Genomic DNA, 57671 nt, shown 5'->3' with positions numbered 1-57671 from the left:
GAGATTGTTTCCCGGCAGTTTATTCTGAATGAGCATCCCACAGGCATCATCAACATCGTGGACGCGACGAATATCGAGCGGAATCTGTATCTCACAATGCAGCTGATGGAGCTCGATGTACCGATGGTTCTTGCCCTGAATATGATGGATGAGGTACAGGGGAACGGCGGCTCCATTCATATCAACAAGATGGAGGAGATGCTTGGAATTCCGGTTGTGCCGATCTCAGCCGCGAAGAATGAGGGTATCGAGGAGCTGATCGAGCACGCACTGCATGTGGCAAAATATCAGGAGCGGCCCGGAAGGCAGGACTTCTGCAGTGAGGATGAGGACGGCGGAGCGGTACACAGATGCATCCATGGAATCATGCATCTGATCGAGGACCATGCGGAGGCAGCCGGTATACCGATGCGGTTCGCGGCAACAAAGCTGGTGGAAGGAGATCAGAGAATTGAGAATGCCCTGAAGCTGGAGCAGAATGAAAAGGAGATGATCGAGCATATCATCATTCAGATGGAAAAGGAAAGGGGTCTGGACCGCAAGGCAGCGATTGCCGATATGCGGTTTGATTTCATCCGGCATCTGGTAGATGAGACAGTAGTTAAGCCGAGAGAGAGCAAAGAGCGGCTCAGAAGTCAGAAGATTGACCGGATCCTGACGGGAAAATACACAGCGATACCGGCATTTGTCGGTATAATGGCATTGATTTTCTGGCTTACATTCAATGTGATCGGAGCATTTCTTCAGGATGCCATGGCAAGGGGAATAGACGCTCTGACTGTAGTGGTTGATCATGCGATGACTGCAGCCCATGTCAACGAGGTTGTGCATTCCCTTGTCATTGACGGTATTTTCACGGGCGTCGGAAGTGTGCTGAGCTTTCTTCCTATTATTGTGACATTATTCTTTTTCCTGTCTCTTCTGGAGGATACGGGATATATGGCACGGATTGCCTTTGTCATGGATAAGCTGCTGCGGAAGCTGGGACTTTCAGGCCGAAGCATTGTTCCGATGTTGATCGGATTCGGCTGTACGGTGCCCGGTGTCATGGCGAGCCGTACGCTTCCGTCAGACCGTGACCGGAAGATGACCATTATGCTCACACCGTTTATGAGCTGTACGGCAAAGCTCCCGATCTACGGATTCTTCACCGCGGCATTCTTCCCGGGCAGAGGCGGGCTGATTATGGTCGGACTGTATTTTCTGGGAGTCCTTACCGGTATTCTTGTCGCACTGCTTTCAAAGGGCACGCTGTTCCGGGGAGAACCGGTTCCTTTTGTCATGGAACTTCCGAATTACCGGATGCCCGGCGCGAAGAGCGTTCTGCAGCTTCTCTGGGAAAAAGCAAAGGATTTCCTGCAGCGAGCATTTTCCATTATCTTTATGGCGAGCATTGTCATCTGGTTCCTTCAGACCTTTACGCCGCAGTTTCAGGTTGCGGCGGATTCATCGAGAAGTATCCTCGCAATCATTGCCGGAGGCATTGCACCGATTTTTGCGCCGCTTGGATTCGGCGACTGGAGAATATCCACGGCGCTTATATCCGGTTTCCTCGCAAAGGAGAGCGTGGTTTCGACGCTGAATGTGCTGTTTGGCAGTACGGCAGCTCTGCTTAAGACGCTTACACCGCTGGCGGCTGCGTCGCTTCTGGTGTTCTGCCTTCTGTACACACCCTGTGTTGCGGCTATCACATCGGTTCGCAGGGAACTCGGAGGGAAATGGGCTGTTGGAATGGTGATTTTCCAGTGCGTCATTGCCTGGCTGATGGCGCTCCTGATTCACGGAATCGGTGTGCTGGCCGGGATTGGCTGAATTGCGATAAACACGGCGTTCTTTTGACCTTGCCGGAACAGCGGCTTCTGAACAAATTGTGAAATGGAACCGGTCGGCTTGACTTTTTTTCGCAGGATGCTATATTATTATTTAACACGAATAGATAGCGTACAATTTATTCCACGTTTAATACGAGGAATTTCCAGAAGAAGAGGAGCAGACTTTGGATAATAAGCAGAAGAGATTAGAAAGGTTAAGAGTCCTTGGAGGAATAGCGGGAGCGGTCGGTATAGGCCTGATTGTTCTTGGATTTCGTGAGGCGGGTGTCAGTACTGTAAGATACATCGGATTTCAGTTAATCGGTGCGGTTCTCCTGTTGCTGGGAATTACGCCGGCGATTCTTTACCGGCAGCAATACGGGGAGAGCAGCGCTGCGGAGCAGAATTCTTATTCTTCCGGAGCAGAGCAGGTGCAGGAGGATACGAGCTGGATTCCTGTCGGGGGCTGGATCTTTGCGGATGTGATCGGAATCACGAGAAACCTTCGTGCAGATGCCTCTTCCGGGGTTGAGTACTATGTGATCTGCAGATATCGCGATTTCAAGGAACATGTAGAGCACACCTTCACAAGCCGTTCCATGAAGGAATATCCCGGAAAGGAGATCATTGGCAAGCGTGTAAAGGTCTTCTTTCATTCCAAGGATCCGGGAGACTATACCGTGGATCTGAATACCATTGAATGAGAATGAATCATATAAACTGAATGATAGATTGTTTTAAGATGCCGCCGGACCCGTCAGGGTCCGGCGGCATCATTTGTTTATCTTTTTTCTGTTATGTGACCTTGTCACAGAAATGTCCCGCAAGAAGGTATAGAGTAAGTGTATCAGAAAGCGTTGAATCCTATTCAAGACCCGGTCGGGCAGAAAGGAGCTTATCATGGCGGAAATAAAAATCACGAAGAATAATTTTCAGAGAGAGGTTTTGCAGGCCGGGGTACCGGTTTTGCTGGATTTCTGGGCAGCCTGGTGTGGACCCTGCCGGATGCTTTCCGGAGTTATTTCGGAAGTGGCTGCGAAGGCAGAGGGAAAATACAAGGTCGGCAAGGTAAATGTGGATGAGGAACCGGAGCTGGCATCGGCATATCGGATTTCCAGTATTCCTACCCTGCTTGTTCTTAAGAGCGGAAAGGCAGTGGCGAGCGCAGTTGGTGTCCAGCCCAGAGAGAATATTGAAGATTTGCTTGGTCTGTAATGCTGCACGGAGACAAAGAAAACAGACGGACTGTGGCAATACCCGAAGAAAAAAGTATGGTATGAAGCCGGTAGAAAAGGAGACAAAAATGAATAAAACTGTGATTATCGGAGGAGTGGCAGCAGGCGCAGGCTGTGCTGCCCGCCTGCGAAGACTGGATGAGAACGCGGAGATTGTTCTTCTGGAAAGAGGACCGTATATTTCCTACGCAAACTGTGGGCTGCCGTATTATGTCGGAGATGTGATCAAATCAAAGGATGCGCTTCTGGTGACAAAGGAAGAGGTTCTTCGGGAGAGATTCCGGGTAGATGTAAGAACTCGGAATGAAGTAACAGCAATTGATAGGAAGCAGAAGAAGATTGCGGTGACTGATCTGGTTTCGAACCGTACGTATGAGGAGGACTACGACAAGCTGGTCATTGCGACAGGATCTTCTCCGGTGCGCCCTCGAATTCCGGGAATTGATTCGGAACGGATTTTCACGCTCTGGACAGTTCCAGATGCAGAAAAGATTCGTGAGATGGCTGCAGACGGCCGCAGCAGCAGGGCTATTGTGGTAGGCGGAGGATTTATCGGACTGGAGACAGCAGAGAATTTGCGAAAGGAAGGCCTGCAGGTCTCTATTGTGGAAGCGCTTGATCAGGTTATGGCCCCATTTGACCGGGAAATGGCAATGCTTCTGGAAGAAAATATCCGGGAGAACGGGGTGGATCTTTATCTGTCTGATGGGGTCGCTTCGTTCCGGACGGAGGAGCAGACGGTATTTGTAAAGCTGTCGAGCGGAAAAGAGCTTTCTGCGGATTTTGTGGTTCTTTCTATAGGCGTGCGCCCGAACAGTCAGCTTGCCATACAGGCCGGGCTGATGTGCAATGAAAGAGGAGGAATCTGCGTAGATGAGCAGCTTCATACATCGGATCCGGATATTTATGCTGCCGGGGATGTGATAGAGGTTACCGATCCGGTCTTCGGAGAGAAGACAATGATTCCGCTGGCGGGTCCGGCCAATCGGCAGGCCAGAATTGTGGCGGACAATATCGCCGGGGGAAAGGAGAGCTACAGAGGAACACAGGGAGCTTCCGTTGCCCGTGTGTTTGATCTTACGGCTGCTTCTGTCGGGGCAGGAGAAAAGAAGCTGATTCGCCGCGGTATGGTCCGGGGAAAGGACTATGAGAAGGTTGTGATCACCCAGAATTCTCACGCAGGATATTATCCCGGCGCGATTCCTATGATCCTGAAGCTGTTGTTCTCTCCGGACGGAAAGAAGATTTTTGGAGCCCAGATCGCAGGCGGAGAGGGTGTTGACAAGAGAATTGATACCATTGGGACGGTCATGCAGCTGGGAGGCGGAATTGCAGAGCTGAAAAATCTGGAACTGGCGTATGCGCCGCCTTATTCCTCCGCCAAGGATCCGGTGAATATGGCAGCTTTTGCGGCGGAAAACGTGATCCGAAAGCTGGTGGCTTTTTCTGAATGGGACGATCCCAAACCGGATGCCGGGGAGATCATTCTGGATGTCAGGGAAGAGGCGGAGAGACTTGCGTGGGCTCCGGCGGAATCCGTGAACATTCCTCTGGGAGAGCTTCGAGGTAGGCTGAATGAGCTGGATCGGAAGAAATCGTATATTGTGATGTGCGCGGTTGGCGTGCGGGCGTATACAGCGGCGAGAATCCTTTCACAGCACGGGTTTGAGCATATTAAGGTTTATCCGGGAGGCGCCAGACTTTTCCGTTCTCTTCATCCGGACTGCGAAGACGGGGGCAATGCCGGCAATGGAAGAGCAAAGGACCGTTTCGATGCGTTGGATGACAGAAACCCGGAAACCATGCACACAGATAGAAAAACAGGACAGGCGGAAGCGGAATCCGGCGCGAACGAGACAGAGGGCTGCAAGAAGAGGAAACAGGCGAAGCAGATCCGCATTAACTGTTCGGGGCTTCAGTGTCCGGGACCGATTATGGAAGTCTATCGCGCCATGGAAAAGATGGAAAATGGTGACCTTCTGGAGGTGACTGCATCGGATCCGGGCTTTGCAAAGGATATTATTTCATGGTGCCGCCGCACGGGGAATACACTACTGTCCAATGAGAAAAAGGGGACGGACTATGTGGCTGTTTTGTGCAGGGGAAACAGCACAGGGTCGGCTGTGCCGGTTCCGGGAAGCAGTGTTCCCACATCCGAGGATCATGTTATAATGAATAATACACCGCAGGGAAAGACGATCATCGTTTTCGACGGTGATATGGATAAGGTTCTGGCTGCGTTTATCATTGCCAACGGGGCCCTGGCTATGGGACGCCCGGTCACCATGTTCTTCACTTTCTGGGGACTTACGGCACTGCGGAAGCCGGAGGCGCCCGGTATCAAAAAGGCACCTGCAGAGGCGATGTTTGGAAAAATGCTTCCGAAGGGGGCAGGAAAGCTGAAGCTGTCCCATATGAACATGGGCGGGGTCGGAACAGCCATGATGCGCCGGATTATGCAGGATAAGAACATTGATTCCTTAGAGGACATGATGAAAAAGGCTATGGAAAACGGCGTAAAAATCATAGCCTGTTCGATGAGCATGGATGTGATGGGGATACGGAAAGAGGAGCTGATTGACGGTGTGGAAATCGGCGGGGTTGGCACTTACCTTGGAGATGCTGAGGAGTCGAATGTGAATCTTTTCATATAATCACGGAAGCCGGAAGTGTATTTGAACCAGAAAGAGTCTGTTAGTGAGAAATGCCGGAAGAGTGTGTGAAAGGGAGCGGCGTATATGGAAAATAACGGACAGAAGCAGGATATATCTGTAAAAATGGAAATCGCAGAATTGACAGCTGCGCTGCCGTTTTGGAGCAGGCTGACAAAAGCGGAGCAGGAACTGGTTCGTGAGCATATCATACTCCGCGTTTTTGATAAAGGCAGCACGGTTTTTTCACGTGGAAGTGAGTGCCTGGGTTTTATACGTATCCTTTCCGGATCTGTCCGGACATTCCTGACGTCAGAAGAGGGACGGGAGATTACACTATATCACCTGCGTACCGGAGAGGATGATGTCCTCTCCGCGTCCTGCGTTGTGTCGCAGATTACCTTTGACACGCAGATGGAGGCAGAGGCAAGATGCCGGATTCTGATTGTTCCGGCCCATGTGCTGGCAAGGCTGAAGGAGAGTAATATCTATGTCCGGTGTATGATTTACGAGCTGCTTTCAAGGCGCTTTTCGGACGTGACATGGACCTTTCAGGAAGTGCTGTTTCTGCGTATCGACCAGCGCATAGCCGCCTGGATCGTGGAGACATGTGAACAGACCGGGAGCACGGAAATCACGGTCACACACGATCAGATTGCAAAAGATATCAATTCTGCCAGAGAGGTCGTGGCGCGGATGCTGAAGCAGCTCGCTGATGAAGGAGTGATCCGCGCCGGCAGAGGAAGAATACAGGTTACAGATATTGCGATGCTGAAGAATTTGTGTATGAACTTTCGGAAGGAATAAAGGGCAGTTTTTTCACAAGACGTTCTTATGACCGGTAATGATGCTGTAAGAGATGCTCATTACCGGCAGTTGGAATTAATCGGAATTTTCTCCGTTCATAATAGCAGCGTAACGCAGAAGCTGCTTCATAGAATTTATTCCGAGCTTGCTGTAGATATTGCGGTTATGGTAGCGGAGGGTGCTTTCCTTGATGTTGTTTTCCTCCATAATCTCTTTGGTTCCCTTTCCGGACAGATAGAGGAGGAAAATTTTCTTTTCGGTCCGTGTTAAGGTGTTCAGTCCATTCAGAAACAGCTGATAGCTTTCCGGATCCACTTCTTTTTTACGTGCGTACACCAGGCGGGAGAGTTCCCGCTTGGCGTCATCATATTCCCTGTTCACACGGCTGAGCTCTTTGCGGGCGTTTTCTATTTCATTTTCCAACGCGGATGTTTCCGCTTTCCTGTCATTTTCTATTTCCGAGAACAGAGTAAATAGCTCAGCGATTTCAGGAATCATTTCAGCTGTGTCTGTTTGCTCTCTGTTTTTCAGCTGTTCGAGGTTTTTCAGAATCGGGTTCAAAAGACGCCGGCTGAAATAACGGCAGCAGAGCAGAGAGAGACAAAGGAGGACAGCGAAGATCAGAAGGACCTCGGCGGCTTCCCGAAAGATCATCCGCTGGTAATCGCACAGAGGAATGAGGATATAAGCGCGGAACCACTCATTGAGCCCGGCAAGCTTTACCTTCTCTGTGATTCCAAGATAGGAAGTAACGCGGTCCGTACAGAGTACCTGCTTTTCGGAGAGCTTTTTGGTGACGGTCAGCGTACCGGCAGGGGCAAGGTAGTATCCGTCGGTGGTTCCGCAGGACATGGAATTTGCGGGATCAATCTTCAGGGTGCCGGAGTCCTGTCCTTCCGGAGCATTGTGAATATCCGCAAGAATGCAGGTGAGATGACGCAGGGTAGTGGGTTGGGCCATTTTCTGTCGAAAAAAGCTGTCATTCATCTCAAAGCCGCAGACGCCGATAAAAGTTCCGTCAGGAGAAAAAAGCGGAAACAGCAGGAGCAGTACCTTATCCGAGGTTCCGGGCAGGACAAAAATGTCACTGAAGCTGCAGGTGTCCGGCTGCGCGCTGCTTTTCCAGGTGTCATACCCTGGAAGGTTCTGTGTGTGAAATTCCAGGGTCCATTTGCGGTGCGGCATGACATTGTTTTTCTTGCCGATTTCCGTGATTCCGCGATAGAGAAGAAGCTCAGAACCGGAGTCGGGGGAGTTTTTTCGGATATACAGGCCTGACCTTGAGCAATCTGCTCCGGACAGGCCTGTATTGACGGTAGCGTCAAGCAGCAGAAATGCGCCGGAACTGTCTGTCTGAAGAAGGCTGTCTCTTATCGTATCGAATACAGATTCCTGGAGTGCTCTCAGATGTGCTTCGGAGTCGTTGATTTCTGAAAAAGAGATATGCTTTCCGTTCAGGTAGTTCCGAATTTCGTCTGTAACAGAAAGTGACATCTGAAGTCCAGTTGCCTCCAGTGTCTCAAACTCGGAGGAGATATCCTGTGAAAAGACCGTCATCTGCATTTGCAGGGAAGAACGAAAAGTGTTCCTTTGCCTCAGCGCGGTAACGATGACGGACAGTCCGATCAGGAACGCAGCCATCAGAAGTACGGCGAGAAGAAACATATACTGGAAGAGCTTATAGCGCAAGCTGTTCCTTTTCCTGGTCAGTTCGCTGCTTTCTCCTGGTTTACGATGTAAAAAAGAGAAAAATGTCATTTTCACAGACATCTCCTTTCAGTTTTCCGGAGGCCCCAGGCAGGAACAGAACTGCTCCCAGGTTTCAAGCTCAAGGGTGTCCGGATCCTCGCCGTCGAGATAACGTTTGTTCAGGGAAGTCTGCATAGAACGAAGCGTGTCATAAAGATGGTTGGTTTTTTCGATAAACCCACTGTCCGAAGGGAGCGGAGTAAAATGGCAGGTGTTCTTCACGACCCGGATGGCGTTGTATACAGAACGATAGGAGGGGCTCTGAAAGCGGTAGCTGTCGATTGCCTGGAAAGCTTCTTCTGTTACCGGAAAATAGCCCGTTTTCGCCGCAAAATCCAGATTCCGTTCGCTCTCTGTCAGCCAGTGAACAAAAACGGAGGCGGCTTCCGCCTTCAGGCTGTCTGTCTTGAGGGCACAGATTCCGCAGCCGGTCTGCGGAGCCAGTGGAGCGGAGGCGGCTTCCGGCCGGTCCGATACGGGAAGGGGAAGCACCTTCAGATTCATGGGCTCGGTTGTGTTGTCAGAATAGGTAACAATGTCATTAAAGTACAGAATGGCTGCGCTGGAACCGGTACCGGCAGGAACCTCGCCGGTCATCATCTGTGTATTGGCGTAAAGATCAGAGACGATGATGTCCCCTCTGATCAGTGCATCCGCAAACTGCTTCCAGGAACTCCGCAGCACCGGATCGGAGCAGTTGTAACAGCCGTTCTTTATGATCTGCGTTCCTCCCATTTCGCGTGCGCTGAGATCTACATTCTGCACCAGGTAATCAAAAGCGCAGAAGGGCTTTCCCTTCGACCATTCCCTGTATTTCGCTGCCGTGCGGAAAAAGCCGTCCCAGGTTCGGAGGCTGCTGTAGGTGATGCCGGTATCCTCCTGAAATCGCTCAAACTCCGTTCCATTTACATAAAGAAGACGGGTGGATTTACAGACAGGGAAGACACAGAGGCGGTTCTGCAGGATTCCTTCGTCCACAAAAGCATCCACATAGGAATCCAGCTCGTCCTGTGAAAAAAATTCCGACCAGTCAACCAGATTCTCCGGCCCCAGAAGAGAAGCCGTTCCGGGGTAGCACAGAAACAGGTCGGGCATGGTGCCGGCACCAGGCTTTCCCTTCTGCGCTGCCAGAAGCTGTTCTCCGATCTCGGAAGCATTGGACATCCGGGTCACGTTGATGACAATTCCTTTTTTCATACCGATGGTTTCATTAAATTGCTGCACCAGAAGATTCATCGGAGAGTCTACCTGTTCTCCGTACACATGCCAGAAGGTGAGCGTTACCGGGTCCGATGGATTCAGGCGGCTGCCTCCCGAGCAGGCGGATAGGAGCGGCTGACCGATCAGCAGCAGCATGGTGAGGAGTAAAGAAAAAATTGAGTGCTTTTTCATACGCATATACCTGTGAATCAATCTTTGTAACGATTCCGGAGATCGAGAAAACTGGAGGTTATCGAGATAGTGAGTGAATCGTTATTATTTTTAGTATTTCCCATCAAAACGGGGGAAACAGATGGGGACAAATCTGCCGATATCAGTATATTTAAATCATAAGACGGAAGCGCGCATACGACTGATTAAAGATTCTGAATCTATTATACACGAGGAATGAAAAATGTGGAAGGAGGTATTGCAATGAAACGGACGAGGAAATATTTACAAAATGGTTGTGCCATCCTGATGGCTGGTATTCTGATTCTCTCGACAATGATTCTTGCCGGCTGCGGCGGAAAAAATATGAAGGGAAGCAAATATCTGGGGAAGTGGAATGCTGTCTCAGCCGAAATGTCGGGGATGGAATTTGCCGTGTCGGATTTCATGGATGAATTTTCTTTCGTATTTAATGAAGATGGGACCTGCGAGGCACATATCGATGATGAAGTAGAGAAAGGAAAGTGGGAGGAGACAGAGACCGGGATAATAATTAAAGACTCCAAGGACACGATGGACTTAACCGATAAGGATGGAGACCTGTATATTGAATATGAGGGAGTCAGCTTTCGTTTTGAAAAAGAGGGGAGTGAAGGCGTCAGCTCAGGTTCATCGTCAAAACCGGCAAGCGAAATAGTAACGGAGAGCACCTCATCTCAAAGTGTGACCGCAGCAGACAGCACTTCTGCCGGTGTGTCAGGGCCGCAATCAGAGGCAGACGGCAGCCGGGATACAAGCGGTACACATCTGGAAATGAAGCTCTGGGATATCTATTATCCGGAAGGGTGGACAGAGAACGAAGATTACAAGGGAGACAGTGAGACCAGCAGCTATGGACGGCTGGATTATAAGCAGGGGGATACTGTTCTGACGGCTGTGAATATTTCTGCGACAGTAGAAGACTGCAACGATTATCGGGATTTTCTCCATACGTCCGGTATTGACGCACACGCGCTGGCAGTCGATAAGACCGTGGAGCAGAAGAACATCGGCGGGGTTCCCTGTGTTTTCTCTGAAACGACGAGCTGGGGCGAACCGGTTCTGACCTATATGGGGAGAGATGTTGGTTCCGGAACCACGGTAAAGGTAAGTATATCCGGTGAATATTCCGATCCTGCGGTAGAGAAGCTGATAAGCAACCTGGCATTTCATCTGAAGGATACCGGAAATGAGGATTATCCCTGGCCGTGGGAGGGAGAGGCCTTCACTACGGATCATGAGCATTCCAAGATGATCGCGGATACTACGATAACCTCTGTATGGGTTCCGGTTGAGGAACCGCTTCTGGCGCATGACATTTTCAGCGGAAAGATGGCTGCGGTTGGTGACAGAGTGTTTATATTACTGGATAATGTTTTGTATGAATACACACTGGGAGACTCACTGACACTGAAGAATACCATGAAGCTGGAGGATGATTATGAAGAACTTTCCGCAGACCAGAACGGAAATCTGTACCTGACAGGCTTTATGTCTCCGATGCTTACGGTAAAAGATGGTCAGATTATTGCGACAAACGACGATATTGACCAGGCGGTTATACACAGCAGCGGAACCTGGGGTCTTTCATGGTTTTTCGGGTCAGAACCGGAGAAAGTAGTCTTTGACGGAAGTAAGGCCTCGAAAGAAGCATGGTCCGGTTTTTCCAACGAGAGTATCAATACTGTGAGCCTGAGTGAAAACCACATCTTCATCGCAGGCGAGGATCCGGATACGCAGAATGAAGCCATCTGGGTTTTGGACACCGAAGGAAATCAACAGATGGAGCTTGGAAACCAGGAATTTGGAGGAGAACAGTCTCTGGGCAGTATTACAGATATCCAGGAGACGGAAAAAGGATTTATCGGTCTGGATGGAAATATGCGGAACCTGTTATTCTGGAAGAGCGACGGCAGTTTCCTGGGATCGGCGGAGGACAGTGAGCTTTTCGGAACTAACTATCCCTGGATCAGTACAGCTGCAAGACTGTCAGACGGCACCGTGCTTGTAGGTATGACGGAGGACAGAGCGGATAATTCCGCGACAGAGTTTATCGTTTACAGAGTCAGCGGATTCTGAGAAAGGAGAGATTCATGAGGTATGAAATAAAAGGCGGAAGTCTTCCTGTGGTGGAGTGTTATCTTCAGGCCGGAGAGTCTATGATGACGGAGAGCGGAAGCATGAGCTGGATGAGTCCGAATATGAAAATGGAAACGACTTCCGGCGGAGGGATCAAGAAAATGTTCGGAAGAATGTTTTCTGGTGAGAATATCTTTCAGAATCGTTATACGGCGCAGAATGGAGAGGGTATGATTGCCTTTGCGTCCAGCTTTCCAGGATCTATCAATGCAATTGAGATTTCACCGGGTAAAAGCGTAATCGTGCAGAAAAAGGCATATCTTGCCGCACAGGAAAGTGTGGAGCTGTCTATGTACTTCCAGAAAAGCCTTGGCAAAGGTCTCTTTGGGGGAGAAGGTTTTGTCATGCAGAAGCTTTCCGGACAGGGAACCGCATTTATTGAGATCGATGGGTTCGGCTGTGAATACATCCTGCAGGAAGGACAGGAAATGATTGTAGATACCGGTTATCTTGCAGCCATGGATGAAAGCTGCAGTATGGAAGTGGTGACGGTACCCGGTGTGAAAAATATGCTGTTGGGAGGAGAGGGCGTTTTTAATACGGTGGTCCGCGGTCCGGGCAAAATTATCCTTCAGACCATGCCCATTTCCAATGTCGCAGCACTGCTGGCACCGTATTTTGATAAAAAGTCGTGACAACGAGATAAAACGCGACATTTCGCGGTGTCCGCTTAGAGGAAATGCCCTGCCCGGAATCGTTAGACGAAGCGATTCCGGACAGGGCATTAATAATTATCTTTTTATATCAATGCGCATCATGGTATTGATCGGCATAGCTGTGTTCTTTATGTCTATAACCTGAGTAGCCTTTTTCGGAGCAGATTAAAGATCCCTTGCTATCTCGTTAAGAATTTCCCTGTCGCAGTGAAACGGGGCGAGTGCCATCTTGGATTCCTGGAGCTCATCGACGGCACGGGAGAGAACCTCATCGCTTACGGTGAGCTGCTCACTTACTTCAGAATAAAATTCGCGCCAGTCGTCGAGATCCTTGAATCCGGCGAGGGAGAGAGCTTTATCTCGGAGATCCTTATCTGCGTGAGACAGATAGCCGGCCTCAAAATATCCGCATGCCTGTCCGTGAGGGATACCGGCGTTTAAGGTGAGCGCATAGGAAAGACCGTGAGGAATCGTGGTCCCGACCTGGGCGATCGACATTCCTCCCAGGACAGATGCGGTCATTAGGTTCGAAAAATCCCTATCGGACGCCCGAACCATTCCGGAGAGAATATCTCTGTTCAATGACCATGTCTTCAGGCCGGCTTCCGCCGTCATGTTGCTGTAGCTGTCAGAATGTGCGTTGATCAGGCTCTCCCACAGATGAGCCAGCGCGTCGACAGCGGTATTTCTCAGTATGGATAGAGGAAGCGATTTGAGATATCCCGGATCAGCAAGGCCAAGCGACGGAAAAATCTTGTATGGAATGGAGCCTTTGGTATTGGTCTTATGGTTCGTAAGGACAGATACTGCCGTGACCTCTGAGCCGGTTCCGCATGTGGTGGGAACTTCGATGACGGGAATGGTATCGACAGGGTTTCCTTTTTCGTAGAGATAGTCGATTCCCTTGTCGTGGTTTTTGATCATCAGTGCTGCGGCCTTTGCCGCGTCAAGCGAGGAGCCGCCGCCGATGCCGATACAGAGGTCGGCGCCGAAATCCACGGCCTGATCCCGGATTTTCATCACGGTATCTGTCGAAGGATTCTGCTCAACACCGTCAAAAAGTGTGAAGGGAATTCCGGAATCATCGAGAACACCTTCAACATCTGAGAGCGATCCGTTCTTCTTGGAAGAGTTGCCGCCGGTGACGAGGACAGCCCTGCTGCCCAGTGCGGCTATTTCTGACGCGTGATTTTTTACGCAATTCACTTCCTGATAAAGCTTTACGGGCATATAAAATTTCATGGAAAACACCTCTTTCTTTAAGAAAAACAATCCGTAATATTGACATGAATATCAGAGAGAAAGGTCATGACTGTCACCTTTTTCGTTAGAAGATTTTAGCAGTTTACGTGCATGTTCTTCCTCATCGGCGGTAACGGCGAGATGATAGAGCATCTCGTTTCGCGGCCGGACTGCCGGCTTTATCCCGCTCCAGTCCGCGGGCCGCATCTGTGCGCCGCACCCTCCGACGGGCATGGGTTCGGAAGCCCAGGTCTTTATGCGCAGCCCGGCATTTTTTAAACGATCCTCGGCTTTGTTAATCTCATCCTTATTTCTTGAATCTAGTATGGTTATCCACCTTCGGAACTTAAACATGGCATGTTCTCCTTTATTTATTCTATTATACGTTGCAGGGGAGGCTGCAACAAGAATAAATTGACAAGACAAGAATGAAGAATGAAGTAACATGAAGAATGAAGTAACATTATATCAACTGTAAGTGGTATATGAGGCGGACCATCATTACAATGGTCTTATGAAAGGATGGTGGTGACCATTATGAGTAATATTTTACAGGCGGACCGTCTGAAAAAGATATATGGAAAAGGAGACAGCAGGACGGAAGCCTTAAAGGGGATTCCATTCGATACAGGCTTTGGGATAAGGCTTGTTTTCCATTTGTAAAGGGAGGGATAAAGCTGAAGAAGGCGGTTATCTGTGCGCCGATTGTCGAACATGGCAAGGAGAAACCGTTTTAGTGAATGGCAAGGAGGAATCGTTTTAGTGCAAGATAAACAAGTGGCTGCCACACGAAATAGTGTGGCAGCCACTTGCATGAACAAAATTTTCAGATCAGTTTTCGACCTGCATATTTTTCATTGCGTTCGTCAGCATCATCTTGATCCGGTTGAGCTGGTTGACCTCGGAAGCACCGGGATCGAAGTCGATGGCGACGATATTCGCTTTCGGGTATTCAGCGCGGATTTCCTTGATGACGCCCTTGCCGACGATGTGGTTCGGGAGACAGCCAAACGGCTGGATACATACGATGTTGTTGACACCTCCGTGAATGAGCTCCATCATCTCGCCGGTCAGGAACCATCCCTCACCGGTCTGGTTGCCGACGGAGACGATCGGAGACGCATAATGAGCGAGCTCATCGATTTTCGCGGACGGCGTGAAATGCGTGCTTCGGATGAATTCATCGTTTGCGGCCTTGCGCAGCACGTTGACCGCAGCGATCCCGGCCTGTGTCAGAAGCATGGATTTCTTCTTCGTGCCATAATGGCGGTACTTGAACTTCGCATTGTAGAAGCTGTACATGAAGAAATCTACAAAGTCGGGGACGACGGCCTCGGCGCCTTCCTTCTCAAGCTGATCGACCAGATGATTGTTGGCTGCAGGGGCATATTTCACAAGGATTTCTCCGACGATGCCGACCCGCGGCTTGCGAAGACTTTCATCAACCGGCAGGCGGTCGAAGTCACGGATGATCGAGCGGCAGAGATTGGTGTAGCTGTGCCATCCGACCCTCTTGTTGGTCAGATAGTTGATGCAGATTTTTTCCCATTTTTTATGCAGGCGGTTCGCGGAGCCGGGAACCTTCTCATACGGCCTCATGCGGTACAGGCACTTCATGAAGATATCACCGAAGATTGCGGCATAAACGATCCGGATCGCCATATCAGGTGTGATCTTGAATCCCGGATTGTCCTCCAGGCCCACAAGGTTCAGGGAGATAACCGGCACCTGCGGATATCCGCCCTTCTTCAGTGCGCGGCGGATGAAAGCGATATAGTTTGACGCCCGGCAGCCGCCTCCGGTCTGACTCATGATGATAGCTGTATGATCCGGATCATATTTTCCGGAATCCAGGGCATCCATGAACTGCCCGACGACCAGAAGAGAGGGGTAGCAGGCATCGTTGTTTACATAGCGCAGGCCCTCATCAATGGAGTGCCGGTTGTCGTTGTCCAGGACGTGGAGGTGATAACCTCCGGTGTTGAAGGCGGCCTCAAGCAGACTGAAGTGTATCGGCGACATCTGCGGAGCCAGGATGGTATATCCCTCCTCCTTCATCTGCTTTGTGAATACGACCCGCTCCGCGGCGGAGTTGTGAATCTCGCGCGGCTGCGGATTTTTCTCTCTGGCGCGAACTGCGGCGAGAAGGGAACGGATCCGGATCCGGACAGCTCCCAGGTTGTTCACTTCGTCGATCTTCAGAACGGTGTAGATCTTGTTGCTGCCGGAGAGAATCTCATATACCTGATCTGTTGTTACGGCATCCAGACCGCAGCCGAAGGAGTTCAGCTGGATCAGCTCCAGGTCATCTCTTGTCTTGACGAAGTTCGCGGCGGCATAAAGCCGGGTGTGGTACATCCACTGGTCGTTTACGCGCAGAGGCCGTTCGATCGGAGCAAGGTCGGAGATCGAATCCTCGGTCAGGACGGCAACGTCGTAGGAGGTAATCATATCCGGGATTCCGTGGTGAATCTCCGGGTCAATATGATACGGACGTCCGGCGAGAACAATGCCGTGATGATGGGTTTCCTCCATCCATTTGAGGACTTCCCTTCCCTTCTTGCGTACTTCATCGCGGACATTCGCCATCTCAACCCATCCGGCGTGGCAGGCCTCGCGGACCTCCTTTTCGGGAATGTCATGGAAGACCTTTACCAGCTCGTCTGCCAGGGTCTGCTCCGTGGTCATGGCCAGGAACGGATTCATGAAGTGGATGGACGGATCCTTCAGCTCGTCGACGTTGTTCTTGATGTTTTCGGCGTACGAGGTAACGATCGGGCAGTTGTAGTGATTTACGGCTTCCGCGAATTCCTGACGTTCATAGGGAATACATGGATAGAAAATATTCTTCACACCCTGACGGATCAGCCAGGTGATGTGGCCGTGGCTGATCTTGGCGGGATAGCAGGCGGTATCACTTGGGATGGACTCGATGCCAAGCTCATAGATCTTCCTCGTGGAAGTCGGGGACAGGACAACGCTGTATCCGAGCTTGGTGAAGAAGGTGAACCACAGAGGATAATTCTCATACATGTTCAGAACACGCGGGATTCCGATTTTTCCGCGCGGAGCCTCGTCCGCGGTCAGAGGCGTGTAGCCGAAGATGCGGTTGTATTTCCACTCGTACATATTCGGGATATGGTGCGCGTTTTTCTGCTTTCCGATTCCTCGCTCGCAGCGGTTTCCGCTGATGTACTGGCGGCCGCCGGAGAAGCGGTTGATGGTTAGGCGGCAGTGGTTCGTACAGCCCTTGCAGTAGGCACTCTTTGTGGAGTACTGCAGGGTATTGATCTTGTCGATGGGAAGCATCGTGGTTTCCCTGCCCTCACAGCGGTCGCGGGCGATCAGCGCGGCGCCGAAAGCACCCATGATTCCGGCGATGTCCGGGCGGACTGCCTCGCAGTCCGCGATGCGTTCAAAGCTTCTGAGCACTGCGTTGTTGTAGAAGGTACCTCCCTGTACGACGATGTGGCGGCCAAGCTCTTTCGCGTCTGAGACCTTTATTACCTTATAAAGAGCGTTCCGGATGACGGAGTACGCGAGTCCGGCAGAGATGTCGGCTACGGTCGCGCCCTCCTTCTGGGCCTGCTTCACGCGGGAGTTCATGAATACCGTGCATCGTGTTCCGAGGTCTATGGGGTTCTCTGCGAACAGAGCCTCCTGCGCAAAGTCCTTGACGTCATAGCCCAGAGAATTCGCGAAGTTCTCGATAAAAGACCCGCAGCCGGAGGAGCAGGCCTCGTTCAGCTGGACGCTGTCGACGGCGTGATCGCGGATCTTGATGCATTTCATGTCCTGACCGCCGATATCCAGGATGCAGTCCACATCCGGATCAAAGAAGGAAGCGGCAGTATAGTGCGCGATGGTCTCGACTTCGCCTTCGTCCAGCATAAGGCCGGACTTGATCAGCTGTTCCCCGTAACCGGTGGAGCAGGAATAGGCAATCCGCGCGCCCTTAGGAAGCTTGCTGTAGATGTCCTGGATGGCGCGGATCGAGGTGGCCAGAGGATTTCCGTGGTTATTGTCGTAGAAGGAGTAAAGGAGCTTTCCGTCCTCGGAGATCAGCGCCGCCTTTGTTGTGGTGGATCCGGCATCGATGCCGAGATAACAGTTTCCCTTATAATCCTCGAGATTGCCGGTTTCGACCTTATCCCGGTTGTGGCGTTCAATAAATTCCCGGTATTCGTCTTTATTGGCGAAGAGCGGAGCCATGCGGGCAACTTCCATCTGCATCTTGACACCGTGGCGCAGGCGCTCCTTCATATCAGTCAGAGAATATTCCACGTCTTCCTTTGCATTCAGGGCAGAACCCAGAGCAGCAAAAAGATGGGAATTTTCCGGAACGATGGTATGTTCCTCGTCGAGGTTCAGAGTGCGGATGAAGCATTTGCGAAGCTCGGAGAGGAAGTGGAGCGGACCTCCGAGGAAGGCAACATGGCCGCGGATCGGTTTGCCGCAGGCAAGACCGGAGATGGTCTGGTTTACCACCGCCTGAAAAATGGATACAGACAGATCTTCCTTGGTCGCGCCCTCATTGATCAGCGGCTGAATGTCTGTCTTGGCGAAGACACCACAGCGTGCGGCGATCGGATAGATCGCCTGATAGTGCTTGGCGTATTCGTTCAGTCCGGTTGCGTCTGTCTGCAGAAGAGAGGCCATCTGGTCAATAAAAGAACCGGTTCCTCCGGCGCAGACGCCGTTCATTCTCTGTTCGATATTTCCATTCTCAAAGTAGATGATCTTCGCGTCCTCGCCGCCGAGCTCGATGGCAACGTCGGTCTGAGGAGCCTGGAACTGCAGGGCGGAGGAAACGGCGATAACCTCCTGCATGAACGGAACATCGATGTTCTGAGCGAGGGCAAGGCCGCCGGATCCGGTGATGACCGGATGAATCTGGACGTTCCCCGTTATCTTTTCCGCCTCTTCGAGAAGATCCGCGAGGGTCTCCTGAATTTTAGCAAAATGTCTCCGGTAGTCGGAGAACAGGATGTGTTTTTCCAGGTCCAGGACGACAATCTTGACCGTTGTGGAACCGATATCAATACCTAATGTATAGTTTAAATCTGACATACAATTTTACTCCTTTATATTCAGAACGATTATACGACAACGATTTTTTAAAAACAACAGCAAGGGTATCGGCCAAAAATGAAAAAATGGTAAAAAACATGGCCGGAAACGCAGGGTTTAGGACACATCCGCAAAACTGGGGTTCTAATTTTACACAATATAATGGAGCACTTGACATTGCCTGCGCAGACACCGGGGAAGGGAGTGAGACACTTGCGGGCATCGGGTAAATCCGTTATGATAAATTGTAAACAGATGATATTGCAGGTCTTTTCTGCGGAAACGGAGTATTATGGCAGAGTATAAATTGATAAAGGTAAGCGGCAGAGCGAAGCGGGCGGAGTTCAAAACCGTGCATGGTACGGTGCAGACGCCGGTTTTCATGAACGTGGGTACGGTGGGTGCCATCAAGGGGGCGGTCTCGACCGAAGATCTGGAGCGTCTCGGGACGCAGATCGAGCTGTCCAACACCTATCACCTTCATGTGCGTCCGGGAGACGAGGTGGTCAAAAAGCTCGGCGGCCTTCATAAGTTCATGTCCTGGAACAAACCGATTCTGACGGATTCGGGCGGGTTTCAGGTTTTTTCCCTGGCAGATTCGCGAAAGATCAGGGAAGAGGGCGTCACCTTCCACTCTCATGTGGATGGAAGGCTGATCTTCATGGGGCCGGAGGAGAGCATGCAGATTCAGTCGAATCTCGGCTCAACGATCGCGATGGCCTTTGATGAGTGCCCGTCCAGCGTTGCGACCAGAAAATATGTGAAAGAGTCCATTGACCGGACGTACCGGTGGCTGATCCGCTGCCAGAAGAAAATGAGGGAGCTGAATCAGAGAGAAGACACCATTAATAAGGAACAGCTTCTGTTCGCGATCAATCAGGGGGCGGTTTATCCGGATCTCCGGATTGAGCACGCGAAAAGAATCCGGGAGCTGGATGCCGACGGCTACGCGGTCGGTGGACTGGCGGTCGGTGAAACACATGAGCAGATGTATGATATTCTGGATCATGTGGTGCCGGAGCTTCCGCAGGACAGGCCTACCTATCTGATGGGAGTCGGCACGCCTGCGAATATCATCGAGGCGGTGGACCGTGGCGTGGATTTCTTCGACTGCGTCTATCCGAGCCGGAACGGGCGTCACGGGCATGTGTATACCCACAGGGGACATCTGAACCTGATCAACGCGCAGTATGAGCTGGACAGCCGGCCAATAGAAGAGGGATGCCAGTGTCCGGTGTGCCGCAGATACAGCCGGGCTTATATCCGCCACCTCCTGAAAGCAAAGGAGATGTTGGGAATGCGTCTTTGTACGGAGCACAACCTGTACTTCTACAACCATCTGACCCGGGAGATCCGCAGCGCGATCGAGGAGGACCGCTGGGATTCCTGGAAGAGAAAAGCACTGGATGATCTTCGGGAGGAGGAAGAGAAGCATGAGGCGATGAAGCAGCCGAAGTATTACCAGAAGGTCGCCAATGAGAGAATATTCCGGAAGGAACAGGGGGATACCATGAGGGATCCGCATGATACCGTAAAGGAAGAACAGATGAAAGAGGAACAGGCAGTTCGTCAGGAGACGGAGAAATGAACAAAAGTCAGTTTAGACGGGTGCGAAATTTGTGAAAACTCCATAAAATAGCTTGTCACCCGGTTTAATATCATGTATTATTATTTTTTGACAGTTATATCCGAAATCAATTACAGGGAGGAATCGTTATGATTTTTGCAAGTTCAGCTTCGGGTTCAGGCAGCGCGCTGAGCATGATCATCCTGCTGGTCGCTATGTTCGCGCTGATGTATTTTATGATGATCCGTCCGCAGCGGAAAGAGCAGAAGAAGATGCAGGCAATGCTCAGCGCCATGGAGATCGGCGACGCTGTTGTGACGACCGGAGGATTCTATGGAATCATCATCGATATCAGCGAGGACGATGTCATCGTAGAGTTCGGCAACAATAAGAACTGCCGGATTCCGATGCGCAAAGAGGCGATTGCACAGGTTGAGAAGCCGGAGCAGGCGGCTGCAGCGAAGGAAGAAAAGGCTGCTGCGGCAAAGACTGCGGAGAAGGACGCAAAGAAATAATCGGAAGATCATATTTTCAGGCACAGGAGCGCAGGTTTCTGTGCTTTTCTTTTTTGTCGGGTTATTTCGGGAATTCGGCGTTTTTTGCCGGTTGAAATGATACTTGAATTGAAGTATTATATAAACTACGAGTCAAGTATAAGTTGAATGAATGTACACATAGATGGTTTAACAGGACTTATATTAAATTATCAAAATATCAAAAGAAGAGGTGAACCTGATTCATGGAGTTTAAAATTGGTTTAATTCACGGGGACGGCATCGGACCCGAAATCGTAAACGAGGCACAGAAGGTTCTGGACGCGGTTGCCGGGAAGTATCATCACACCTTTCATTATACAAATCTTCTGCTCGGAGGAGCATCCATCGACGCAACGGGACTTCCCCTCACAGAGGAGACCGTGGCGGAGGCCAGGACATGCGATGCGGTCCTGATGGGCTCGATTGGAGGAGACGCGAAGACCTCTCCGTGGTACAGGCTGGAGCCGTCGAAACGCCCGGAGGCGGGTCTGCTTGGTATCCGCAAGGCACTGGGGCTTTTCGCGAATCTTCGCCCGGCTTACCTGTACAATGAACTTCGGGACGCCTGCCCCCTGAAGGATGAGATCATCGGGGATGAGGGCTTCAATCTGATCATTGTGCGGGAGCTCACCGGAGGCCTTTATTTTGGCGCGCGCGAGACAAAGAACATTGACGGCGTGGAGACAGCGGTGGATACCCTCAGCTACAATGAGAATGAGATCCGGAGGATCGCGAAGCGAGCCTTCGAGATCGCCATGAAACGAAACAAGAAGGTGACCGAGGTAGACAAGGCGAATGTGCTGGATTCCTCCAGACTGTGGAGAAAGGTGACAGCAGAGGTCGCGAAAGAATACCCGGAGGTTACCTATGAGAATATGCTGGTCGATAACTGCGCGATGCAGCTGGTCCGCGACCCGAAACAGTTCGATGTCATCCTGACAGAGAATATGTTCGGCGACATCCTTTCGGACGAGGCAAGCATGGTGACCGGATCCATCGGAATGCTTTCCTCCGCCAGCCTGAACGAGACGAGCTTCGGTCTGTATGAGCCGTCGCACGGCTCCGCGCCGGACATCGCCGGCAAGAATATCGCAAACCCGATCGCGACCATTCTCTCGGCGGCAATGATGCTCCGTTATTCCCTGAATCTTGATGAGGAGGCGGATGATGTGGAGTCGGCGGTTGAGAGAGTTCTCGCCGACGGATACCGGACAGGAGACATCTATTCCGAGGGCACGACGAAGGTGACCTGTTCCGGAATGGGAGATGCCATTACGGCGATTCTGAAGGAAGCGTAAGAAACGAAATTGAGATGCCGGGTTTCTCCGGCGCAAGAGGATAGATAAGTACGATTAGATGGGAGAACGGATTATGAATAGTGATCATGTAACAAAAGGCATGCAGGCGGCGCCTGCGAGAAGTCTGTTCAATGCACTGGGATTCACACCGGAGGAGATGGAGAAGCCGTTAATCGGTATTGTCTGCTCCTACAATGAAATCGTTCCGGGCCACATGAACCTGGACAAGATTGCTCAGGCGGTGAAGATGGGTGTCGCCGAGGCGGGCGGAATGCCGGTGATGTTTCCGGCGATAGCGGTCTGTGATGGTATCGCCATGGGCCACATCGGAATGAAGTATTCCCTGGTTACCCGTGATCTGATCTGCGATTCCACGGAGTGCATGGCAATCGCGCATCAGTTCGACGGACTGGTCATGATTCCGAACTGCGACAAGAATGTTCCGGGTCTCCTGATGGCTGCTGCCCGCATCAACATACCTACCGTTTTCGTCAGCGGCGGCCCGATGATGGCCGGACATGTCTACGGAAGGAAGAGAAGCCTCTCTTCCATGTTTGAGGCGGTAGGCTCCTATGCGGCAGGCAAGTTCACCGAGGAACAGGTATCGGAATATGAGAGAAAGGTCTGCCCGACCTGTGGATCCTGCTCCGGCATGTATACCGCGAACAGCATGAACTGTATCACCGAGGCACTTGGTATGGGGCTTCAGGGCAACGGAACGATCCCGGCGGTATATTCCGAGAGGCTCCGTCTCGCCAAGCACGCTGGCATGAAGGTCATGGAGATGCTGGAAAAAAATATCCGTCCCCGCGACATCATGACAAAGGAAGCATTCCTGAACGCGCTGACCGTTGATATGGCGCTCGGATGTTCAACCAATACCATGCTTCATATCCCGGCGATCGCACATGAGGCAGGATTTGATTTTGACACAGAACTGGCAAACGAGATCAGTGAGAAGACACCGAATCTCTGCCATCTCGCACCCGCTGGCGCCACCTACATGGAAGATCTGAACGAGGCGGGCGGTGTCTATGCGGTGATGAATGAGCTTTCCAAGAAGAATCTTCTGAATCTCGACTGCATGACCGTAACCGGCAAGACTGTCGGAGAGAATATCAAGAACTGCATCAATAAGGATCCGGAGATCATCCGTCCGATCGATCATCCGTTTATGGAGAAGGGCGGACTTGCTGTACTCAAGGGCAACCTGGCACCGGACACCGCAATCGTAAAACAGTCCGCTGTACTTCCGGAGATGATGGTGCATGAGGGCCCGGCAAGGGTATTCGACTGTGAGGAGGACGCGATCGCTGCGATCAAGGGCGGGAAAATCGTTCCCGGCGACGTGGTTGTGATTCGCTATGAAGGACCGAAGGGCGGCCCGGGTATGAGAGAGATGCTGAACCCGACCTCGGCGATTGCCGGCATGGGTCTTGACTCCAGTGTCGCGCTGATCACAGACGGGCGTTTCTCCGGCGCTTCCAGAGGAGCTTCCATCGGTCATGTCAGCCCGGAAGCAGCGGTTGGAGGACCGATTGCCTTTGTGCACGAGGGAGACATCATCAGCATCGATATTCCGAATCACAAGCTCGACATGAAGGTGAGCGATGAGGAAATCGCCAGAAGAAAGGCAGAGTGGGTTCCGAGAAAGCCAAATGTGACTACCGGATATCTTGCGCGTTATGCGGCTATGGTGACCAGCGCAAACCGCGGAGCAATTCTCAAGACGCCGGATGCAGAATAAATCTCAGGAATAGATCTCGCGGACGCAGGGTTTATTTAAACCTCAGGAATAGATATCGCGGACGCAGGATATATTTAAATCTCAGGAATAGATCTCGCCGGACGCAGGATATATCAGAAATAAATCCTGCCGTATATAGAATTAATCTCAACAAAGCTCACAGAAAAAGACGCAGACTGCCGGGTGCGGCGCACCCGTGCAGCGCTACATGAAAGAGGGATATTGACATGCAGTTAAATGGTTCACAGATCGTCATCGAGTGCCTGAAGGAGCAGGGAGTGGATACCGTCTTCGGATATCCGGGCGGAGCCATTCTGAATATCTATGACGAATTATATAAACATCCGGAAATCCATCATATTCTGACTTCTCATGAGCAGGGAGCCTCTCACGCAGCGGACGGCTATGCGAGAGCGACTGGCAGGGTTGGCGTATGCATGGCAACATCCGGACCCGGAGCGACAAACCTGGTAACCGGCATCGCGACGGCCTACATGGATTCTGTTCCGATCGTGGCAATCACCGCGAACGTCGGAACCAGCTACCTCGGAAAAGACAGCTTTCAGGAGGTTGATATCACCGGAATCACCACACCCATCACGAAATACAGCTCAATTGTCAAGGATGTAACCCGCCTTGCTGACACCATCCGGCGCGCGTTTGCCATCGCAAAGAGCGGAAGACCGGGACCGGTGCTTGTAGATATCCCGAAGGATATCACGGCGGCTGTCTGTGATTTTGAGAGAAAAGAACCGGAAAATCCGGAACCGGACAGAAATGTAAATCAGAAAGATCTCGCAAGGGCAGTGGAACTGATCAATGCTTCAAAGCGTCCGTACCTGTTTGTGGGAGGAGGAGCGGCGATTTCCGGCGCGCAGAAAGAGGTTATCGAACTTGCGCATCGTATTCAGGCGCCTGTCTGTGACACCCTGATGGGAAAGGGAACCTTCCCGGGTACGGATGATCAGTATATGGGAATGCTCGGCATGCACGGCACGAAGGGCGCGAACCTTCTCACTTCGGAGTGTGATCTTCTGATCGTTCTGGGAGCCCGCTTTTCAGACAGGGATGTGGGTTCACCGAAGACCTTCGCGAAGCAGGCAAAGATTCTTCAGATTGATGTAGATCCTGCGGAAGTGAACAAAAATGTCGTCGTTGATGCGAGCGTATCCGGCGATATGAAGACAGTTCTGGATGAACTCCTTCCAGAGATCAGGGAAAAGTCGAATCCGCAGTGGACGGAGGAGATGCACCGGAAGCAGAAACTGGTCAATGACTATGTGCCGGAGGACCGTCTCACGGCGCAGTTTGTCATCCGGAAGATTTATGAGATCACAAAGGGGCAGGCGATTATCTGCACGGATGTGGGACAGCACCAGATGTGGGCGGCTCAGTATTACAAGTATACGGAACCGAGGACGCTGATTACCTCCGGAGGACTTGGAACGATGGGATATGGACTCGGCGCGGCGATTGGAGCGAAGTGCGGAAGACCGGACAAAACGGTCATCAACATCGCCGGGGACGGCTGTTTCCGCATGAATATGAACGAGATTGCCACGGCTGCCCGCAGCGGCATTCCGGTGATTGAGGTTGTGATCAACAACCATGTGCTCGGAATGGTCCGCCAGTGGCAGAACCTGTTCTACGGACAGCGTTACTCCAACACAATACTGGATGACAAGGTCGATTTCGTCAAGGTGGCGGAAGCGCTCGGCGCAGAAGGTGTCCGCATCACGAAGGCAGAGGAATTTGCGCCTGCTCTTGAGAAGGCAATTGCTGATCAGAAGCCTGTCGTGCTCGACTGTGTCATAGATCCGGACGATAAGGTTTCTCCGATGATTCCGGCCGGCAAGCCGAATGATGAAATCTACGATCAGAAAGACATGGAGAACTGGAACAAATAAAATCAGCGCATTGTATATCCGGCAGAGCGGCAGTATTTGCGGCTCTGTCGTTTTTTTACGCGAACAGTGAGCCGCAGCCGAATGCGAAGTATTCGTGTGCGGCGAGCGTCGCGATAGCGAGATAAAACTCGCGCAGCGTGTTTTATCTCGTTTAAGATGTGTGTGATCATGAAAAAACGGCAGAGGCGTGTTATATTCATCGGAGTTTTAGCAATTCTGCCCTGCTGATCACGTGTAAATGGCAGGGATGGGATTACACGGCTGTTCTGTTATCTTCGGATTCTGAGTGTTTGGCGGTTCAGATTTTGAACGTTCGGAGATTGACAAGCGTTTGTCAGAAGTTTATCATATTAAAGTGTCTTTCAGACGAGAGATTGCATACTAGAATTTTACCAGGAGGATATCAAAATGAGCAGAGTTTATAATTTTTCGGCCGGACCGGCTGTTCTTCCGGAGGAGGTTCTGAAGGAAGCGCAGGAAGAGATGATGGACTACCGTGGCTGCGGAATGTCGGTCATGGAGATGAGTCACCGATCTAAAATGTTCGATGATATTATCAATGAAGCCGAGCAGGATTTCCGCGAGCTTGTCGGAGTTCCGGATAATTATAAGATTCTGTTCTTACAGGGCGGCGGAAGTCTTCAGTTTGCGCAGATTCCGATGAATCTCATGAAGAACCGTGTCGCTGACTACATCATCACTGGAAACTGGGCGAAGAAGGCATACCAGGAGGCTCAGATCTATGGCAAGGCAAATGCGGTTGCTTCCTCCGAGGATCAGAATTACACCTATATCCCAGACTGCTCCGACCTTCCCATCGATGATGACGCGGATTATGTATACATCTGTGAAAACAATACCATTTACGGAACAGAGTACAAGAAGCTTCCGAACACGAAGGGCAAACTCCTTGTGGCGGATGTTTCCTCCAATTTCCTGTCACGCCCGATCGATGTTGAGAAATACGGTCTCTTCTTCGGCGGCGTTCAGAAGAATGTCGGACCTGCGGGAATGGTTATTACCGTAATCCGCGATGACCTGATCACGGACAGCTGTCTGCCGGGTACGCCGACGATGATGAAATATAAGACGCAGGCGGACAAGAATTCTCTGTACAACACGCCGAACTGCTGGTGCATCTACATCTGCGGAAAGGTCTTCAAGTGGCTGAAGAAAAACGGCGGACTTGAGGCGATGAACGAGCGCAATGAAAAGAAGGCAAAACTCCTCTATGATTATCTCGATCAGTCAAAGCTGTTCAAGGGCACAGTTCGGAAAGAGGACCGTTCTCTGATGAACGTTCCGTTTGTAACCGGAGATAAAGATCTGGATGCAAAGTTTGTCGCCGAGGCGAAGGAGGCCGGACTGGAGAACCTGAAGGGCCATCGTACTGTCGGCGGGATGCGCGCTTCCATTTACAATGCGATGCCATACGCGGGTGTTGAGGCTCTCGTGAAATTCATGGGTGAGTTTGAGAAGGAGAATCTGAAATAATGTACCAGTACAATTGTTTGAATAATATTTCAAAAGTTGGTCTTCAGCGATTCAGCGACCAGTACAGGGAGACAGACCGGTTCGAAGACGCAGATGCCGTTCTGGTCAGAAGCGCAAAAATGCATGATATGGAGTTTGGAGGCAAGCTTCTGGCAATCGCCCGCGCGGGTGCCGGTGTCAACAACATTCCGCTTGAGAAATGCGCAGAGAAGGGAATTGTTGTGTTCAACACTCCCGGAGCCAATGCGAATGCCGTAAAGGAACTGGTCATTGCGTCAATGCTTCTGGCATCCCGTGACATTATCGGCGGCATCGAGTGGGTCAGAGCAAATCACGAGGATGAAAATATCGGCAAGGACGCGGAGAAAGCCAAAAAGCAGTTCGCCGGAACCGAGATCAGCGGGAAGAAGCTGGGAATCATCGGACTTGGTGCAATCGGGCAGCTCGTAGCGAATGCGGCGACACACCTCGGGATGGATGTCTACGGCTATGATCCTTTCCTGTCGGTCGATGCCGCATGGAACCTTTCCAGAACGATACGTCACATTCAGGATGTCAATGAGATCTACAAGGAATGCGATTTCATCACCGTTCATGTACCGGCGACTGACAGCACAAGAGGCATGATCAGCCGTGAGGCAATCGAGATGATGAAGCCGGGTGTTGTAGTCATGAACTACGCGCGTGATATTCTGGTGGACGAGGATGCGATGGTCGATGCCCTGAAAAGCGGCAAGGTCAGAAGATACATGACGGATTTTGCCAATGACAAGATCATCAATGCGCCGAACACCATTATTACCCCTCATCTCGGAGCTTCCACTGAGGAAGCTGAGGACAACTGCGCGGAGATGGCGGTCAAGGAGCTCAGAGATTTCATTGAGAACGGAAATATCAGCCATTCTGTGAATTATCCGAACATGAACAATGGCATTCTGCGTGATGCGGCGCGTCTGTGCATCTGCCACAGAAATGTGAAGGACATGATCCGAAGATTTACAAGAATCCTTTCGGATGAGGGATTTAATATTGCGAACATGGCGAACAAGAGCCGCGGTGATTTCGCTTATACGGTCATCGATCTTGAGTCGCCGGTGAACGAACAGGTGATGACGAAGATTGAGGCCACCGACGGTGTGCTGAAGGCAAGAGTCATAACGAGATAACTGGCACGAAAAGGATGAAACCCCGGAAAGAAATTTCCGGGGTTTCTGCGCTTATGAGCGAACGTATTCAGGAAAGAGGTATGTTTGTGAGCGAACGTATTCAGGAAATGGGAATATTTGCAGCGGAAAGCTGTTTACAGGAGGAGTAAGAATGGCAGTAATCAGACCGTTCCGGGCATTGACACCGGTGAAGGAGAAGGCAGCGCTTGTGGCGGCTCTGCCGTATGATGTATATAACCGGGAGGAGGCAAGAGAGGTTGTGGAGAAGAATCCGCTGTCTTTTCTCGCAATAGACCGCGCGGAGACACAGTTTCCGGCGGAACAGGACATCTATGCGCCCTGTGTCTATGCGAAGGCCGCTTCCATGCTTCGCGAGTGGCAGGAAAAAGGAATATTCGAGGAGGACAGCCGGGCCTGCTTCTATATCTGGGAGCTGATCATGAACGGAAGGAGTCAGAAGGGACTGGTCGCGTGTTCTTCGGTAGACGATTATCTGAACAATGTGATTCGAAAGCACGAGAACACCAGAAAGGACAAGGAAAAGGACCGCTTTGATCATATCGATGCGTGCAGCGCGCAGACAGGACCGATTTTTCTTGCCTACCGGTCGCATCCGGAGATCAAAAGGCTGATCGAGCAGGAGAGCATGAAGGCGCCGGTACTGGATTTCATCGCCGAGGACGGTGTGATTCACAGGGTGTGGAGAATCGACAGAGATGATCAGATTGCGGCGCTGACGGAGGCATTTGCGGCGCTTGATCATACGTACATTGCCGACGGACATCACAGGGCGGCTTCCGCAGTTTCTGTGTCGCTGAAGAGACGAGAGGAGCATCCGGGTTATACCGGAAGAGAGGAGTTTAACTATTTCCTTTCAGTACTGTTTCCGGATGATGAACTTCAGATCATGGACTATAACCGGGTGCTGAAGGATTTGAACGGATATGAGCCGGATGAGATTCTGGAGAAGCTGGATGAGGTCTTCCGGATCGCAGAGGCACCGGAATCTCCGTACCGGCCTGCCAAGAAGGGTGAGATGGGTCTGTACCTGGAGGGAAAATGGTATCGTCTGCAGACACGGAAACATCTTCTGAAGACAGATCCGATAGGTTGTCTGGATGTGGAGTATCTGCAGAGGGAGGCGCTGGGACCGATCTGGAATATACAGGATCCGAGAACGGACGCGAGAATTGATTTTGTCGGAGGAATCCGGGGGCTCAGAGAACTGGAGCGAAGATGTCATGAAGACTGCGAGGCAGCTTTTGCCCTGTATCCCACCTCAATCAGCGAGCTATTTGCCGTGGCGGATGCCGGGCTGCTGATGCCGCCGAAATCCACCTGGTTCGAGCCGAAGCTCAGAAGCGGGCTGTTCATACATAAGATTGAAAAGTGATCCGGAAAAAGAAATCAAAAACTGCCGCATAATACAGACACCGGAAGAGGACATCTGTTTTATGCGGCAGTTTTTGCAATCAGTTGCTCATGGATTACCAGAGCTTCCGGTAGAGCTCAATGACTTCCGGCTTCAGCGGCTGTCTCGGATTGGTTTCCGTGCAGGAGTCGTTCAGGGCAGCCTCGGCCATATTGTCGAGGTGTGTCTCATATTCTTCCTTTGAAATATCCAGGATCTCGGAGAGATGCTGAGGAATTCCCATGCTCTCCGACATGTATCTCATGTAATTGCACAGAGAGTGAATGGTCATGACCGGGTTGAAGCTGGAAAGACCGAGCATCGTGGCGATGTTGCAGTAACGTTCCACGACGGGATCATCAGACAGATCCCTGTTCTTTGTGAGGTTGGATACACCGGCATTGTATTCCGTGACGATCGGAAGCAGCATGGCATTGGCACGTCCGTGCGGAATATGAAAATGCGCGCCGAGCTGATGCGCCATTCCGTGGTTCAGGCCGAGAGAGGCGGAGTTAAAGGCAAGTCCCGCCAGCGTCGCGGCCGTGTGCATCTTCTCCCGGGCGTGGGTGTCGTTGCTGTCCGAATAGGAGCGGAAGAGGTACTGACCTACGATCTCAACGGCTTTTTCTGCAAGCGCGCCGGAAAAGTCGTTGTGCTTTGTGCTGACATAGGCTTCGACCGCGTGGGTGAGCACATCCATCCCGGTGTCTGCCGTTACGGATGCGGGCACGCTCCGCACCAGAACCGCGTCGAGAATCGCCTCGTCCGGAGACATATCCTCTGAGACAAGTGGGATTTTTCTCTGATGATCCGGATCGCTGATGACGGCAAAAGAGGTCACCTCGCTTCCGGTGCCGCTCGTCGTCGGAATACAGATCAGGCGGATGTGCTTTCCGTCATTCATGCTCTCTGACATTTTGCGGATGGACTTGGACAGGTCCATGGCAGATCCTCCGCCGACGCCCACGATCGTATCGCAGCCGGATTCGAGATAGGCTCTCACGCCGGCAACGACTTTTGAGATGGGAGGATCCGGAACGACCTCAGTAAATATTTCATAGGCAATGCCGCCCTTCGACAGAGGCTTTACGATGTTGCGGATCGCGTCGCTCTTAACGATGAAGGGGTCGGTTACGATAAAGACCTTCTGACTGTCGATCTGGCTCAGGCGGTCGAGTGATTTCTCGCCAAAATAGATATCCGTGAGAATATGGAAGTGTTCCATGATGCTGTCCTTTCTTTTTATGAACCAACATGCCCCGAAAGCGGGGCGCTGCAAACGGTATAAGTCCCCGTGTCACATCGCTGGTTCACCGTTCCCATGCCGCTGACAGGCGACCTGCTTCGTTGGTCTGTCGCGGCATTCGCCCCACCATATCACAGAATTATGATAGCACGGAGAAATGAAATGTGCAAGCAAACCACAGGCTTACGTGATAAAATCATGACTGATTTTGTTGGATTGCGAGGGAGAGGCGGAGGCTTTATGAGAAAACTGTGAATTCCGTGAATTCTGGCGCCGCGGGTTTGCAAATCCATTCCAAAAAATGTAAAATATTCGGGTATGCGGCGCAGTCTCGAAGTAGCTGTGTCTGCATGTATTACACAGATATTTTTGACGGGAAAGCGGGTGTTTATTCAGATGGAGATTCGATATCGGGGCCGTGAGTGGTCCGTCGGCTACAAAATATTCTGGGCGCTTTACTGGATCTGCGTGTTCATTTTTCTGATGACGCAGCGCAGGGCCCTGATCGGCAGCGTAAAGATAGAGATGCGCTCCGGTGAAATCCTTTTTGCGGGATTGATCGCCGCCGTGGCGGCGTCCGCCCTGATTTGTACCTTCGTCCTGCATCCCCTGGACAGGGTGGATGAGAAAGGAAAGGAGGCATGCCTCCAGATCTGGCCGTGGCATTTTGTGATCATGCTCGCCGTGGATGTCTGGTGCTTTTTTATCATCGAGTATATCAACAACACGGAGCTGGTCGCGATGGAATGGAAGTACAGGCTTCTGAATATCGCGGGCATCCTGATCATGAACCTGATCGCATTCTTCTGGCTGAATTCGCTCAAGCGCTCTCTGATGCTGGTCTTGTCCATCTGGTCGTTTATCAGCATTGCCTTTTATTTTGTGTATCTGTTCCGGGGAGAGCCGCTGCAGCTGATCGATTTCTTCTCGCTTTCGACGGCGGCGACGGTTTCCGGATCCTATACGTATACGCTGACGAGAGGGATCGTGCTCGATCTCGTGATGTACTTCTGCGTTCTGGGACTATTGCTTCACATGCGGAACTATGTACTGATCCGCAGAGGCATCATCGGAAAGATTCTTATGCGCGCCGGGATCGCGGTGTTCATGTTCGGCATGTATTTTTTCTATCTGAATGTGAACTGGAACGGAGGTCTTGGAATTTTGACGGATCTGTTCGCACCGATCAAGACCTATACCGAGTATGGAACAACCGTCGGGTTTTTCTGTGTCGCGAAATATATGAGACTTAGTCCGCCGGAGGGCTATACCGTGAGCGGAACAGAGAAGATCGCGGAGGATTTTGTAAAGACGGAGAAGAACAGCGCGGAGGACAGCGGGAAGGCAGGCGACAGCGACACTTCCGGGAGCAGCGCAGATTCCGCAAAGAGCTCGGATTCGGCAAAGAGTTCGAATTCCGGGGACGGAACATCCGCAGGGACAGGGGATGCTTCCACGGTAAAGCCGGTGAATATTATCGCGATTATGAATGAGTCCTGGGCGGATTACAGCTATATCGGGGATCTGAAGACAAACGAGCCGGTGATGCCGTTCTATGAATCGTTACAGGAGAATACGATAAAGGGACATACGCTGGTGTGCATCACCGGAGGCGGAACGGCAAAGACGGAGTACGAATTCCTGACCGGAAATTCTGTGAAGAGATTTCCGGCTATGGTTCCGTATGTGAGCTATTTCACGCATGATCAGTACTCGATTGTCTCTACCCTGGAGGCACAGGGATATAAAACGGCGGCTATGCATCCGTACAAGGGAAGCAACTGGAATCGTGAGACCGCGTATCGTCTCCTGGGATTTGACCGGTTTTACACACAGGATGATTTTACCGATGAGGACGATGTGGAATACGTTCACAGCCACATCAGCGATATGTCGAATTACAAGAAGATCATCCAGGAAGTCAACGAGGAAAACAAGGCGGGGAATCCGTTCTTCCTTTTTGATGTGACCATGCAGAACCACGGCGGGTATACGACAGACGACGTTGATGAAACCATTACGGTTGACGGGTACGAGAACGATGTCGTGAGCCGGTTCCTCTCGCTGGAAAAACTGAGCGATGACGCACTGGAGTATCTGATCGACTATTTCAAGGACTATGATGAGCCTACGCTGATTGTTATGTTTGGCGATCATTATCCGACCATGCCGGATTCGTTTACGGAATATGTGTCCGGTGAGAATTATAATTCGCTTGATCTGGAGCAGCAGGAGCACTATTACGCGACACCGTTCCTGATCTGGGCGAATTATGATATCCCGGAACAACAGAACGTGGTGACGAGCACGAATTATCTAAGCACTCTGCTTCTGGAGCAGACCGGTCTGCAGATGACGGATTACAATTATTATTTGAAAAATCTCATGACCAGAATACCGGCGCTGAATCACATGGGCTATGAGGATGCAGACGGAAACTGGCATACCTGGTCCGGCGGAAGTGAAAAGGATCTGATGGATGAGTGGCAGTACGAGTGCCTGCAGTACAACGAGCTGGCGGAGAAACGGAACCGGCTTGACTGGTTCTTTTCACTGACCAGCGATTCATAAGACAGGATTGACTTGTGAAAAAGAACGGAATGCGTTATTATGTGTAGCGACTGACGCTGGGTATAATTGTCCGATAGAAAGGAATTTGATATGATAGCTGCGAACAACGTAACACTGAGAGTGGGGAAGAAGGCTCTTTTCGAGAACGTAAACATCAAGTTTACGGAAGGCAACTGTTATGGTGTGATCGGTGCGAACGGTGCCGGAAAATCGACATTTCTGAAGATTCTCTCCGGTCAGCTGGAGCCGACGAACGGGGACGTCACGATCACGCCGGGACAGAGGCTTTCTTTCCTGGAGCAGGATCACTTTAAGTATGACGATCAGCCGGTTCTCGATACAGTCATCCAGGGAAACGGAAGACTTTATGAGATCATGAAGGAGAAGGACGCGCTCTACGCGAAGCCGGATTTCACGGATGAAGACGGCATCAAGGCCAGTGAGCTTGAGGCGGAGTTTGCCGAGATGAACGGATGGGACGCGGAGACGGACGCAGAGCAGCTGCTGAACGGACTCGGAATCGAGACGGATCTCCATTATGCGCAGATGGGAACGCTGGACGGTCCGCAGAAGGTAAAGGTGCTTCTGGCGCGCGCTCTGTTTGGAAACCCGGATATTCTGCTTCTTGATGAGCCGACGAACCATCTGGATCTGGACGCCATCGACTGGCTGGAGGAGTTCCTGATCAATTTCGAGAATACCGTCATCGTTGTGTCCCATGACCGGTATTTCCTGAATAAGGTCTGCACAAACATCGCGGATATCGATTACGGCAAGATTCAGCTCTATGCCGGAAACTACGATTTCTGGTTCGAGTCCAGCAACCTCCTGCTGCAGCAGAAGAAGGAAGCAAACAAGAAAAAGGAAGAGAAGATCAAGGAGCTGCAGGAATTTATTTCCCGGTTTGCGGCGAACGCCTCGAAATCGAAGCAGGCGACTTCCCGTAAGAAGGCGCTGGAGAAGATTCAGCTGGATGATATCAAGCCATCCAGCCGGAAATATCCCTATATTGATTTCCGTCCGAACCGAGAGATCGGGAATGAGGTTCTTGAGGTTCACAACATCAGCAAGACCATCGACGGTGTGAAGGTACTGGACGATGTCTCGTTCACGCTCAGAAGAGAAGATAAGGTCGCTTTTGTCGGCTCCAACGAGCAGGCCGCGACGGAGCTGTTCAAGATCATTGCCGGTGAAGATGAGGCGGACGAGGGATATTATAAGTGGGGCGTAACCACGTCACAGGCATTTTTCCCGAAGGACTATACGGAGGAATTCGACTCCGATCTGACGATCGCGGAGTGGCTGACCCAGTATTCGGAGATCAAGGACGCAACCTATGTGCGCGGATTCCTCGGAAGAATGCTCTTCGCCGGAGATGACGGTGTCAAGAAGGTAAGGGTACTGTCCGGAGGCGAGAAGGTCAGATGCCTTCTGTCGAAGATGATGATTTCGGGCGCGAATGTGCTCGTTCTGGACCAGCCGACCAACCATCTGGATATGGAGTCGATTCAGGCGCTGAACAACGGTCTGATCAAGTTCCCGGGTGTGCTGCTGTTTACCTGTCACGACCATCAGTTTGTGCAGACGACGGCAAACCGCATCATGGAATTCCGACATGACGGGACGCTGATTGATAAGGTGACAACGTATGATGAGTATCTGGCAGCGGACGCGGACGCGAGAAAGCGCTCGGTATATACGCTGACAGAGGAAGATAACTGATTCTCATGGTGTGAATTGCACAGCTCTGATTTACGCGAACAGTGAGCCGCAGCCGAATGCGAAGTATTCGTGTGCGGCGAGCGTCGCGATAGCGAGATAAAACTCGCACAGCGTGTTTTATCTCGTTGACAGCTCTGATTGATAGATTTTGCAGAAAGAGTTACTGAGAAAAAAGGCGTTGTGAGCTAAAAAGATTCTTCGCAGAAGATGATAGAAGAATGATAGAAAGAGGTGGAGGAGATGGAAAATAACAACCACCCGGTCCTTGTCATAATGGCGGCCGGCATGGGCAGCCGGTACGGCGGCTTGAAGCAGATGGACCCTATGGATGAGCGGGGGCATCTGATCATTGATTATTCAATTTATGATGCGGTACAGGCCGGATTCCGGGAAATTATTTTTGTCATCAAGGAGGAAAATAAGCAGATCTTCCAGGAGAGAATCGGAGACCGGATCAGCAGCAGGGTGAAGGTCAGTTATGCATTTCAGAGACTGAACGATTTGCCGGCGGGCTATCAGGTGCCGGAGGGGCGTGTGAAACCATGGGGGACGGGACACGCCGTTCTGTCCTGCTTTTTTGCGGTTCACGGATCTCCGTTCGCAGTGATCAACGCGGATGACTATTACGGGAGAGATGCATTTCGTAAGATGTATGATTACCTGGCGCACAACGGCGATGATACGAAGTACCGCTACGCGATGGTCGGATATCAGCTGAAGAATACCGTGACAGAAAACGGATATGTCTCCCGCGGAATCTGCGAGGTGAATGACCGGGAGGAGCTCGTGGGAATTCACGAGCGCACCCGGATCGAGAAGCATCCGACCGGCATCGAGTACACCGAGGATGACGGGAAGACCTGGACACCCCTTGCGGATGACACGGTGGTTTCCATGAATATGTGGGGCTTCAACTACAGCATCATGAATGAGCTCCTCGCGCGTTTCCCGGCGTTTCTTGACCGGACATTGAAGGAGAATCCGCTGAAGGGAGAGTATTTCCTTCCCTCGGTTGTCGCGGATCTTCTGGCCGAAGACAAGGCGGCGGTGAAGGTGATGACGACGCCGGACAAGTGGTACGGTGTGACCTATAAGGAGGATAAGCCGGTGGTGACCGCCGCGCTGAAGAAGATGACGGAGGATGGACTATACCCGCCGGAGCTTCTGGACGGCGGCGCGCATTGTTGAAACAGCTATCCGTTCTCGATAGAATAGAACTGTCCGAAGTGCTGACGCACGTCGGGCAGCTCTTGTTTTTTACGCGAACAGTGAGCCGCAGCCGAATGCGAAGTATTCGTGTGCGGCGAGCGTCGCTATAGCGGGATAAAACTCGCGCAGCGTGTTTTATCTCGCTGGAACAATTCCAGAGTGATCATATTCTGAAAAATATTTTCCGGAGGACCACAGATTGTTTACGAAAATGAAAAACTCCTCGATCGGCTTCCTGGCCATCTTTTTCCTTATACTTGCGGCAGCGGGCGCGCTTCTTGGAAGCAGCTTTTTCCCGTTTTTCAGGTGGTATCTGCTGCTTCTGATCATCGGGGCTGGATTTTTTCCGCTGACCAGAATTCTGTTCGCAGCATTTCACGACGGAGGATGGCTGTTCTCCCGGGTGATCGGGATTGCGGCAGGCGGATATGTGGTGTGGGTTCTCGGGCTCGCGGACATTCTTCGGTTTACCGGGCACAGGGCACTGGCTGTCACACTGATCCTCATCGGTGTGTGCTGGGTACTGTTCATGCTGAAACCTGCAAAGAGACAGATGGACATTAATCTGATTCTTGCGGAGGAGGTGCTGTTCTTCGGACTCTTTCTGTTCTGGGCCTACCTCATCGGCTTCCGGCCGCAGGCGAGCGGAACGGAGAAGTTCATGGATTACGGCTTTATGGCTGCAATGTATCGAAGCACATCTCTGCCGGCAAAAGATATCTGGTACGGAACAGCTGCTATCAACTATTATTACGGCGGGCAGTATTTCGGTGTCTATCTGGGGAAAATGTGCGGTGTCGGCGTTTCTTATGCCTACAACATTTACCGCGCGATGATCGCCGCCCTTGGATTTGTACTTCCGTTTTCTATTGTGCGTCAGATGGTGGCTGACCGAATGGAGGATCGTCCGCATGCCGGCGTATGGGCCGCCGCAGGCGGACTGATCGGCGGCGCGGCGGTTTCACTTGCCGGAAACGGCCACTATGTGATATACGGAATTTTCGGGAAGCCGCTCGGACTCCCGATGCCGGATGGCAGGGATTATTACTGGTTTGCCGACTCAACGCGCTACATCGGATACAATCCGGTGAATACCGCTGACCGGACTATTCACGAGTTTCCCTCCTACTCATTCATTCTCGGAGACGTTCACGCGCACATGTGCAACATCATTTTTGTGCTGACGGTGGTGGCGCTCCTCTATGCCTGGATCTGCACCGGATGGGAGAACTGCACCGGACGGGAGAACTGTACTGGACGGGAGAGAAGATATCTCCCGGACGCGAGATTTCTGTCGGCAGCAGCCCTGATCGGCATGTTCCAGTGGACGAATTTCTGGGATTATGTCATATATTTGGCCGTCGCCTTTTTCTGTATAATCTTCCGCGCTCTGAACAGCAGCTGCCGGAGCCGGAAGAAAAGGATTGTGTCGGTCGTGTATCACACCGCAGTGCTGGCGGTGTTATCAACGGTGACCTCGATTCCCTTCCGTCTTCAGTTCCAGTCGCCGGTTTCCGGCGTGGCGTTCTGCCGGACCCATACGCCGCTGTATCAGCTGCTGATTCTGTGGGGATTCCCCTTTGCGGTCTTTCTTATGCTGATTGTCACTGCAGTCGGGAATTACAGGAAAAAAATGCCAGGTGCGATTAGTGGAGGCAGGAACGGAAGAGAAGGAACCGCGGAGGACGCCGGTGAAAAAACCGGGTATTTTCGAACAACGCCGCTGCCGGATCATTTCGCGCTGATTCTCGGACTGTGTGCTTTCGGTCTTGTGCTCGTGCCGGAAATTGTGTATGTCAGGGACATCTATGAGTCCAGCGGGTACCCGAGGTCCAATACGATGTTCAAGATGACGTATCAGGCGTTTATCCTCTACGGGATGATGATGGCGTATGCCGTCATCTGTTTTCTGGCTTCCAGACAGAGGCTGCGCCGGATTGCAGGAATTGCCGCGGCTGTGTTTTTCGGACTGACGCTCGGATACTTCCCTGTATCGGTGCGTCAGTTTATGGGAAACATTTTCCGTTATAAAAATTATCAGGGCCTGGATGCCACATCATTTCTGGAGAGCTCCTATCCGGCTGACGCGGGAGCAATCCGGTGGCTGAATGAGAATGTTCCGGGGCAGCCGGTCGTCCTGGAAGCGGACGGAGACAGCTACAGCACCGCGTGCCGGGTATCGGCGATGACCGGACTTCCGACCGTGCTCGGCTGGTATGTCCATGAATGGCTGTGGCGGAGCGATCCGGAGGATCTGAATCAGAGGTCCGCGGATATCAAGACGATTTATACCTCAGATGACGCGGAAGAGGTCCGGAGCCTGATTGAAAAGTATGGAATCTCTTATATATTCGTGGGAAGTGAGGAATACGCGAAGTACGGAACCGTGAATACGGAGGGCATTGCGGACCTGGGAGAGGTCGTATACAGCAGCAATGGAACATTTATCGTGAAAACAGCTGAGGGATAAGGATGGATCTGTTCGATTATATGAAGGAAAAAAACATGGAGAAGGAAGCGCCTCTGGCATCCCGGATGAGGCCGGAACGGCTGGACGAGGTAGTGGGGCAGGAACATATCATCGGGAAGGGAAAGCTTCTCTACCGCGCCATCATGGCGGACAAGCTGAGCTCGCTGATTTTATACGGACCGCCCGGAACGGGAAAAACGACGCTTGCCCATGTTATTGCGAATACGACGAGCGCGGAGTTTGTGCAGCTGAATGCGACGGCGTCCGGGAAGAAGGATATGGAAGACGCGATACGGGCGGCACAGGAACGCCGGGGAATGTATGGCAGAAAGACGATTCTGTTCATCGATGAGATTCACCGGTTCAATAAGGGGCAGCAGGACTACCTACTTCCGTATGTAGAGGACGGCACGGTCATTCTGATCGGTGCCACGACGGAGAATCCCTATTTTGAGGTGAATTCTGCCCTGATCTCAAGATCCGTGGTATTTGAGCTGAAGCCGCTGTCGACGGAGAACATCCGCGAGCTTCTGAACAGAGCGGTGACCGATCCGGTCAAAGGAATGGGCAGCTATCATGCCGTTCTGGAGCCGGAAGCCTGCGAGTTTCTCGCGGACATTGCGGGCGGTGACGCCAGAGAGGCGCTGAATGCGATAGAACTGGGAATTCTGACGACAGAGCCGTCGCCGGAGGACGGGAAAATCCACATTGATCTGGAGACTGCCTCGCAGTGTATTCAGAAGAGAGTGGTTCGCTATGACAAGGCGGGAGACCAGCATTACGACACGATATCTGCCTTTATTAAAAGCATGAGGGGATCGGATCCGGACGCTGCCGTTTACTATCTGGCAAAAATGCTCTACGCGGGGGAGGATGTAAAATTTATCGCGAGAAGAATCATGATCTGCGCATCGGAGGATGTCGGAAACGCGGATCCCATGGCCATGGTGGTGGCTGCCTCTGCGGCACAGGAGGTGGAGCGGGTAGGAATGCCGGAATCCCAGCTCATCCTCGCCCAGGCTGCGATTTATGTGGCCGGAGCGCCGAAAAGCAATGCCTGCACAGAGGCGGTTTTCGAGGCGATGGAATCCGTGCGGAAGAAGCAGACGACGGTGCCCGTTCATCTGCAGGACGCACATTATAAAAGCCATGAGCAGCTCGGCCATGGCATCGGTTACAAATATGCGCACGACTATCCGAACCACTATGTAGAACAGCAATACCTGCCGGACGAGATAAAGGATGCAGTATTCTATCATCCGACCGGAAACGGTTATGAAGAGAAGATCAGACAGTATTTTGAAAAAATCGGCCGTGAGAAAAATCTGAAGTAAACGGGGACTCCGGATTTTTCTCCGTCGTGGTTACATGAGAATCTTCATGATCGCCGCGTAGGTTTCCTGGCTCTTCTTCTTCCAGTTTTCCGAAAGCGTCCGCGCGGCCTCCTCGGTGGGAACCGTGAACTTCAGCTCGATGAGCGTCTGTTTTCCCTCCTTGACCATACAGTTCACGGTATAGTCCTGGTTGGAATTGCGGAAATAATCGGCAAGAGTCGATGATTCGTTGCGCATCTCATAGGAGTGCAGAACCAGGTAATTGGCGATTTCCCGGCGGATTTCCGGCGGGATTTCATTTTGAAAGTATTCCAGCGTCTGCTTTCCCTGATCGGTCATGCGGTAATAGGTCGTGTGATTGGTGGTCTCGATCTCGAGGAGACCGGTATCGATCATCTCCGAGAGAACCTCCTGAAGATGAAAATAGGAGGTATATCTGCGGCTCAGGATCAGATCGGAGATCTGGGCGTTGGTGAGCGGAAAGGTGACCTTTCCGAGCATGAACAGTATGATAAGTTTATACAGTGATGTACCGGATTCCAGCATATGTAAAACTCCTGACTTTCTTCGGAATTGGAAGTTCAAATGACAGAGTCTGCAGTTTCGGGGGTAAAGCCCCGAGATTCTGAAGCCTCAAGATCTTTTCTGACTCTGATGTTTCTGCGATATCCGGTGGATATCATAATAAGAAGATGACGCTGCATCCGACAGGCAGAATCACAAGTCTGTCATGAAGTATAACATATTGGCTTTTGTCCGGCAAATATCTGCTTGTTTTTTTCGGACAGTATTAGTATGATAAGCATTGACGTAATGACAGACTGTTTGACGGTGAGACAGCCTGGAAGGGACTGGCAGAATGAACCAGTCGGCAAAGCGCTGACAGATAGATAACAGATAGATAACAGATAGATAACATATAAGGAGAAATGAATTATGGCAAAGAAACCAACTGTTCTGATGATCCTCGATGGCTACGGTGAGAATCCGGTTTGCGAGCACAACGCGATCTGTGAGGCGAGAACACCGGTGATGGATCAGTTAAAGAGCCAGTGCCCGTATGTTCAGGGACAGGCAAGCGGCCATTATGTAGGGCTTCCGGATGGACAGATGGGAAATTCCGAGGTCGGACATATGAATATGGGCGCCGGCCGTATTGTGTATCAGGATCTGACCCGGATCACAAAGGCAATTGATGACGGCGATTTCTTCCGGAACGAAGAGCTTCTGCTGGCGATCAACAACGCGAAGAAGAACAACGGAGATCTTCATCTCTGGGGCCTTCTTTCCGATGGCGGTGTGCACAGCCATATTACACATCTGTATGCGCTCCTTGAGCTGTGCAAAAAAGAAAATTTTGACAGAGTTTATGTGCATTGTTTCCTGGACGGACGTGACACGCCGCCGACCTCGGGAATCGAATATATTCGTCAATTGATGGACAAGATGAAAGAGATCGGAGTCGGAAGGATCGGTGTCATCTCCGGACGTTACTATGCGATGGACCGTGATACGAACTGGGATCGCGTGGAGAAGGCATATGACGCTCTGACAAAGGGAGAGGGCGTCGATGGAGGCACAGATCCGCTTCGCGCGATGCAGGCCTCCTATGACAAGGAGATCACGGACGAGTTTGTGATTCCAACGGTCATGAAGAACGAAGACGGGACTCCTGTTGCAACGGTAAAGGGAGGGGACAGTGTGATCTTCTTCAACTTCCGTCCTGATCGCGCGAGAGAGCTTACGAGAGCCTTCTGCGACCCGGATTTCAAGGGCTTCGGGAGAAAGAGAATTGAGAATCTTACCTTTGTGTGCTTCAAGGATTATGATGAGACCATCCCGAACAAGTACATTGCTTTTAAGAACGAGAAACTCACAAATACGTTCGGGGAATGGCTCGCGAAGAAGGGAATGAAGCAGGCCAGAATCGCTGAGACCGAGAAATACGCGCATGTCACCTTCTTCTTTAACGGAGGCGTTGAGGAGCCGAATGAAGGAGAGGACCGTTTCCTGATCCCTTCTCCGAAGGTAGCTACCTACGACCTTCAGCCGGAGATGAGTGCGCCGAAGGTATGCGACAAGCTCTGTGAGGCTATCCGTTCTCAGAAGTACGATGTTATTATCATCAATTTCGCGAACCCGGATATGGTAGGTCATACAGGAGTCGAGGCTGCCGCGATTAAGGCGATCGAAGCGGTAGATGAGTGCGTCGGAAGAGCAGTAGAGGCTCTGAAGGAGGTCGACGGACAGATGTTCATCACCGCGGACCACGGAAATGCAGAGCTGATGGTGGATCCCGCTACAGGAGAGCCGTGGACTGCTCATACCACAAATCCGGTTCCGTTCCTGCTTGTGAACTGTGATCCTGCCTACACCCTCAGAGAAGGCGGAGCGCTCTGTGACATTGTTCCGACGCTGATCGAGCTGATGGGAATGGAGAAGCCGGCGGAGATGACCGGCAAGTCTCTTCTTGTCAGAAAATAAGGAGTTTGCGGCGCCGCAATAACATAAAGACAGATGGAAAGACAGCGTGGTCTTTACCCCGGGAGGGGCGGATCGCGCTGTCTGTTTTTACGCGAACAGTGAGCCGCAGCCGAATGCGAAGTATTCGTGTGCGGCGAGCGTCGCGATAGCGAGATAAAACTCGCGCAGCGTGTTTTATCTCGTTGTCGTTCGGATACGAATGATACTGCGTATTTGTTCATAGTCGGATTATGGCGCGTTTTTATTTGGATTCGGATTATTGTGTGCTCGTGTATTTTTGTGAGCACCGGGGAGCTGCCAATACACAGAAAGGAACAACAGGGTGTATATTCGTGAATATTTGTGAGCACTGGACAGCGTGAGGTGAGTCTTGACTACAGAAACCGCAGAGGCTATAATCTTGAACGTTCAGAGATCATCCCTGCGGTGAGATGAACAGATAACAATGCACCGTGTGAAAGTGCAGATGAAAGTACTGTGTATGGCATTGATGAAAGCACAGTATAAGAATGCACGGCAACGTGTGCTCTGTTATAAAGGAAGGAAATAAACAGGGATTTTTTAAGGAAGAGAGGAAGAAGAAATGATGAAAAAAGCAATGGCTCTTTTACTGACTGCCGGCATGACACTGTCGCTGGCAGCATGCGGTTCTGCGTCAGGCAGTTCTTCAGAGGCGGCGTCGGCTTCCGCATCATCAGCAGAAAGTGCAACCGAGGCGGCAGCATCTGTGAGCGCCTCTTCGTACGGCGACATCAAGACCGTCACTTCCGGAGAGCTTCATATGGCGACAAATGCTGCGTTCCCGCCTTATGAGACGACGGATGATAATGGCGGCTATACCGGTATCGACGTAGATATCGCTGCAGAGATCGCAAAAGAGCTTGGCCTGAAGCTGGTTGTCGATGATATGGATTTCTCCTCTGTCATCACATCGGTTCAGTCCGGCAAGGAAGATATTGCAATGGCGGGAATCACGGTTAGTGAAGAGAGAAAGAAGAACGTGGATTTCACCGACAGCTATGCGAAGGGTGTTCAGTCCATCATCGTTCCGGAGGATTCTGATATCAAATCGGTTGATGATCTTTCCAATGACAAGATGATCGGATGCCAGGAGGGAACCACCGGTTATATCTATGCTTCTGATACACCGGAACACGGAGGCTTCGGTGAGGACCATGTCGTTGCGTATACGAACGGAGCCATGGCGATTCAGGCTCTGCTCGGTGGGAAAATCGATGCCGTGATCATCGATAATGAGCCGGCGAAGGCGTTTGTAGCGCAGAACAAGGGACTGAAGCTTCTGGATACCGACTATGTGAGCGAGGATTACGCCATCGGAGTCAGCAAGAAGAATCCTGCGCTTCGCGACGCCATCAACAGCATTCTGAAGAAGCTGATCGCAGACGGAACCGTACAGTCCATTATCGACAAGTACATCAACACAGATTCGTCCTCTGAGGCGGTAAGCTCTTCGTCCGCTTCCGTGAGCACGAGCTCAGCATCCACCGCCGGCTGATGGCGGTGATTTCGGGGTTGTCCGGATGGAAGGATTGACAGACGGGCTTACAGAATTGAATTATTGGCGGGATGGGCTTGCACCATCCCGTTTTTTTTAGTAATATATGAATAATTATGCATGTCTCTGTGTTGCATGATGAATTTCAAGTCGGGAGGAAAAAGCAGTGGCAGAATTTTGGGCCGGTGTGCGCGACAATTTCTATCAGAGCTTTGTGGCGGCTGACAGATGGAAACGTTATCTGGATGGATTGAGGGTTTCCTTTATTGTGACGCTTGGCGCGCTGGCGATCGGTATCGTACTCGGGATCCTGGTCGCGGTTGTGCGTACCATGCACGATCAGCAGAAAATCGGAAAGGTCAGCGGAGGACTGAAAGTCCTGAACATTATCTGTGAGGTATACACGACAGTGATTCGCGGAACCCCGATGATGGTTCAGCTTCTGATTATGGGATTTGTTATTTTTGCGGCGAGCCGGAACCTTGTGGGAGTTGCCATCCTTGCTCTTGGCATCAACTCGGGAGCCTATGTATCCGAGATCATCCGGAGCGGTATTATGTCCATCGATCCGGGGCAGATGGAAGCGGGACGGTCGCTGGGAATGGGCTATACCACGGTAATGAAGGACATCATCATCCCGCAGGCGGTCAAGAATATTCTTCCTGCGCTCGGCAATGAGCTGATCACACTGTTTAAGGATACATCCCTGGTAACGGTCATTGGACTTACGGATTTGACGAAGGTTGCGATGCAGATTCAGGCGAAGACCTATCAGGCCTTTATGCCCTTCATCGGAATTGCCATCATGTACCTGGTGGTTGTCATGATTCTCACCTGGCTTCTGGGAATCCTTGAGAGGAGGATGCGTAAAAGTGACAGACGCTAAAGCACTGATCCAGGTCGAGCACCTGGTCAAAAAATTCGGTGACAATACGGTTTTAAATGATATTTCGGATCATATCTCGGAGGGCGAGAAGGTCGTGATTATCGGTCCGTCCGGATCGGGAAAATCCACTTTTCTGCGATGCCTGAATCTTCTGGAGATTCCGACGTCCGGAAAAATTATCTTTGACGGAACGGACATCACGTCGGACAAGACGGATATCAACCAGATGCGTCAGCAGATGGGAATGGTATTCCAGCATTTTAATCTCTTTCCGAACAAAACCGTCAGGAGAAACATCACCCTCGCTCCGGTGCGTACGGGACGCATGAATCAGGCCGAGGCGGATGCCGAGGCAGAGAAGCTGCTTGAACGGGTCGGGCTTTTGGATAAGGCGGATGCCTATCCTTCCAGTCTGTCAGGCGGACAGAAGCAGCGAATTGCGATTGTGCGGGCTCTCGCCATGCACCCGAAGGTGATGCTTTTCGATGAGCCGACATCTGCTCTTGATCCGGAAATGGTAGGAGAGGTTCTGAATGTAATGAAGGAACTGGCAGATGACGGAATGACGATGGCAGTGGTTACGCATGAGATGGGCTTCGCCCGAGAGGTGGCGGATCGCGTCATGTTTGTGGCGGACGGCATCATCATGGAACAGGGAACCCCGGATGAGATCTTCAATCATCCGAAGGCGGGAAGGCTGCAGGAGTTTCTCTCGAAGGTTCTCTGAGAAGAATTGACCGACGGTGTGCTCATGATAAGTGCATGAGACAGAGACAGAAAATCGGGCGGATGGGCTTCCGGAGACAGCAGAGCGGCGGAACCGGCTTTATTTACGCGAACAGTGAGCCGCAGCCGAATGCGAAGTATTCGTGTGCAGCGAGCGCCGCGATAGCGAGATAAAACTCGCACAGCGTGTTTTATCTCATTCATTGAATGACGGAGACGCGCGGCACAGATGCATACTGAGGCGGAGAAACAGGGAGAAGACGCATGAAGTTTGTGGTACAGAGAGTTACAGAGGCAAGGGTTCAGGTGGACGGTAGAACAACCGGTGAGATCGGGAAGGGATTTCTGGTGCTGATCGGCGTCGGCGAGAGCGACACCGAGGAAATTGCCGACAGATATCTGAAGAAGCTGATCGGGCTGCGCATTTTTGAGGACAGTCAGGGCAAGACGAACCTTTCCCTTCAGGATGTCGGAGGAGAACTGCTTCTGGTATCCCAGTTCACCCTGCACGCGAACTGCAGAAAGGGAAACCGGCCGAGCTTCCTGGAAGCCGGAAATCCGGATAAGGCAAATGCGCTCTACGAATACATCATACGGAAGGCCAGAGAACAGGTACCGGTGGTTCAGACGGGTATTTTCGGCGCGGATATGAAGGTCTCGCTGGTGAATGACGGTCCGTTTACGATCATTCTGGAGGATCTGTAAAGAAAGAAGCTGCCGAAATGCGCGGAATTCATGAATCAGGCTGCGGAATTCATGAAATTAGCGGGTTGAATTTCCCAGATAGGTATGCTAGTATCATATTCGTGAGTTTTTGGGTTAGAAACAGGAGGGTTTGTTTTGGTTATTCTTCGCACTGTACTGACAGTTCTGTTTGCAATAGATTCCGTAGCGCTGATCATTGTCGTACTCATGCAGCAGGGCAAGGACAGAGGTCTTGGCGCGATCGCCGGTATGGCAACGACCTCTGATACGTACTGGAGCAAGAACAAGGGCCGTTCAAAGGAGGGCAATCTGATCCGTCTGACAAGGATCATGGCGATTGTCTTTGTCGGACTTGCGGTTGTTCTGAATATGAGCTTCTGATGAATATGACATGGTAGGGCTGTTGCAGATGATTGCAGCAGCCTTTCTTTGTTTTTGAGATGATGAGATCTGGCGGTTGAATTTATATATTTTAAAAGGGAAATGATGAAAAAATACAGAAACATAAAAAATTCCGAGGACAGAGGAAGAGAAAAAACATACAGCCGCCGCGCGGGCAGAAGACAGGCTGCAGGAAAGAAGGAGCGGAAGATACTTGCCGATCTGATCGGATCAAAGAATTACAAGCCGATGCGCGCGAAGGATATCGCGTTTCTTCTGGACGTACCGAAGGCAAAGATCAAGGATATGATGGAGGCGCTTGACACTCTGGTTCTGGAACATAAGATCCGGAAGGACAAGGAGGGACGCTATGAAATGGTCAGGCCCGGCGATCCGGCAGAAAAAATCGGATCCGGGGAGTCTGCTTTTCTTGCGGGCCATAGGGAGTCAGATTTCCGCCATAATGATCTTTCGGATGATGAGAGATCCGGTTCCCGCCGCGGCGATTTTACGGACGGTAAGAGTTCCGGTTTCCGCCGCGGCGATCTGGCCGGCCATAAGGGCGTTGATGCCCGTCATGGCGACCGGGAATCCCGCGGAAGGAGCCGCAGGGGTTCTGAGGCGGGCGGAAACTCGCGCAGCGAAAAGGTTATTACCGCGGAGATCCGGAAGGCTATCCGTAAGCTGGATCCGGATGATCCGGCGACAGCGCTCACGGAGGTGGTGCTGGAATATGGAGTTCCCGCTGAATTTCCGCAGAAGGTTCTGGAGCAGGCAGCCAGATTTCCCGCCTGCCCGGGTCCGGGGGACATCGCAGGCCGTCTCGATCTGAGGAGCCGGCAGATCATTACGATCGACGGAGATGATTCCCGGGATTTTGATGACGCGGTTTCGCTCGAGCGGGACGGGTCGGGGTATATCCTGGGTGTGCACATCGCGGATGTCACAAATTATGTGGCCGCAGGCAGTGCGCTGGACAAGGAAGCACTGAGGAGAGGAACCTCTGTCTATCTCGCGGACCGTGTGATTCCGATGTTGCCCGAAAAGCTTTCCAACGGGGTCTGCTCTCTGAATGAGGGCGAGGACAGACTTACGCTGTCCTGCATCGTGAAAATGGACAGGCAGGGAAATATCCGCGGCAGCAGGATTGCGGAAAGCGTGATCTGCAGCTCACATCGCATGACCTATTCCGAGGTAGACCGGATTTTTACAGAAAATCCGGCAGAGCTCAGGGAAAAATACGCGGATGTTCTTCCGATGCTTTTTGATATGCGTGACCTGGCGGCAAAACTTGAGCAGCAGCGCCACGGTCGCGGCATGATTGATTTCGAATTTCCGGAGACAAAAATCCGGCTCGACCGGATGGGACACCCGGTGGAGATCCGTCCGTCTTATCCGACAACTGCGACAAAGCTGATCGAACAGTTCATGCTGACCGCGAACGAGGTGGTCGCGAAAACGTATTTTGACAAGCAGGTGCCGTTTTTGTACCGGACGCACGAAAGCCCGGATGAGGATAAAATTGAGGATACGCTGAAGCTGGTGCGCTCCCTGGGGATCCCTGCGGAAAAGGCGGGACATCACATCACGCCTTCTGAAGTGCAGAAGATCATCAGCCGTGCAGAGGGGACGCCCCGGGAATCGCTCGTCAGCTCCATGCTTTTGAGATCCATGCAGCAGGCCAGATACACACCGGAAAACGGCGGCCATTTCGGTCTCGCTTCACCGTACTACTGCCATTTCACATCGCCGATCCGGCGATACCCGGACCTTCAGATCCACCGGATTATCAAGGATGATCTTCACGGGAATCTGACCGGAAGAAAACTGTCCTATTACAGCCGGATCATGCAGGATGTCGCTTGGAAATCCTCCGCGCTTGAGCGGCGGTCCGTTGAGGTAGAACGGGAGACCAATAAAATCGAGATGGCCAGATACATGGGCGGACATCTCGGAGAGGTGACGGAAGCACAGGTAACCGGTGTCACCGGATGGGGAATCTACGTACAGCGTCCGGACACAATTGAGGGGCTGGTGCATGTGTCAACGTTGAAGGGCGATTACTATATCTTCGATGAGAGCGCCATGACGCTGACCGGGAAAAACAGCGGAAGGATATTTGAAATCGGGCAGAAGCTCCGGGTAAAGGCGGTCAGGGCAGATGCAAGGCTCCGCCAGATAGATTTTGTCCTTGCGGAAGATGATGACGAGGGAGAGAACGGAAATGGCAAAGGAAAAGGGAACGAAGCTGATTGCGAATAACAAAAAAGCTTACCATGATTATTTCATCGATGAAAAGTATGAGTGCGGCATTGAGCTGCACGGCACAGAGGTAAAATCCTGCCGCATGGGAAAGTGCTCCATCAAGGAATCCTACGTAGGGATCAAGGACGGAGAGATTTTTATCTACGGAATGCACATCAGCCCCTATGAAAAGGGAAATATCTTCAACCGTGATCCGCTCCGCGTCAAGAAACTTCTCATGCACAAAAATGAGATTTTGAAACTTCAGCAGAAATCTGCCCAGAAGGGCTTCACGATTGTTCCGCTTCAGGTCTATTTCAGAAATTCCAGAATCAAGGTCGAGATCGGACTTGCGCGAGGCAAGAAGCTCTATGACAAGCGGGCGGATATCGCGAAGAAGGATATGCGCCGTGAGACGGAGCGCGAGTTCAAGATCCGTAATCTGTGACAGATCCGGACACATCAGATATTTTTCGGGAAAATTATAGGGGAACACCCCGGTCGCGGACGTAGCGCCAAGGTTGGCACTACGTCCGCGCGAAAAGGACACATCAGGATGAGCGGATTACAGGCGGGGCTGACGGTCAGGAAGATGTCTTTCGGATAATTGTCCGGAACATGAGAAGAACGTACAGGCCGGCGGTGATCCATGCTGCCTGATGGGTCCAGCAGATGGTTGTAAAACCAAGAATCCGGAGCGTCCCAAGCGCAAAAACCGTGCGGGCAATCATTTCGATGACGCCGGAAAAGATCGCCTTTCCGGGTTGTCCCATACCCTGAATCGCGGGACGAAAAACATTGACAGAGGTGACCAGCCAGAACGTGAATCCAACGGCTTTCAGAAACTGCGCGGTGATATCCAGAATCCGGGAGGAATCCGGGGATTCATTCAGAAAGAGCATCGCAATATCTCTTCCGGTTAAAGCCATGAGTGAACCAAAGATCACGCCATACAGCAGACCCATGAGGAAACCGTCGCGGACGCCCTTTCGGATGCGGTCATATTTTCCCGCGCCAAAGTTCTGTCCCACATAGGTGGCGATCGAAGAAGACAGAGCGACATACGGGCACATGACAAACTGCTCGATCCTGTCACCCGCCGTGTACCCGGCGACATAAAGACTGCCCAGACTGTTGTTGCAGGCCTGCATGACCATGCTTCCGATGGCGGTGATGGAAAACTGCAGTCCCATCGGAAGTCCCATGACAAGCAGATTTCTGGCGTATCTTCCGCTCCATACCCGATCCTGCTTCTGGGGGTGCAGCAGCTTCATACTGCGCGCAATGTACAGAAGACACATCAGGCCGCTGAGTGCCTGACTGGTGATGGTTGCGGCAGCAGCTCCGGCAACGCCCCATTTCAGAACAGCTACGCAGAACAGATCCAGAAAGATATTCAGCGATGCGGCAATGGCAAGAAACAGAAACGGTTCCCGGCTGTTCCCTACTGCGCGGAGAAGCGATGCCTGCATATTATAGAAGAATGTAAAAGGCAGGCCGAGAAAAATGATGAGCAGATACTGATCGGCGTCACGGCGGATGCCTTCCGGTGTGTGCAGAACCTGGATGATCTGCGGGCACATAATGGCTGTAACTGTCGTAAGTACAGCGGCACAGAGAATGGTAAGGATCACGGTGTGGTAGATATAGCGGCGCATTTCCTGCATTTTGCGGGCACCAAAACGCTGGGCAACCGGTATGGCGAACCCGTCACAGGCACCGCTGCAGAACCCGATCACCATAAACTGGACGCTGGAGGAGGCGCCGACTGCCGCCAGAGCGTTCGCGCCGAGAAGCCTCCCGACGATGATAGAGTCAACCATATTGTAGGTCTGCTGTACAAGCTGTCCCAACAGGACCGGAATCATAAAACGCAGGATGAGCCGGAATGGACTTCCCTCTGTCATGCGGCGGATTCCCCCGGAAAGCCTTGTATTGGTATCTGACATGATTTTTGACATGATTGTTGTTCCCTTCCATAGCCACTGACAGCTTATTATTGAAACACATGGATCAGTCCCATGCATATGTTAAAACGCATAGATCAGCTATTGTAATATTGCAAATGAAAAGGTCTGATCGTGCGCCGCTGATGATTCTATCATGCATAGCCGTGCTGTCAAGATACCTTATACTATTTGCAATTGAGAAAACGCTGTCAAAGCCAGGCGGACCCGTTGACATCGGCAATAAGCTGTGGTATCTTAAAGGATACTGAATCATATACCAGAGGGACGCTTTCCGTGTCGTAAGGCGGTTCCGTTATTAGCTGTATGATTATTATACGGGCTAGTACTGGTTTCGACGGGGATTTTGAAGTTCGGGAAGCCATCCGTGGAAGCCGTGACCACGTAAAAACATGACAATTAAATTTAAACGCTGATAACGATAGTTACGCGCTTGCTGCTTAATTAAAGCAGCTGTCGGGCAGGGAGGTTCCCGTGCCTTTCTGTTCCGGCATTATCCAAGACGGGGAACTGTCATGCCAAAGCTTTGAGGTATGGCGGATTTTATGAAGCTACTGAAACCGTAAGCCTGTCAGGCGGCATACGGCAGAGGGAATGTCAATAGACTGACTGTGATGGAAGAAGCCGGACAGAGAGGTTTTCGGACGCGGGTTCGATTCCCGCCTGGTCCACTTGAAAAAATCCCGGAGATCCTTTAATTACAAGGACTTCCGGGATTTTTTGTTTCTGTTTGTTTGCAAATTGTTAGATCATTATGGGCTTTATTCTTTCGTCTGCTCCATACGAAAGAGCCTCACATACTCTTTCTTTAAGAAGAGCTTCGCATTTTCTTTATAGAATTTGCGGAGCTGTTTTTTTACGCGAACAGTGAGCCGCAGCCGAATGCGAAGTATTCGTGTGCGGCGAGCGTCGCGATAGCGAGATAAAACTCGCGCAGCGTGTTTTATCTCGCTTACCTGTGTTCATTTCATGACGCGCTGTCTGCGGCCATTTTATTATGCTGTCAGAATCACTGTCAGAAAACAAAATGTACCAGGAGCATGTAGCAGATGGTTCCGCCTGCCATGGGGAGAATCATCCCTTTCTTCCAGACAAAGAGCGCTATGACTACAGCGATGGATATAAGCTCCGGGAGCCCATGGTGCGCGCCGGCGAAATTCACATTCCGCAGGCAGTAGATGACCAGAAGGCCGAAGACGGCAGGTGCCAGCACCTTGCCGAGGTAGTTGATGACCCGGGGGATTTTTTTTCCTTCCGGGAACAGGATATATGGAAGAAACCGGGTCAGGACGGTGCCGAGAACGGCAACTCCGATGGTTATGAACTGCTGGTATAGCGGCATTTCAGTCATGGCGTTCCTCCTTCGTGTCTATGCTTGTCTTTGAGGTGACTACGCCTGTCTTTGATATGTTCGTGCTTGTACCTGATGTTTCTATACTTGTCTTTGATGTGTCTGTACTTGTGTCTGATGTGTCTGTATGTGTCTCTGGCTCTTGCAGTTCATCGGGAGCACCGGACGGATCCAGAAATCTGCGGAAGCTCATGAGAAGTGCCAGTATGAGCATCATGGCGGGGATGATGAAATGATCTGCGCCAAAGATGATCAGGGACACCACGGAACCGAGGATGCCGATCAGCTCGGGAATATGATCCTTTATCAGGGTTTTCATACGCGTGCCGTCCTTCATCCACTGATTCATCAGAATCACAACAAACATGGCAGTCATGACAAAATCAAGACCTTCGACATCAAAGGTAATGAGACCTCCCAGAAGGCCTCCCAGAGTCGTCCCAAGTGTCCAGTACATCTGATCCAGAAATGAAATCCAGAAACAGAAGCTGCCGCGGTCTATGCCTTCCGGAACAGGAGTGGTATAGATGACGGAAAAGGTCTCATCGCTGGTGGTGTAAATGAGATAAAACTTTTTCCAGCCGACGTTCCGGTAAGTTCTGAGAAGGGAGATTCCGTAGAACAGGTGGCGGGCACCGACCATGATTGCCGTGACAAAGACGGACAGGGGATGGAAAGCAGACAGAAGCATGGAGACCAGAAGGAACTCCATAGACCCGGTATAGACAATCAGCGCCGTCAAAGTCGGATACCACCAGGGAAAGCCAGATGTCCGCATGAGAATGCCGTAGGTGATCCCGAGAAAGATATAGCCCGCCATCACCGGTATGGTATGGGGAAAGGCGTAACGGAAAGCACTGTGAGAATTTTTGATGTCGTTCATAAGGACTGCTCCGAAAACAAGAAGAAGGTAATGAATGAAAGGTAAATACCGGACAAAACAAAGAACAACAGCGGTCCGGGCTCTGTCCGCGCCACGGAATACTTAAAGCAGGCTGGTGTTGGACAGCCATGCTTTTCTCGTAATTCGCGTAATTCAGTATACAGGATTCCATAAAAAATGCAAACGATCGGATCCGTGGCAATGGGGCGGTATTCCTGCCCGTGGGAAGATTCGGGTATTGATCGGACCGGCAGATTCCGTTAAGCTTAATGCGATGAATACTGCGGGCAGAAACCCTGCAGGATGGGCTGCAGCCAAAGGGGAGAAAGAAGATGGGTGACATACTTTTTATTGTTGTGCCGGCGTACAATGAGTCAGAAAATATCAGGCAGCTGGTGAGCGACTGGTATCCGGTCGTAGAAAGACACAGCGCGGGGCAAAAATCACGGCTGGTGATCGTAAATGACGGGAGCCGGGACGATACCTATGAGATTCTGCAGGAACTTGCCGTGGAGCGGCCTCTCCTGCAGCCGTTGACGAAGCCGAACGGAGGACATGGATCGGCCGTTTTATTTGCTTACAGGTACGCGGTTGATCAGAGAGCGGATTATATTTTTCAGACAGATTCAGACGGGCAGACAGATCCTGCGGAATTCGAGGCGTTCTGGGAGCAGCGGGAATTCTTCGATGCCATCTTCGGGAACCGCACAAAGCGCGGAGACGGGCAGAACCGGGCATTTGTCGAGAAGGTGCTCTGCCTGATTCTGAAGCATTATTTCAGGGTGTCTGTTCCGGATTCAAACGCGCCGTTCCGACTGATGACAAGAGCTTATCTGGAGGAATTTCTTCCGCTGATGCCCGAGAACTACAATCTTCCGAATGTCATGCTGACGACCTTTGGCGTCCGCTTTCACAAAAGGGTGAAGTTCATTCCGATTACATTCGGACCGCGTCAGGGAGGAAAGAATTCCATGAACGTAAAGAAAATTGTGAAGATCGGATGGCAGGCGCGGAAAGACTTCAGAATGTTCCGGAAGTATACAGGCTGAAGCCCAATGATCATTTGCCCCGCGACTCATCACATTTTTTACACAATGTTTCTCTATAATTAAAATCGTATAGGTTCGATGAGTATATAACAGCCGATCAGAAGCTGGTGTTTGTTTGAAAAAGAATGACATGCATTGCAGGCGCCGTTTGTGTTACATTTGATCATAACAGGCGGAAGGATACGCAGCATTGCATGAGAATGACATCCCTGAATTATATCAGGTAAGGAGAGATGCGATATGGATAAACTGAAGGTAATGGTAGTTGATGATGAAGCAAGGATGAGAAAGCTGGTCAGAGATTTCCTTGTAAAAGATAATTTTAATGTCATTGAGGCTGCAGACGGTGAAGAGGCTCTGAGCAAATTTTATGAGGATAAGGATATTGCGCTGATCCTGCTGGATGTCATGATGCCGAAGATGGACGGATGGCAGGTCTGCCGCGAGATCAGGAAGGAATCAAAGGTTCCGATTATCATGCTGACAGCGAGAGGCGACGAGAGAGACGAGCTTCTGGGCTTTGATCTGGGGGTTGACGAGTATATCTCCAAGCCCTTCAGCCCGAAGATTCTGGTGGCGAGAGTCGAGGCGATCCTCCGCAGGACGAATAAGATGAACCAGAACGATATTCTGGAGGCGGGCGGAATCGAGATCAACAAATCCGCTCACCAGGCGTCTGTGAACGGACAGCCCATCGAGCTGAGTTTCAAGGAATTTGAGCTGCTCACATACTTTCTCGAGAATCAGGGAATTGCGTTGTCCCGGGAGAAGATTCTGAACAATGTGTGGAACTATGATTATTTCGGCGACGCGCGGACGATTGATACGCATGTGAAGAAGCTGAGGAGCAAGATGGGGAGCAAGGGCAACTACATCAAGACCATCTGGGGAATGGGATACAAGTTTGAAGTGGATAACGAATAAATGAAGAAATCACTTAGGAAGAGGATCGCCCTGACTTTTATTCTGATCATGGCTATGTTTATAGCAATGATCGGTGTGTTCGAGTATTTTTTTGTTGACGGCTATTATATGCGCGTCAAGATGAATAAGCTGGTGGACAGCTACAACATGGCGAATGAGGCGGACAGCGACACCATGCCGGAATCCTTTAATAAATTTGCCAATATCAACAATCTGACGTACGGAATCACCGACGCGAATATTTCGCGTGTTCTGGATACCAATTCAAGGAATTCCTCGACCATGTCGGGACGCCTTTTCGGCGTGATCATGGGGAAGGAAGAGGGGAATTACGCGAAGGTAAAGGAGACGGAGAAGTATTCGGTCATCCGGATTCAGGACCGTTTTGCCGGCATTGAGTATCTGGAGCTGTATGGAACGCTGGAAAACGGCGACTATTATCTGGTGCTGACTCCGGCGCAGAGCATCGCCGAGGCCGCGCAGATCTCTGTCCGCTATTATCTGTACCTTGGCTTCCTGGCAATCGTCATCGGTGCGATCAGCATCTGGTTTGTCACAAAGCGGATTGTAGAGCCGATCCTGGAGCTGAACAGCCTGTCCAAGCGAATGGCGGATCTTGATTTTGACGCACATTATACCAGCGGCGGAGAAGATGAGATCGGAGAGCTGGGGAAAAACTTCAACGTGATGTCGGATAAACTCGAGACGGCGGTCAGCGATCTGAAGAGCGCAAATGCCAGACTGGAGAGAGATATCGCGGAAAAAATTCAGATCGATGAGATGCGGAAGGAATTCCTGGGAAATGTGTCCCATGAACTGAAGACGCCGATCGCGCTGATTCAGGGATATGCGGAAGGACTGAAGGATAATGTCAATGACGATCCGGAGAGCCGGGATTTCTACTGCGATGTCATCATCGACGAATCCAAGAAGATGAACCATATGGTGCGCCAGCTTCTGACACTGAACCAGCTGGAGAACGGCAATGACCAGCTCAGCATGGAGCGGTTTGAACTCGTCGAGCTGATCAACGGTGCAGTGGCGCATGAGAAGCTGATGATCGAGCAGAAGAAGGCGCGGATTATCCTGAACGCGAAGGCTCCGATTTACGTCTGGGGTGATGAGTTCAAGATCGAGGAAGTGATTACCAACTATCTGACCAACGCGCTGAATCATCTGGAGGGTGACGACAGAATAGAAATCACCTGCACCGAGAAAGACGGGATCGTTACAACCACGGTGTTCAACAGCGGGAAGCCGATACCTGAGGAGTCGCTCGACAAAATTTGGGAGAAGTTCTATAAGGTGGATAAGGCAAGAACCAGAGCCTACGGCGGCAGCGGAATAGGTCTGTCCATCGTGAAGGCGATCATGGATGCGCATCAGCAGAAATGCTGGGCCACCAACTACAAGAATGGCGTGGCCTTCTCCTTCACACTGGAAAGCAAAGTTGAGATTTGAAGAAAAACATCGCCGCATCGTTCTCAGGAACGGTGCGGCTTTAATTTACGCGAACAGTGAGCCGCAGCCGAATGCGAAGTATTCGTGTGCGGCGAGCGTCGCGATAGCGAGATAAAACTCGCGCAGCGTGTTTTATCTCGCTATTATTCCGGATTGCCCTCTTCGCTCAGGTGGTATTCCTTGTATTTCTGCAGAAAACCATCCGGGTGTTCGAAATCCGTGTGCATCAGCCTTGCGGTGATGTTTGCGGCCAGCTGACTGCGCGTACAGCCGCCTCCGATCGAGGCATACTGCACCGGCGTTTTTTCCGGGAAAATCGAGGTTGTAAGGTTTAGACCGATGCCGATGCATACCTCCTGAAGTTTTCCGGATTCCAGATCAGTGCTGGTTGCTTCACAGAGGATCCCGCCTATCTTGTGAGATCCGTCATAGAGATCATTTACCTTGCGGATCTGAAGAGACCGGCCGGTCAGTTCCCTCACGGCTTCGACAGCCGCGACAGCGGCGGCACGGCTTACCAGCTGAAACTTCGTCAGAATGAGGTTCAAAGGGAGAAGAAGCGTCATGTAGAGCCCGGTAGAAGCCGGAGAGTAGAAGCCGGATCCGTTGTGTCCGCGTCCCTGTGTCTGCCGTTCACCGATGATAA

At 51.4% G+C, this 57671-nt stretch carries 43 protein-coding genes and 1 other RNA gene (2 of these 44 cut by a window edge); 33 read left to right on the top strand and 11 right to left on the bottom strand.

The genetic code is table 11. From position 1 onward, the window contains the following. The 5 genes from feoB to ACTQ1O_RS02465 all read left to right on the top strand — a co-directional run. Nucleotides 1-1812 carry the 3' portion of a ferrous iron transport protein B gene (gene feoB, locus ACTQ1O_RS02485; protein ID WP_441485949.1) on the top strand. 597 nt of this gene lie to the left of the window's left edge, so 1812 of the gene's 2409 nt are visible here — the last part of the coding sequence; its start codon lies off the left edge, out of view; the stop codon is at nt 1810-1812. Between the two features lie 184 nt (nt 1813-1996). Next, on the top strand, nt 1997-2515 hold the full coding sequence (locus ACTQ1O_RS02480; protein ID WP_441485948.1) for a hypothetical protein: 519 nt from the start codon (nt 1997-1999) through the stop codon (nt 2513-2515). A gap of 196 nt (nt 2516-2711) precedes the next feature. Next, a complete protein-coding gene (gene trxA / locus ACTQ1O_RS02475; protein WP_441485947.1) occupies nt 2712-3026 on the top strand; it encodes a thioredoxin in 315 nt (104 codons plus the stop codon). An 88-nt stretch (nt 3027-3114) separates the two neighbouring features. After that, nucleotides 3115-5700: an FAD-dependent oxidoreductase gene (locus ACTQ1O_RS02470; protein ID WP_441485946.1), complete on the top strand. Its 2586-nt coding sequence runs from the start codon at nt 3115-3117 to the stop codon at nt 5698-5700. 84 nt (nt 5701-5784) lie between these two features. Next, nucleotides 5785-6504, top strand: a complete 720-nt coding sequence (locus tag ACTQ1O_RS02465; RefSeq protein ID WP_441474847.1) for a Crp/Fnr family transcriptional regulator — start codon at nt 5785-5787, stop codon at nt 6502-6504. 75 nt (nt 6505-6579) lie between these two features. Here the strand turns inward: ACTQ1O_RS02465 and ACTQ1O_RS02460 are convergent, their stop codons facing one another. Both ACTQ1O_RS02460 and ACTQ1O_RS02455 read right to left on the bottom strand, forming a co-directional pair. After that, entirely contained in the window at nt 6580-8262 is a 1683-nt protein-coding gene (locus ACTQ1O_RS02460; protein WP_441486077.1) for a LuxR C-terminal-related transcriptional regulator, read from the bottom strand. Between the two features lie 18 nt (nt 8263-8280). Next, nucleotides 8281-9645, bottom strand: coding sequence for an extracellular solute-binding protein (locus tag ACTQ1O_RS02455; RefSeq protein WP_441485945.1), 1365 nt, complete (start codon nt 9643-9645; stop codon nt 8281-8283). A 243-nt stretch (nt 9646-9888) separates the two neighbouring features. Here ACTQ1O_RS02455 and ACTQ1O_RS02450 point away from each other — a divergent pair, with 243 nt between their 5' ends. Both ACTQ1O_RS02450 and ACTQ1O_RS02445 read left to right on the top strand, forming a co-directional pair. Beyond that, nucleotides 9889-11742, top strand: a complete 1854-nt coding sequence (locus tag ACTQ1O_RS02450) for a hypothetical protein (RefSeq protein ID WP_441485944.1) — start codon at nt 9889-9891, stop codon at nt 11740-11742. A gap of 14 nt (nt 11743-11756) precedes the next feature. Beyond that, the gene (locus tag ACTQ1O_RS02445; protein WP_441100897.1) at nt 11757-12437 is read left to right on the top strand and encodes a TIGR00266 family protein; all 681 of its coding nucleotides are present in this window, start codon (nt 11757-11759) and stop codon (nt 12435-12437) included. A gap of 186 nt (nt 12438-12623) precedes the next feature. On the opposite strand, the gene ACTQ1O_RS02440 is transcribed toward ACTQ1O_RS02445, so the two are convergent. The 3 genes from ACTQ1O_RS02440 to ACTQ1O_RS02430 form a co-directional block, all read right to left on the bottom strand. Beyond that, a complete protein-coding gene (locus ACTQ1O_RS02440; RefSeq protein WP_441485943.1) occupies nt 12624-13700 on the bottom strand; it encodes an iron-containing alcohol dehydrogenase family protein in 1077 nt (358 codons plus the stop codon). Nucleotides 13701-13751: 51 nt separating this feature from the next. After that, complete coding sequence (locus tag ACTQ1O_RS02435) at nt 13752-14054, bottom strand: hypothetical protein (RefSeq protein ID WP_441474842.1); 303 nt, start codon at nt 14052-14054, stop codon at nt 13752-13754. 477 nt (nt 14055-14531) lie between these two features. Then, nucleotides 14532-18770 (bottom strand): acyl-CoA dehydratase activase-related protein, encoded by a 4239-nt coding sequence (locus tag ACTQ1O_RS02430; protein WP_441485942.1) that lies wholly within the window; start codon nt 18768-18770, stop codon nt 14532-14534. Nucleotides 18771-19062: 292 nt separating this feature from the next. On the opposite strand from ACTQ1O_RS02430, the gene tgt reads away from it, so the two are divergent. The 8 genes from tgt (at nt 19063) to ACTQ1O_RS02390 (ending at nt 29878) form a co-directional block, all read left to right on the top strand. After that, nucleotides 19063-20358 carry a tRNA guanosine(34) transglycosylase Tgt gene (gene tgt / locus ACTQ1O_RS02425; RefSeq protein WP_441100893.1) on the top strand — a complete coding sequence of 432 codons (1296 nt, stop codon included), beginning with the start codon at nt 19063-19065 and terminating at the stop codon, nt 20356-20358. A 173-nt stretch (nt 20359-20531) separates the two neighbouring features. After that, nucleotides 20532-20852: a preprotein translocase subunit YajC gene (yajC, locus tag ACTQ1O_RS02420; protein ID WP_441100943.1), complete on the top strand. Its 321-nt coding sequence runs from the start codon at nt 20532-20534 to the stop codon at nt 20850-20852. Between the two features lie 224 nt (nt 20853-21076). Continuing rightward, nucleotides 21077-22171: a 3-isopropylmalate dehydrogenase gene (gene leuB / locus ACTQ1O_RS02415; protein WP_441485941.1), complete on the top strand. Its 1095-nt coding sequence runs from the start codon at nt 21077-21079 to the stop codon at nt 22169-22171. Between the two features lie 73 nt (nt 22172-22244). Continuing rightward, complete coding sequence (gene ilvD, locus ACTQ1O_RS02410; protein WP_441100891.1) at nt 22245-23918, top strand: dihydroxy-acid dehydratase; 1674 nt, start codon at nt 22245-22247, stop codon at nt 23916-23918. Nucleotides 23919-24145: 227 nt separating this feature from the next. Continuing rightward, the gene (gene ilvB, locus ACTQ1O_RS02405; protein WP_441100890.1) at nt 24146-25825 is read left to right on the top strand and encodes a biosynthetic-type acetolactate synthase large subunit; all 1680 of its coding nucleotides are present in this window, start codon (nt 24146-24148) and stop codon (nt 25823-25825) included. 408 nt (nt 25826-26233) lie between these two features. Next, nucleotides 26234-27319 carry a 3-phosphoserine/phosphohydroxythreonine transaminase gene (gene serC / locus ACTQ1O_RS02400; protein ID WP_441100889.1) on the top strand — a complete coding sequence of 362 codons (1086 nt, stop codon included), beginning with the start codon at nt 26234-26236 and terminating at the stop codon, nt 27317-27319. After that, nucleotides 27319-28485 carry a phosphoglycerate dehydrogenase gene (locus ACTQ1O_RS02395; protein ID WP_441100888.1) on the top strand — a complete coding sequence of 389 codons (1167 nt, stop codon included), beginning with the start codon at nt 27319-27321 and terminating at the stop codon, nt 28483-28485. Before serC ends, ACTQ1O_RS02395 begins: the two co-directional genes overlap by 1 nt. Nucleotides 28486-28636: 151 nt before the next feature. Next, nucleotides 28637-29878, top strand: coding sequence for a DUF1015 domain-containing protein (locus ACTQ1O_RS02390; protein WP_441485940.1), 1242 nt, complete (start codon nt 28637-28639; stop codon nt 29876-29878). Between the two features lie 94 nt (nt 29879-29972). Here the strand turns inward: ACTQ1O_RS02390 and ACTQ1O_RS02385 are convergent, their stop codons facing one another. Further along, nucleotides 29973-31121, bottom strand: coding sequence for a 1-propanol dehydrogenase PduQ (locus ACTQ1O_RS02385; protein WP_441485939.1), 1149 nt, complete (start codon nt 31119-31121; stop codon nt 29973-29975). A 417-nt stretch (nt 31122-31538) separates the two neighbouring features. Between ACTQ1O_RS02385 and ACTQ1O_RS02380 the strand changes: the two genes are divergently transcribed. From ACTQ1O_RS02380 to ACTQ1O_RS02360, 5 genes are all read left to right on the top strand, one after another. After that, entirely contained in the window at nt 31539-33713 is a 2175-nt protein-coding gene (locus ACTQ1O_RS02380; protein ID WP_441485938.1) for an LTA synthase family protein, read from the top strand. A gap of 90 nt (nt 33714-33803) precedes the next feature. Next, nucleotides 33804-35435: an ABC-F family ATP-binding cassette domain-containing protein gene (locus ACTQ1O_RS02375; RefSeq protein ID WP_441101182.1), complete on the top strand. Its 1632-nt coding sequence runs from the start codon at nt 33804-33806 to the stop codon at nt 35433-35435. Nucleotides 35436-35675: 240 nt separating this feature from the next. Further along, nucleotides 35676-36623, top strand: coding sequence for a sugar phosphate nucleotidyltransferase (locus ACTQ1O_RS02370; RefSeq protein ID WP_441485937.1), 948 nt, complete (start codon nt 35676-35678; stop codon nt 36621-36623). Nucleotides 36624-36843: 220 nt separating this feature from the next. Next, nucleotides 36844-39114 (top strand): DUF2298 domain-containing protein, encoded by a 2271-nt coding sequence (locus ACTQ1O_RS02365; RefSeq protein WP_441485936.1) that lies wholly within the window; start codon nt 36844-36846, stop codon nt 39112-39114. Between the two features lie 2 nt (nt 39115-39116). Further along, nucleotides 39117-40448 carry a replication-associated recombination protein A gene (locus tag ACTQ1O_RS02360; protein WP_441485935.1) on the top strand — a complete coding sequence of 444 codons (1332 nt, stop codon included), beginning with the start codon at nt 39117-39119 and terminating at the stop codon, nt 40446-40448. A gap of 30 nt (nt 40449-40478) precedes the next feature. On the opposite strand, the gene ACTQ1O_RS02355 is transcribed toward ACTQ1O_RS02360, so the two are convergent. Then, entirely contained in the window at nt 40479-40994 is a 516-nt protein-coding gene (locus ACTQ1O_RS02355; RefSeq protein ID WP_441485934.1) for a DUF4364 family protein, read from the bottom strand. 390 nt (nt 40995-41384) lie between these two features. Here ACTQ1O_RS02355 and gpmI point away from each other — a divergent pair, with 390 nt between their 5' ends. From gpmI to smpB, 9 genes are all read left to right on the top strand, one after another. Beyond that, on the top strand, nt 41385-42932 hold the full coding sequence (gpmI, locus tag ACTQ1O_RS02350) for a 2,3-bisphosphoglycerate-independent phosphoglycerate mutase (protein ID WP_441485933.1): 1548 nt from the start codon (nt 41385-41387) through the stop codon (nt 42930-42932). A gap of 583 nt (nt 42933-43515) precedes the next feature. Continuing rightward, on the top strand, nt 43516-44448 hold the full coding sequence (locus ACTQ1O_RS02345) for an ABC transporter substrate-binding protein (protein ID WP_441485932.1): 933 nt from the start codon (nt 43516-43518) through the stop codon (nt 44446-44448). 166 nt (nt 44449-44614) lie between these two features. After that, on the top strand, nt 44615-45334 hold the full coding sequence (locus tag ACTQ1O_RS02340; RefSeq protein ID WP_441474827.1) for an amino acid ABC transporter permease: 720 nt from the start codon (nt 44615-44617) through the stop codon (nt 45332-45334). Then, the gene (locus tag ACTQ1O_RS02335; RefSeq protein ID WP_441485931.1) at nt 45321-46061 is read left to right on the top strand and encodes an amino acid ABC transporter ATP-binding protein; all 741 of its coding nucleotides are present in this window, start codon (nt 45321-45323) and stop codon (nt 46059-46061) included. The genes ACTQ1O_RS02340 and ACTQ1O_RS02335 overlap by 14 nt, the downstream gene beginning before the upstream one ends. A 35-nt stretch (nt 46062-46096) precedes the next feature. Then, nucleotides 46097-46234 carry a hypothetical protein gene (locus tag ACTQ1O_RS02330; protein WP_441485930.1) on the top strand — a complete coding sequence of 46 codons (138 nt, stop codon included), beginning with the start codon at nt 46097-46099 and terminating at the stop codon, nt 46232-46234. Between the two features lie 90 nt (nt 46235-46324). Continuing rightward, on the top strand, nt 46325-46765 hold the full coding sequence (dtd, locus tag ACTQ1O_RS02325) for a D-aminoacyl-tRNA deacylase (RefSeq protein WP_441485929.1): 441 nt from the start codon (nt 46325-46327) through the stop codon (nt 46763-46765). Nucleotides 46766-46900: 135 nt separating this feature from the next. Continuing rightward, a complete protein-coding gene (secG, locus tag ACTQ1O_RS02320; protein ID WP_441101192.1) occupies nt 46901-47146 on the top strand; it encodes a preprotein translocase subunit SecG in 246 nt (81 codons plus the stop codon). Between the two features lie 105 nt (nt 47147-47251). Then, nucleotides 47252-49408: a ribonuclease R gene (gene rnr, locus ACTQ1O_RS02315; protein WP_441485928.1), complete on the top strand. Its 2157-nt coding sequence runs from the start codon at nt 47252-47254 to the stop codon at nt 49406-49408. Next, nucleotides 49371-49838: an SsrA-binding protein SmpB gene (gene smpB / locus ACTQ1O_RS02310; RefSeq protein WP_441101194.1), complete on the top strand. Its 468-nt coding sequence runs from the start codon at nt 49371-49373 to the stop codon at nt 49836-49838. Before rnr ends, smpB begins: the two co-directional genes overlap by 38 nt. Nucleotides 49839-49974: 136 nt before the next feature. Here the strand turns inward: smpB and ACTQ1O_RS02305 are convergent, their stop codons facing one another. After that, nucleotides 49975-51351 carry an MATE family efflux transporter gene (locus ACTQ1O_RS02305; RefSeq protein WP_441485927.1) on the bottom strand — a complete coding sequence of 459 codons (1377 nt, stop codon included), beginning with the start codon at nt 51349-51351 and terminating at the stop codon, nt 49975-49977. 325 nt (nt 51352-51676) lie between these two features. On the opposite strand from ACTQ1O_RS02305, the gene ssrA reads away from it, so the two are divergent. Further along, nucleotides 51677-52031, top strand: a transfer-messenger RNA (tmRNA) gene (gene ssrA, locus ACTQ1O_RS02300). 341 nt (nt 52032-52372) lie between these two features. On the opposite strand, the gene ACTQ1O_RS02295 is transcribed toward ssrA, so the two are convergent. Beyond that, entirely contained in the window at nt 52373-52699 is a 327-nt protein-coding gene (locus ACTQ1O_RS02295) for a branched-chain amino acid transporter permease (RefSeq protein WP_441486076.1), read from the bottom strand. Nucleotide 52700: 1 nt separating this feature from the next. Continuing rightward, on the bottom strand, nt 52701-53591 hold the full coding sequence (locus ACTQ1O_RS02290; RefSeq protein ID WP_441485926.1) for an AzlC family ABC transporter permease: 891 nt from the start codon (nt 53589-53591) through the stop codon (nt 52701-52703). Between the two features lie 332 nt (nt 53592-53923). Between ACTQ1O_RS02290 and ACTQ1O_RS02285 the strand changes: the two genes are divergently transcribed. The 3 genes from ACTQ1O_RS02285 (at nt 53924) to ACTQ1O_RS02275 (ending at nt 57025) form a co-directional block, all read left to right on the top strand. Next, nucleotides 53924-54640: a glycosyltransferase family 2 protein gene (locus tag ACTQ1O_RS02285; protein WP_441485925.1), complete on the top strand. Its 717-nt coding sequence runs from the start codon at nt 53924-53926 to the stop codon at nt 54638-54640. Nucleotides 54641-54880: 240 nt separating this feature from the next. Further along, nucleotides 54881-55564 carry a response regulator transcription factor gene (locus ACTQ1O_RS02280; protein WP_441101198.1) on the top strand — a complete coding sequence of 228 codons (684 nt, stop codon included), beginning with the start codon at nt 54881-54883 and terminating at the stop codon, nt 55562-55564. Next, nucleotides 55565-57025, top strand: coding sequence for an ATP-binding protein (locus tag ACTQ1O_RS02275; RefSeq protein ID WP_441101199.1), 1461 nt, complete (start codon nt 55565-55567; stop codon nt 57023-57025). Nucleotides 57026-57168: 143 nt separating this feature from the next. Here the strand turns inward: ACTQ1O_RS02275 and ACTQ1O_RS02270 are convergent, their stop codons facing one another. Next, a protein-coding gene (locus ACTQ1O_RS02270; RefSeq protein WP_441485924.1) for a biotin operon repressor crosses the window boundary here: on the bottom strand, nt 57169-57671 show its 3' portion. The gene runs 349 nt beyond the window's last position; 503 of the gene's 852 nt are visible here — the last part of the coding sequence; its start codon lies beyond the right edge, outside the window; it ends in the stop codon at nt 57169-57171.

This window comes from Bilifractor sp. LCP21S3_A7, from assembly GCF_052118825.1.
Classification (GTDB): domain Bacteria; phylum Bacillota; class Clostridia; order Lachnospirales; family Lachnospiraceae; genus Bilifractor.
Note: the sequence above shows the minus strand (reverse complement) of the source record. Positions and strands in the feature narration are given on the sequence as shown.

What these genes read in the sequence shown, in the direction of transcription:
- trxA (WP_441485947.1), top strand. Translation starts at nt 2,712, where the DNA reads ATGGCGGAAATAAAAATCACGAAGAATAATTTTCAGAGAGAGGTTTTG.
- ACTQ1O_RS02470 (WP_441485946.1), top strand. Translation starts at nt 3,115, where the DNA reads ATGAATAAAACTGTGATTATCGGAGGAGTGGCAGCAGGCGCAGGCTGT.
- ACTQ1O_RS02465 (WP_441474847.1), top strand. Translation starts at nt 5,785, where the DNA reads ATGGAAAATAACGGACAGAAGCAGGATATATCTGTAAAAATGGAAATC.
- ACTQ1O_RS02460 (WP_441486077.1), bottom strand. Translation starts at nt 8,262, where the DNA reads ATGACATTTTTCTCTTTTTTACATCGTAAACCAGGAGAAAGCAGCGAA.
- ACTQ1O_RS02455 (WP_441485945.1), bottom strand. Translation starts at nt 9,645, where the DNA reads ATGAAAAAGCACTCAATTTTTTCTTTACTCCTCACCATGCTGCTGCTG.
- ACTQ1O_RS02450 (WP_441485944.1), top strand. Translation starts at nt 9,889, where the DNA reads ATGAAACGGACGAGGAAATATTTACAAAATGGTTGTGCCATCCTGATG.
- ACTQ1O_RS02445 (WP_441100897.1), top strand. Translation starts at nt 11,757, where the DNA reads ATGAGGTATGAAATAAAAGGCGGAAGTCTTCCTGTGGTGGAGTGTTAT.
- ACTQ1O_RS02440 (WP_441485943.1), bottom strand. Translation starts at nt 13,700, where the DNA reads ATGAAATTTTATATGCCCGTAAAGCTTTATCAGGAAGTGAATTGCGTA.
- ACTQ1O_RS02435 (WP_441474842.1), bottom strand. Translation starts at nt 14,054, where the DNA reads ATGTTTAAGTTCCGAAGGTGGATAACCATACTAGATTCAAGAAATAAG.
- ACTQ1O_RS02430 (WP_441485942.1), bottom strand. Translation starts at nt 18,770, where the DNA reads ATGTCAGATTTAAACTATACATTAGGTATTGATATCGGTTCCACAACG.
- tgt (WP_441100893.1), top strand. Translation starts at nt 19,063, where the DNA reads ATGGCAGAGTATAAATTGATAAAGGTAAGCGGCAGAGCGAAGCGGGCG.
- yajC (WP_441100943.1), top strand. Translation starts at nt 20,532, where the DNA reads ATGATCATCCTGCTGGTCGCTATGTTCGCGCTGATGTATTTTATGATG.
- leuB (WP_441485941.1), top strand. Translation starts at nt 21,077, where the DNA reads ATGGAGTTTAAAATTGGTTTAATTCACGGGGACGGCATCGGACCCGAA.
- ilvD (WP_441100891.1), top strand. Translation starts at nt 22,245, where the DNA reads ATGAATAGTGATCATGTAACAAAAGGCATGCAGGCGGCGCCTGCGAGA.
- ilvB (WP_441100890.1), top strand. Translation starts at nt 24,146, where the DNA reads ATGCAGTTAAATGGTTCACAGATCGTCATCGAGTGCCTGAAGGAGCAG.
- serC (WP_441100889.1), top strand. Translation starts at nt 26,234, where the DNA reads ATGAGCAGAGTTTATAATTTTTCGGCCGGACCGGCTGTTCTTCCGGAG.
- ACTQ1O_RS02395 (WP_441100888.1), top strand. Translation starts at nt 27,319, where the DNA reads ATGTACCAGTACAATTGTTTGAATAATATTTCAAAAGTTGGTCTTCAG.
- ACTQ1O_RS02390 (WP_441485940.1), top strand. Translation starts at nt 28,637, where the DNA reads ATGGCAGTAATCAGACCGTTCCGGGCATTGACACCGGTGAAGGAGAAG.
- ACTQ1O_RS02385 (WP_441485939.1), bottom strand. Translation starts at nt 31,121, where the DNA reads ATGGAACACTTCCATATTCTCACGGATATCTATTTTGGCGAGAAATCA.
- ACTQ1O_RS02380 (WP_441485938.1), top strand. Translation starts at nt 31,539, where the DNA reads ATGGAGATTCGATATCGGGGCCGTGAGTGGTCCGTCGGCTACAAAATA.
- ACTQ1O_RS02375 (WP_441101182.1), top strand. Translation starts at nt 33,804, where the DNA reads ATGATAGCTGCGAACAACGTAACACTGAGAGTGGGGAAGAAGGCTCTT.
- ACTQ1O_RS02370 (WP_441485937.1), top strand. Translation starts at nt 35,676, where the DNA reads ATGGAAAATAACAACCACCCGGTCCTTGTCATAATGGCGGCCGGCATG.
- ACTQ1O_RS02360 (WP_441485935.1), top strand. Translation starts at nt 39,117, where the DNA reads ATGGATCTGTTCGATTATATGAAGGAAAAAAACATGGAGAAGGAAGCG.
- ACTQ1O_RS02355 (WP_441485934.1), bottom strand. Translation starts at nt 40,994, where the DNA reads ATGCTGGAATCCGGTACATCACTGTATAAACTTATCATACTGTTCATG.
- gpmI (WP_441485933.1), top strand. Translation starts at nt 41,385, where the DNA reads ATGGCAAAGAAACCAACTGTTCTGATGATCCTCGATGGCTACGGTGAG.
- ACTQ1O_RS02345 (WP_441485932.1), top strand. Translation starts at nt 43,516, where the DNA reads ATGATGAAAAAAGCAATGGCTCTTTTACTGACTGCCGGCATGACACTG.
- ACTQ1O_RS02330 (WP_441485930.1), top strand. Translation starts at nt 46,097, where the DNA reads ATGAGACAGAGACAGAAAATCGGGCGGATGGGCTTCCGGAGACAGCAG.
- dtd (WP_441485929.1), top strand. Translation starts at nt 46,325, where the DNA reads ATGAAGTTTGTGGTACAGAGAGTTACAGAGGCAAGGGTTCAGGTGGAC.
- rnr (WP_441485928.1), top strand. Translation starts at nt 47,252, where the DNA reads ATGAAAAAATACAGAAACATAAAAAATTCCGAGGACAGAGGAAGAGAA.
- smpB (WP_441101194.1), top strand. Translation starts at nt 49,371, where the DNA reads ATGGCAAAGGAAAAGGGAACGAAGCTGATTGCGAATAACAAAAAAGCT.
- ACTQ1O_RS02305 (WP_441485927.1), bottom strand. Translation starts at nt 51,351, where the DNA reads ATGTCAAAAATCATGTCAGATACCAATACAAGGCTTTCCGGGGGAATC.
- ACTQ1O_RS02295 (WP_441486076.1), bottom strand. Translation starts at nt 52,699, where the DNA reads ATGCCGCTATACCAGCAGTTCATAACCATCGGAGTTGCCGTTCTCGGC.
- ACTQ1O_RS02290 (WP_441485926.1), bottom strand. Translation starts at nt 53,591, where the DNA reads ATGAACGACATCAAAAATTCTCACAGTGCTTTCCGTTACGCCTTTCCC.
- ACTQ1O_RS02285 (WP_441485925.1), top strand. Translation starts at nt 53,924, where the DNA reads ATGGGTGACATACTTTTTATTGTTGTGCCGGCGTACAATGAGTCAGAA.
- ACTQ1O_RS02280 (WP_441101198.1), top strand. Translation starts at nt 54,881, where the DNA reads ATGGATAAACTGAAGGTAATGGTAGTTGATGATGAAGCAAGGATGAGA.
- ACTQ1O_RS02275 (WP_441101199.1), top strand. Translation starts at nt 55,565, where the DNA reads ATGAAGAAATCACTTAGGAAGAGGATCGCCCTGACTTTTATTCTGATC.